The sequence below is a fragment of the Romboutsia lituseburensis DSM 797 genome (assembly GCF_900103615.1).
Lineage (GTDB): Bacteria > Bacillota > Clostridia > Peptostreptococcales > Peptostreptococcaceae > Romboutsia_F > Romboutsia_F lituseburensis.
On record NZ_FNGW01000005.1, the window covers coordinates 288,356 to 346,026 of the forward strand.

Annotated in this window: 44 protein-coding genes and 1 riboswitch (2 of these 45 running past the window's edge); all 44 genes read right to left on the minus strand. The window is 27.1% G+C overall.

What is annotated here, in order from left to right; translation table 11 throughout:
- Window positions 1-489, minus strand: partial view of a hypothetical protein gene (locus BLP75_RS11915; RefSeq protein WP_092726353.1) — the start only. Its footprint begins 795 nt before the window's first position; the window shows 489 of its 1,284 coding nt (coding positions 1-489); the start codon lies at window positions 487-489; its stop codon lies beyond the left edge, outside the window.
- A 208-nt stretch (window positions 490-697) separates the two neighbouring features.
- Entirely contained in the window at window positions 698-2,236 is a 1,539-nt protein-coding gene (murJ, locus tag BLP75_RS11920) for a murein biosynthesis integral membrane protein MurJ (RefSeq protein ID WP_092726355.1), read from the minus strand.
- Between the two features lie 14 nt (window positions 2,237-2,250).
- A complete protein-coding gene (locus BLP75_RS11925; RefSeq protein ID WP_092726357.1) occupies window positions 2,251-3,753 on the minus strand; it encodes a polysaccharide biosynthesis protein in 1,503 nt (500 codons plus the stop codon).
- 140 nt (window positions 3,754-3,893) lie between these two features.
- Complete coding sequence (locus BLP75_RS11930; RefSeq protein WP_092726360.1) at window positions 3,894-4,976, minus strand: glycosyltransferase family 4 protein; 1,083 nt, start codon at window positions 4,974-4,976, stop codon at window positions 3,894-3,896.
- Window positions 4,977-5,010: 34 nt separating this feature from the next.
- Window positions 5,011-6,126, minus strand: a complete 1,116-nt coding sequence (locus BLP75_RS11935) for a hypothetical protein (protein ID WP_092726362.1) — start codon at window positions 6,124-6,126, stop codon at window positions 5,011-5,013.
- 24 nt (window positions 6,127-6,150) lie between these two features.
- Window positions 6,151-7,353: a CDP-glycerol glycerophosphotransferase family protein gene (locus tag BLP75_RS11940; protein ID WP_092726363.1), complete on the minus strand. Its 1,203-nt coding sequence runs from the start codon at window positions 7,351-7,353 to the stop codon at window positions 6,151-6,153.
- A 15-nt stretch (window positions 7,354-7,368) separates the two neighbouring features.
- Window positions 7,369-8,160, minus strand: coding sequence for a glycosyltransferase family A protein (locus BLP75_RS11945; protein ID WP_092726364.1), 792 nt, complete (start codon window positions 8,158-8,160; stop codon window positions 7,369-7,371).
- A 17-nt stretch (window positions 8,161-8,177) separates the two neighbouring features.
- The gene (locus tag BLP75_RS11950; protein WP_092726366.1) at window positions 8,178-8,954 is read right to left on the minus strand and encodes a glycosyltransferase family 2 protein; all 777 of its coding nucleotides are present in this window, start codon (window positions 8,952-8,954) and stop codon (window positions 8,178-8,180) included.
- 86 nt (window positions 8,955-9,040) lie between these two features.
- Complete coding sequence (locus BLP75_RS11955) at window positions 9,041-9,694, minus strand: sugar transferase (RefSeq protein WP_425262137.1); 654 nt, start codon at window positions 9,692-9,694, stop codon at window positions 9,041-9,043.
- Window positions 9,695-9,910: 216 nt separating this feature from the next.
- Complete coding sequence (locus BLP75_RS11960; protein ID WP_092726370.1) at window positions 9,911-10,999, minus strand: cell wall-binding repeat-containing protein; 1,089 nt, start codon at window positions 10,997-10,999, stop codon at window positions 9,911-9,913.
- A gap of 15 nt (window positions 11,000-11,014) precedes the next feature.
- Window positions 11,015-12,976 carry an N-acetylmuramoyl-L-alanine amidase gene (locus tag BLP75_RS11965; RefSeq protein WP_092726372.1) on the minus strand — a complete coding sequence of 654 codons (1,962 nt, stop codon included), beginning with the start codon at window positions 12,974-12,976 and terminating at the stop codon, window positions 11,015-11,017.
- Between the two features lie 402 nt (window positions 12,977-13,378).
- Window positions 13,379-15,721, minus strand: coding sequence for a preprotein translocase subunit SecA (secA, locus tag BLP75_RS11970; RefSeq protein ID WP_092726374.1), 2,343 nt, complete (start codon window positions 15,719-15,721; stop codon window positions 13,379-13,381).
- Between the two features lie 285 nt (window positions 15,722-16,006).
- On the minus strand, window positions 16,007-17,125 hold the full coding sequence (locus BLP75_RS11975) for an acyltransferase family protein (RefSeq protein WP_092726376.1): 1,119 nt from the start codon (window positions 17,123-17,125) through the stop codon (window positions 16,007-16,009).
- A 160-nt stretch (window positions 17,126-17,285) separates the two neighbouring features.
- Window positions 17,286-18,059, minus strand: a complete 774-nt coding sequence (locus BLP75_RS11980) for a nucleoside triphosphate hydrolase (protein ID WP_170139183.1) — start codon at window positions 18,057-18,059, stop codon at window positions 17,286-17,288.
- 188 nt (window positions 18,060-18,247) lie between these two features.
- Window positions 18,248-19,609 carry a serine hydrolase gene (locus BLP75_RS11985; protein WP_092726380.1) on the minus strand — a complete coding sequence of 454 codons (1,362 nt, stop codon included), beginning with the start codon at window positions 19,607-19,609 and terminating at the stop codon, window positions 18,248-18,250.
- A 207-nt stretch (window positions 19,610-19,816) separates the two neighbouring features.
- A complete protein-coding gene (locus tag BLP75_RS11990) occupies window positions 19,817-20,461 on the minus strand; it encodes a tetratricopeptide repeat protein (protein WP_092726381.1) in 645 nt (214 codons plus the stop codon).
- 52 nt (window positions 20,462-20,513) lie between these two features.
- On the minus strand, window positions 20,514-21,086 hold the full coding sequence (gene grpE / locus BLP75_RS11995; protein WP_170139184.1) for a nucleotide exchange factor GrpE: 573 nt from the start codon (window positions 21,084-21,086) through the stop codon (window positions 20,514-20,516).
- Window positions 21,087-21,237: 151 nt separating this feature from the next.
- A complete protein-coding gene (locus tag BLP75_RS12000; protein WP_092726385.1) occupies window positions 21,238-22,758 on the minus strand; it encodes a cell wall-binding repeat-containing protein in 1,521 nt (506 codons plus the stop codon).
- A 36-nt stretch (window positions 22,759-22,794) separates the two neighbouring features.
- Entirely contained in the window at window positions 22,795-28,548 is a 5,754-nt protein-coding gene (locus BLP75_RS12005; protein ID WP_092726387.1) for a M60 family metallopeptidase, read from the minus strand.
- 103 nt (window positions 28,549-28,651) lie between these two features.
- Window positions 28,652-28,734: riboswitch (cyclic di-GMP riboswitch) on the minus strand.
- Between the two features lie 167 nt (window positions 28,735-28,901).
- Window positions 28,902-30,161 carry a sensor histidine kinase gene (locus BLP75_RS12010; protein ID WP_092726389.1) on the minus strand — a complete coding sequence of 420 codons (1,260 nt, stop codon included), beginning with the start codon at window positions 30,159-30,161 and terminating at the stop codon, window positions 28,902-28,904.
- A gap of 443 nt (window positions 30,162-30,604) precedes the next feature.
- The gene (locus BLP75_RS12015; RefSeq protein ID WP_170139185.1) at window positions 30,605-31,411 is read right to left on the minus strand and encodes a CAP domain-containing protein; all 807 of its coding nucleotides are present in this window, start codon (window positions 31,409-31,411) and stop codon (window positions 30,605-30,607) included.
- Between the two features lie 180 nt (window positions 31,412-31,591).
- Window positions 31,592-32,950, minus strand: a complete 1,359-nt coding sequence (locus BLP75_RS12020; protein WP_092726391.1) for an alanine/glycine:cation symporter family protein — start codon at window positions 32,948-32,950, stop codon at window positions 31,592-31,594.
- A gap of 190 nt (window positions 32,951-33,140) precedes the next feature.
- Window positions 33,141-33,746, minus strand: a complete 606-nt coding sequence (locus BLP75_RS12025) for a DedA family protein (RefSeq protein ID WP_092726392.1) — start codon at window positions 33,744-33,746, stop codon at window positions 33,141-33,143.
- Between the two features lie 42 nt (window positions 33,747-33,788).
- Window positions 33,789-34,883 carry an HAD-IB family hydrolase gene (locus tag BLP75_RS18410; RefSeq protein ID WP_242872425.1) on the minus strand — a complete coding sequence of 365 codons (1,095 nt, stop codon included), beginning with the start codon at window positions 34,881-34,883 and terminating at the stop codon, window positions 33,789-33,791.
- 21 nt (window positions 34,884-34,904) lie between these two features.
- A complete protein-coding gene (locus tag BLP75_RS12040) occupies window positions 34,905-35,789 on the minus strand; it encodes a decaprenyl-phosphate phosphoribosyltransferase (protein WP_092726394.1) in 885 nt (294 codons plus the stop codon).
- 34 nt (window positions 35,790-35,823) lie between these two features.
- Window positions 35,824-37,047, minus strand: a complete 1,224-nt coding sequence (locus BLP75_RS12045) for a DUF6080 domain-containing protein (protein ID WP_092726396.1) — start codon at window positions 37,045-37,047, stop codon at window positions 35,824-35,826.
- Between the two features lie 119 nt (window positions 37,048-37,166).
- Window positions 37,167-39,215, minus strand: a complete 2,049-nt coding sequence (locus BLP75_RS12050; protein WP_170139186.1) for a cell wall-binding repeat-containing protein — start codon at window positions 39,213-39,215, stop codon at window positions 37,167-37,169.
- A gap of 108 nt (window positions 39,216-39,323) precedes the next feature.
- Window positions 39,324-41,105 (minus strand): cell wall-binding repeat-containing protein, encoded by a 1,782-nt coding sequence (locus BLP75_RS12055; protein ID WP_092726401.1) that lies wholly within the window; start codon window positions 41,103-41,105, stop codon window positions 39,324-39,326.
- A gap of 126 nt (window positions 41,106-41,231) precedes the next feature.
- On the minus strand, window positions 41,232-42,074 hold the full coding sequence (rfbD, locus tag BLP75_RS12060) for a dTDP-4-dehydrorhamnose reductase (protein WP_092726404.1): 843 nt from the start codon (window positions 42,072-42,074) through the stop codon (window positions 41,232-41,234).
- Window positions 42,075-42,099: 25 nt separating this feature from the next.
- Window positions 42,100-43,494, minus strand: coding sequence for an undecaprenyl-phosphate glucose phosphotransferase (locus tag BLP75_RS12065; protein ID WP_092726406.1), 1,395 nt, complete (start codon window positions 43,492-43,494; stop codon window positions 42,100-42,102).
- A 93-nt stretch (window positions 43,495-43,587) separates the two neighbouring features.
- Entirely contained in the window at window positions 43,588-44,559 is a 972-nt protein-coding gene (locus tag BLP75_RS12070) for a glycosyltransferase family 2 protein (RefSeq protein WP_092726407.1), read from the minus strand.
- A gap of 4 nt (window positions 44,560-44,563) precedes the next feature.
- Window positions 44,564-44,794 carry a hypothetical protein gene (locus tag BLP75_RS12075; protein WP_092726410.1) on the minus strand — a complete coding sequence of 77 codons (231 nt, stop codon included), beginning with the start codon at window positions 44,792-44,794 and terminating at the stop codon, window positions 44,564-44,566.
- Window positions 44,795-44,947: 153 nt separating this feature from the next.
- A complete protein-coding gene (locus BLP75_RS12080) occupies window positions 44,948-45,943 on the minus strand; it encodes a glycosyltransferase family 2 protein (RefSeq protein WP_092726411.1) in 996 nt (331 codons plus the stop codon).
- Window positions 45,944-45,959: 16 nt separating this feature from the next.
- Window positions 45,960-47,201 carry a CDP-glycerol glycerophosphotransferase family protein gene (locus BLP75_RS12085; RefSeq protein ID WP_092726412.1) on the minus strand — a complete coding sequence of 414 codons (1,242 nt, stop codon included), beginning with the start codon at window positions 47,199-47,201 and terminating at the stop codon, window positions 45,960-45,962.
- Between the two features lie 32 nt (window positions 47,202-47,233).
- Entirely contained in the window at window positions 47,234-48,253 is a 1,020-nt protein-coding gene (locus BLP75_RS12090) for a zinc-binding dehydrogenase (RefSeq protein ID WP_092726414.1), read from the minus strand.
- Window positions 48,243-48,965 carry an IspD/TarI family cytidylyltransferase gene (locus tag BLP75_RS12095; protein WP_092726415.1) on the minus strand — a complete coding sequence of 241 codons (723 nt, stop codon included), beginning with the start codon at window positions 48,963-48,965 and terminating at the stop codon, window positions 48,243-48,245. The genes BLP75_RS12090 and BLP75_RS12095 overlap by 11 nt, the downstream gene beginning before the upstream one ends.
- A gap of 2 nt (window positions 48,966-48,967) precedes the next feature.
- A complete protein-coding gene (locus BLP75_RS12100; RefSeq protein WP_092726417.1) occupies window positions 48,968-51,241 on the minus strand; it encodes a bifunctional glycosyltransferase/CDP-glycerol:glycerophosphate glycerophosphotransferase in 2,274 nt (757 codons plus the stop codon).
- A 24-nt stretch (window positions 51,242-51,265) separates the two neighbouring features.
- Window positions 51,266-52,006, minus strand: a complete 741-nt coding sequence (locus BLP75_RS12105; RefSeq protein ID WP_092726418.1) for an ABC transporter ATP-binding protein — start codon at window positions 52,004-52,006, stop codon at window positions 51,266-51,268.
- Window positions 52,007-52,018: 12 nt separating this feature from the next.
- On the minus strand, window positions 52,019-52,795 hold the full coding sequence (locus tag BLP75_RS12110) for an ABC transporter permease (protein ID WP_092726420.1): 777 nt from the start codon (window positions 52,793-52,795) through the stop codon (window positions 52,019-52,021).
- Entirely contained in the window at window positions 52,770-53,789 is a 1,020-nt protein-coding gene (gene rfbB / locus BLP75_RS12115) for a dTDP-glucose 4,6-dehydratase (protein ID WP_092726421.1), read from the minus strand. The genes BLP75_RS12110 and rfbB overlap by 26 nt, the downstream gene beginning before the upstream one ends.
- A 97-nt stretch (window positions 53,790-53,886) precedes the next feature.
- Window positions 53,887-54,486 (minus strand): dTDP-4-dehydrorhamnose 3,5-epimerase, encoded by a 600-nt coding sequence (rfbC, locus tag BLP75_RS12120; protein WP_330385809.1) that lies wholly within the window; start codon window positions 54,484-54,486, stop codon window positions 53,887-53,889.
- Window positions 54,486-55,355, minus strand: a complete 870-nt coding sequence (gene rfbA / locus BLP75_RS12125; RefSeq protein WP_092726422.1) for a glucose-1-phosphate thymidylyltransferase RfbA — start codon at window positions 55,353-55,355, stop codon at window positions 54,486-54,488. The genes rfbC and rfbA overlap by 1 nt, the downstream gene beginning before the upstream one ends.
- A gap of 68 nt (window positions 55,356-55,423) precedes the next feature.
- Complete coding sequence (locus BLP75_RS12130) at window positions 55,424-56,374, minus strand: glycosyltransferase family 2 protein (RefSeq protein ID WP_092726424.1); 951 nt, start codon at window positions 56,372-56,374, stop codon at window positions 55,424-55,426.
- Between the two features lie 215 nt (window positions 56,375-56,589).
- A protein-coding gene (locus tag BLP75_RS12135) for an O-antigen ligase family protein (protein WP_092726425.1) crosses the window boundary here: on the minus strand, window positions 56,590-57,671 show its 3' portion. The gene runs 517 nt beyond the window's last position; the window shows 1,082 of its 1,599 coding nt (coding positions 518-1,599); its start codon lies beyond the right edge, outside the window; its stop codon occupies window positions 56,590-56,592.

Below are 57,671 nucleotides of genomic sequence, written 5' to 3' on the forward strand. Positions count from 1 at the left end.
ATTTTGAACCATTATGCCTCTATCATCAACATAATACCAATTAGTACCATTTTTAACCCAAGATGATTTTTTAATAACGCCTGATGAATCTGAGTAAATCCACTCATAGCTACCATTGTATATTACTTTTGTCCATCTGTCCTTAACTAATACACCACTATTATTGAAAAAATACTCTCTTCCATCAATATAACACGATGTATTTTTTACCATCCAACCATATTCATTGAAATAATACCAATTTGAGTCTATTTTAACCCAATCATCAAAAACAAAATTTCCATTTTTAACATATGCCCATTCTCCATAATTTAAATCCCACCAGCCATCTCTAAGTTTTGCAGATTTTTTAGTTAAGTTTATTTCTTGTTTTTTTACAGTATGTATCTCTTTTTTTTCTATAAATTTACTTTCTTGAGCATTACCTGTTATGCATCCCCCTAAAGATATACTTACGCCTATCAAAATTCCTATAATCTTTTTTTTCACTACTGTCCCCCCTGATATTAATTTAATTCCTTACTATTAAGTATAATACAATGCAATGTTATATTTTGTAGTTTTTTGTTTTTATCTTTAACTAATTAAAAATTCAAATTTAAGATGGTATAAATTTAAATAATCTCGATTCATTATAAGTATAGTATTCTACTAAATAAAAATAATCTGAACATAGAATTCTATGTTCAGATTATTTTTATTTTTTAAATTTACTTTTTACTATATCTATAATACTAGTTAATTCTTCAACTTTTAATAGGTATATCAAAATAAAATAAATTAGCACACCTATACCAACTGCAGATCCTAGGCTAACAAGGTCTGATAAAAATCCTGCAGAAAGTATAGAATCTACATATTCAAATGTCAATTTAGAGCAAATTCCCATTATAGTAGCTGCTATTAAAGATTTAAAAAATACAATAAATATTTCATTTTGTTGAAAATCACCTATTTTCTTTTTTAAACTAAAGTAAAATAATATTAATCCTACATATCCTGCAATTGTACTTGCAAGAGCCAACCCTTTGTATCCTAAGAATTTTATAAATAGAAGATTTAAAACAATATTTACAACTATTGCAACCATACCATTTTTCATAGGTGTCTTGCTGTCGTGTAACGAATAGAATCCCCTAGACATGACATCTCTTATTGCAACCGCTAAAATTCCAACTGTGTAAATTTTCAATATATTTGCAGTAATTAAAGTATCCTCATATGTAAATCTTCCTCTTTGAAGAAGTACTTTAACTATTGGTACAGCTAAAACTACAGCACCTACTACTATAGGAACTATTAATATTATAATTACATTCATAGTTTTCCTTAATGAAAATTTGAATGAGCTCATATCATCCTTTACTAATAAACTAGCCAATTTCGGATATACAACCGCTAAGATTGATGTTATAAATAAAGCTTGTACAAATTCATAAAGTTTGTTTGCATATCCAAAGGATGCTACTATATTAGCTCCTAATATAGATGCTAAACTCCTATCTATCATGGTATTTAGCTGACTAACACCAATTCCTATTACAACAGGCATAATAAGAACCATCATTTCCTTTATACCATCATCTTTTAAATTCATTTTCAAGGAATATCTATAACCCTTTTTATAAGCAAATGGAACTTGGAACAGAAATTTAAATGCTAACGCTATTAACGTTCCATATATTAATACATAAATTCCATGATTTAAACTTAAATATACCGATAGTATAATTACTATCGTATAAGGTATGCCAATAAGTCCGGGAATTAAAAAATTATTTTTAATTTGTAAAAATCCAGTCATAATATTAGCAAGTCCTATAAATATAATACTAAATAACAATATCCTAGTAAAACTTACTGTAGTTTCTAATATCTCTCCTGTATACCCTGCTGCAAACAGTTTAACTAAAGGTTCAGTAAAGATCGCCCCCAAAATTGCTATTCCTAAACAAATTATAGATACTAGGTTTACTAATGTATTGGTAAATTCTAAGGCTCTATCTTCTCCAGATTCTTTTCTTAATTTATTGTACATAGGTATCAAACTCGTTGCTATTGCCGAACCTATCACTGAAAATAAAACTACCGGTATACTATTTGCAGTAGAATATGCAGCTGCGTACATTTGTGTTCCGTAAGCTGCTGCTAAAACTTGTTCTCTAACTAGTCCTAAAACCTTTGATAATATAGTTACTATCATAAGGCCAGCTGCAGCTTTAGCTACTTTTGACATAATTAAACTCCTTTTTAACTTACTATATTAACATCTGAAGGATTCACAAATGTTGGAACTAAATTTTTCATAGCTCCTTCAATGAGATCCTCTTCTTCATCTTCTACAATATTCCATAATTCTTTAAGTCCTTGTTGAAGATTATCTTTATTAAAATCCATAGGTCTCCCTACAAATATTTTTTTGTGATTAGTATTACATAATCCTTCCTCTGCCATTAACAATTCCTCAAATAACTTTTCTCCAGGTCTAAGTCCAGTAAAAGTTATCTTTATATCTACATATGGTTCAAATCCACTTAGTCTAATTAAGTTTTCTGCAAGGTTAACTATCTTAACTTGTTCTCCCATATCTAATACAAATATTTCTCCACCTTTAGCCATTCCTCCAGCCTGAATTACTAATCCAACTGCTTCTTCAATAGTCATAAAGTATCTTATTATATCTGGATGTGTAACGGTAACTGGTCCACCTTCTTCTATCTGTTTTTTAAATAAAGGAATTACACTTCCATTACTTCCTAAAACATTTCCAAATCTAACCGCTACAAACTCAGTATTGCTCACTTCATTTAAAGATTGAATTATCATCTCTGCTGCTCTCTTAGTTGCTCCCATTATATTTGTAGGATTTACTGCTTTATCTGTTGATATTAATAAAAATCGTTTTGCATTATATTTACTTGCTAGTGTTGCAACGTTTAAAGTTCCAAATATATTATTTTTTATAGCTTCACCTGGACTTGATTCCATTAATGGTACATGTTTATGAGCAGCAGCATGAAATACAACTTCTGGTTTATATTTTTTAAATATGTTCTCTATTCGTTTTTCTTCTCTTACCGATGCAACTAATGTTGTTAACTTCAAGCTTTGTCCATACTTTCGTATTAGCTCTTGTTGAATAGAATATAGATTATTCTCATATATATCTAACATTATAAGATGCTTTGGTTTAAGGTGAGCGATTTGTCTACAAAGCTCTGATCCTATAGATCCCCCACCTCCAGTAACTAATATCGTACTATCCTGTATATAGCTTCCCATCAAATCAAAATCAACTTCAATAGGATTTCTACCTAATAAGTCTTCTATATCTACATCTCTTACTTGCTTTATATCAACTTTTCCATCTATAATTTCATATATTCCAGGTATTGTTTTAACTTTACAATTAGTACTTTTACATATGTCTAATATTGACTTTTTATTTATCCTAGGTAAATTAGCTATTGAAAATATTATTTCATCAATTTTATATTTTTTTACTACCTCTTTAATATTTTCTCTAGTACCTACAACCTCTACATCATGAACTTTATCACCTATTTTTTTAATATTATCATCTATTATGGCTACAGCTTTTTTCTTTAATTGAGGATTTTTTTCTAATTCATGTATAACCATTTCACCAGCACACCCTGCCCCAATTATCAAAACTCTTGATATATATTCATCTTTATTAAAGTTTGTAGGAATAATTACTCTGCATTTGTTATCAATATCTTTGCTATTCATAATAAATCCCTCCAAAATTGATTTTTACATTTTATCGCCTAAAAAGGCTTAGCCTGTACAACTTTAAAAGTTACTCCTAGACTAAGCCATTTGTTATTCTATATTATACCACTAAAGTGACATAAATATATGATTTTCTTTTATTTATTTAATATTTTATTATACAATTCTTCAATATCATGGAAGTTTTGATTAACTTCGTAGTTTGCTTTTACAAACTTTCGACCTTGTTTTCCCATGTTTTTTCTTAAGTTTTCATCATTCATAAGAGTAACTATTTTTTCTTTTATTTGTTCTGGATTTTTTGACTCAACTATAAATCCAGTTTTATTGTTATCTAAAGATTCAGGATGACCACCTACATTTGTAACTATAACAGGAACTTCACATGCCTGAGATTCAATTGCAGCAACACCAAATCCTTCCCTTAAAGATGGAAATACAGTAACGTCAAAACTACAAAATGTTTTAGCAATACTATTAGGAGCTATCCTTCCTAAAAACTCTACTTCATTTTTAAGATCTAGCTCATCTACTAAGTTTATTAAGTTATCTAAATTCTGTCCTGATCCACCTATTTTTAATAATAACTTCTTATTTGGATATTCATCTTTCAAAAGTTTAAATGCTTTTATAAGGTATTCTATACCATACCTTTTTTCTAAACTTTTAACTATACCTACTACAAATGCATCATCTTTTTTAACTTCTACTGGTTTAAATCGTTCCATGTCTACTCCAAAAAAAGTAACATCTACATTTTTATTTGTATATTTATTAACTTCTCTTGCCATAGCTCTACTGTTAGTAAATATATAATCAGCTTTTCTAAAATTATGTTTTATAATTTGTTTTTGTATAAACCCATTATTAGGAAACTCATATATATCTGTTCCCCATACAGAAATTGCATACGGATGTTTTTTTAATAATGTTCCTAAAAATCCATAACTACTTGCATACTGTGCATGCAATAAATCTGGATTTATTTCTTTTAATGTTCTTTTCATTTCATCAATAAATTTTATTCTTCCCATCTTTTGTAACAGTCCTTTATTTCTCTGCTCTACAACATTAGCATCAAAATTATGAACTGTTACACCATCTATTTTACCACCATTTAATGATAAAACATGTATATTATAACCCCTTTTTTTAAAATAATCACACCATTTAATAGTATGCGGACTTGACCCATCAGCTAAATAGCAAATAGTTTTCATAAAATCTACCTTCCTTAAATACTTAATTAAGCACTTATTTATATTTAAATATTTTAATTCTATTACTTATTTCTCCTATTGCATAAGGTATACATATAAAACTTAAATTAATTGTGATATTTAATAATATACTTTCTGCAAATGAATATGTAAGAATAGATAAAATCAATAGTACTTCTGCTTTTTTATTTTTACAACATAACCTATATATAGCATACATATACAACAAAATTATAATTAAAAATACTAATATACCTCCACTATATAAAGTCCATATATAACCACTATCTAAAGGTATCTTAGGATAAAATGCTAATTTTCTTATATTTTGCTCATATCCCATAAGATTCAGCCCATAAATTGGATGAGTTAAGTATTTGTTCCAATAATATGGCCTATGTGATAAATACTCATTAATCCAATAATGATTATTAAATGCAAAAGTTAATATCAAACTAGCCATAGTTAAAAGTATCGGATATATAGAAAATAAATATTTATATATTTTTTTATTAATATTTATTCTTCTGAATTTTAAAACAAAAGCAATACAAATAAACACGGTTATTAAACCTGTTTGGGTTCTAGTCTCCGCATATATGATCAATGGAGATATTAAAATTATTATAAACCCTTTTTTATCCATTTTATCAAATTTAACATAAAGATATGAAGCCCATATAATGAAAAATGCCATATATGCTGCATTAGGATTGCTAAATCCTAAATTATTTCTTCCATGTATATATCCACTTGGCTTTATACCTAATAAATTCAGTATTAAGCATGATAAAAAAAATATTATATTAGTAACAATATAAAGCTTAAGTATTTTCTTTAAATCCCTATTGTACAACCCTAATGCTAGAGTATATATATATATAATTGTATTATTATTAGTTATTTTAAATTGAATAAAAAATAATACTAACAATATAAAATGAAAAATATTATATTTTTTCAAATCATTTATTATTAGTATTATTGATAATATTATTGTTATTTGTGTAGATATCGTAGTTAACGGAAATCCAACACTATGAAATAAAATATTTCTATAATATTTTACAACTAAAAAAAACAGTAATATAGCTCCAATCATATTTGCACTACTTATGCTTAAAAATTCACTGTCATCATATGACTTCACTATACCACCTTCCTTAAATATTTATTATAATGATTTTATTTCTTCAAAAACTCTTTCACAGTTTTTATTATCTCTTATATTAAATGTTCTATTTATTCTAGATTCATAAATTTCATCTAACTTGAAGTCACTTTCAATATACTTTGTTATTAATTCTATAACTTCAGACTCACCTGATACAACTTGGCCAAACCCACTTTTTCTAAAATCAAAATATCCAGCTTTATAATGCTTTAGTTCATCAAAACAATAATGAATTAATGGTTTTTTCATATAAGCAAAATCAAAAAATATGCTTGAATAATCAGTTATTAATAACTTAGCATCCATAAGAAGTTCTTGTACATCATATTTTTCCTTATCAGCTATTACAACATTTTTGCTATTAACCTTAAAATATTTCAAATATTTTTGTAATTCATAATGAGGATAGAATATTAACTTATAACCACTATTAGATAATATTTTTTCTAATCCTTTATTATTTATTAATGAATTAAATTTTTTATAATAATCTGATTTTAAAAATAAATCATCTTTAGAATCACTATTTTTCATATATGAAGGAACCGTTAATTCTTTTCTCCAAGTAGGCATTAAAAGTATTTGCTTTTTAGGCTTATTATTATGTAAGTTATCAAATCTAGGCAAACCAGTTTGTACAACTTCATTATTATAATATCCATATTCTTGATTATTCGCTATAGCATTATATTCTTCTTGAGTTGATGTTATAAATTTATCAATTCTAATAGATTTTTTATTTAAAAATTCACTTACATCATTGTATATTATTCCATGTTGCAAGAAAATGTATCTTTTTTTATTCTCTCTATCTAAAATCATTTTATATAATTTATAGCTCCATGGTTCTATAAATCCTGTATATGGAGATATAACCTTTTTAGACAATATAAAAGCTATCTTATGCTCAAAACTATCATATGGTATTATATTTTGATATATTTTGACTTTATCATAATCTTTTTTAAAACTTTTATCTATTAAATAGTAGACATTTATTTCTGGATGATTTTCTCTTATATATCTAAACATCCAATACCCGTTGTCTTTTGCTTCTGTTCCTCTTTCGCATATTAACCATAGGTCTTTATATTTAGGATTATTTTTATAAACAATAGATATGAATTTAAAAATAATCATATCTATTGTTTGAAAAGATAATCTACCTATTTTCTTTAGTATATTAACTATTTTATTAAACATTTTTCTACTCCTAATTTACATTTTATAATTAAAGTATTCTTTTAAACCTTCAAAATATAATTTAGAGCAATTATCTACTTGTTTAAACTTTTTAGCGGTAAAAGCCGTATACATTACTAGTCCCATATAATTTCCAAAAAGTCTTTTAAATAAAGGACCTTTAGCAACAAATGATTTTTCATCTAAATAATCATTTTCACGAACATTATGATATGCTATTAATTTAGGATAATAATCGAATTTATATCCTAGCTTTTTTAAATCCATTAAATATATATTTTCTTCACCAGAATTATATCCACTTCCTACACCAAACTTTTCATCAAATCCGATAGTATAATCTTTTACACTTTTGGTATTTATAAATATTTCTATAGCAGCCTTTTTTAATACTTGCCTCTTAGAAAAATCTTTTATAGCTTCATTAGGATAAATTTTTGGATATTTTTCTTTTTCAGGATCATAATATTGACAGCATAAAACATCTCCATCATTCTTATCAAAGTAATTATATGCAAATTCTAATGCATCTTCTACATACCAACAGTCATCATCTGATAATGTAAATATATCACCCTTAATTTCCTTTAACCCTATATTTCTTGCAATTGAAATTCCTTTTGTATTCGATTTTATATGTTTATACTTAAAGGTTACATTTTCTAAACACTGTTTTACCATATCATGATTTCCTTGTGATACTATTATCATTTCAAAATCTTTATATGTCTGATTCTCTAAGCTTTGAATCAATCTTTTAAGTTCCATTTCACGAGTTCCCATTGTAGGTACTAAAACACTAATCATAAAACATTCCTTCCTAATTATCTCTTTAAAAAATGTTTATTTATATTTTTAACTGCATAATTACTAAAATATAATACAGCTTTAGGTAGAGGTACTTTCTCTACATTTCTTAATATATTCCATGTCCACATAGCTGACTTTACTTTATTTCCAGATAAGGATGTAGATGTCTTTCTATAAAGTGCTAATACTTTATTAATTCCATATGCTTCATGACCTTGTTTTAATATAGATAACCAAGTAGCATAATCTTCATGTCTTATCTTAGGCATTACTATATTATCAACTTTTTCTTTATCTATTACAACAGTTAGACATCCTACTCCATTCGATTTTAACATATCAGTATAACTAAGTTTATAATGTACGGCTACTGATTTACCTAGTCTATCGCCATTTTCATTTATAAACTCATACCCCGTATGAGAGAAAGCTATATTATTTTTTTTCATAAAATTAATTTGTTCCTCTATTTTTGTTTCTAACCATATGTCGTCACTATCTACAAAAGCAATATACTTTCCTTTAGCTTTTTCAATTCCTTTATTTCTAGCGTCTGCAACACCAACATTTTTATCTAGTAATATAGCTTTTATTCTCTCATCTTTTTGTTGGTATTGTTTTATTATCTCTCTTGAGGAATCTTTTGACGCATCATCTACTAATATTATCTCTAAATTTTTATATGTTTGACCTAATACACTATCCACTGTGCATTTTAAATACTTCTCAGCATTGTGTACAGGCGTTATAACAGAAACCAAATCTTGTATTTGATTTAAACTATACTTCATATCCTACTTCCTCCCTAAGAAGATATAATTTTTCAGAAAAAAAACAATATACTCAAATACAATTTGAATACATTGTTTTTTAATAACTACCTTGCACCTTCTCCAGTGAATATTACTTTCACCGTTTTTAGCAATATATTCATATCTATTAAGAAACCTCTGTGTTTGATATAATACATATCTGCTTTAAGCTTTTCTTCTGGAGTAATATCATATCCTCCATTTACTTGAGCCCACCCTGTTAAACCTGGCTTAACTGCTAATCTATTTATAAATCCAGGTATATCATGATTAAACTCTATAGTAAAAGAAGGCCTCTCAGGTCTTGGTCCTATTATACTCATGTCTCCCTTTAGTATATTGAATAATTGAGGTATTTCATCTATTCTTGTTTTTCTGATAAAGTTACCCACTTTAGTTATTCTTGGGTCATCTTTAGTTGCCCATTGAGCACCAAATTTCTCAGCATCAATTCTCATTGATCTTAATTTGTATATATAAAAAGTTTTTCCACCTTTTCCCATTCTTTCTTGTTTATACGTTATAGGTCCTTTATCCTCTATTTTTATTAACATGCCAAATATAAATATTAAAGGAATTCCTATTAAAAGGCCTATTGACGATAAAATTATATCTAAAATCCTTTGATACATATCAAATAATATAGAACCTTTAACTATATTATAATCAATTTCTTCTATTAATTCTGTATCTTTATAATCAAAGTTACTAACATCCATCTTTTTACATCCCTCACTAATTAATTCAGTCATAATTACCTCCACTTAATAATATATTTTATGAAATATAATTCGACTTATTTTTATATTATACTCAATAATTTTAATATTATCAACATAAATTCTATTTAGCCCAAATTTACACTTAATACAATTTTAAGCATTTTTTTAATAAATGTAATTATTAGTGAAGGATATATCAATGTTTGTAAGATTTTATCTATTATAAATGATTCTTTTTAGTGCTAATATCCATACCACAACAATAGTAATAGAACTTATAAATCTAATAATTTTATCAGTAATTATTCTAGGTCTTACAAGTTCAAATCCAACTTCTGTTATATTTTTTACATTGCTTTCTTGTAAAAATTCTTCTTCTGTTTTTTGTAAACTATCTGCACTGTATAAAATAGGAGTATTTTCCTTTGCTGCAATCGGACTCAATGCTAATGCATTTAATAAGTCTCCATAATTATAAATTCCATTTCTTAATATATATATGTGATTTATTTTATCTAAATCATAAAATTCTTTTATTATTTCCTTATTTGTTTCATATCTATCTTCTCCATTTAGCCTAACAACATCTGCTTTTATGCCGTACTTTTCATCTTTTAACATAGCTTCAAATACATCTGGAAAAGCAGTTTCACTACCTGTTAAATATACCTTCTTTATATTATGCTCTTTTAAAAACTTAAGCGTCTCTTTTCTATCACTTTTGTTTACCATTAATACAGGTATATTTCTATTTGCGGCTGCTGGAGCTATTGCTACACCATTAGGTTTTCCACTTCTCATATTAACTAGAACTACTTCAGATATTGGATTTAACTTATTAACTTTTTCAGCTAAAAGTATTGATGTTTCAAATCCACTTTCGCCACCAATTCTTTCTGAGTTTATATTCATTTTTTTAAGTTCTTTTTTAATATCGTTTGTTATGACTTTATCTCCACCAATTAAATATACCTTCTTAACACCTAATCGTTTAATTTCATCCTTTACAGTGCTGTTTATTTCCTCTGAGTCTGTGAAAAATATTGGAATATTTTTTTGATAAGCAAAAGATGAAGCACTTACTCCATCAATAACAGAATGTATACTTACAAGAACTGCTTCATCTGATTTTTTCCATCCTATTTCACTTATTTTTGTCATAGTTTCAAATCTATCTAAGCCAATAATTTGTTTTCTATTATATTGACTTAGATAATTTTCATCTAAATAAAATTTGATTCCAAATCCACATACTGCAAGAATTATAATTAGTGTAAAAGCCATTTTTGCTCTTTTACTCATATATAACCTCTTTCATTATTTTAAAGTTTTTTCTATTCCTTTACCTATTTGAGTTCCAAGATGGTTTCTTTTTTCTACAGTGTTTACTAAAGCATCATCTTGAGGATTATCTATAAATGCAGATTCTACTATAACTGCAGGTGCCTTCGTTTCCCTTATCATATGATAATAGTCTTTTCCGCTATCTGTTGTTCTTGTTTTTATACCTCTATTAGTAAAGCTGAATTCACTTAATATACTATTCAGTATATTTGTTGCTAAAGTTTTACTTGTTCCACCATTTCTATCTGCGTACTTATAATATATTTCTGTACCTTTAGCCACTCCATTATAAGAGTTAAAGTGAACACTCACAAGTAAATCTGGATTTATAGCATTTGCCATAGAAGTTCTTTCAGATAAAGATAATGTTTTATCCGTTTCTCTAGTTAATACTACATTCACACCATTTGCTCTTAGATATTCAGTCGCTGCTAACGAAGTATCTAATGTATAAATTTTTTCTTTACTTGATGTTCCAGGGTCTGTACCACCATGACCAGGATCTATTACTACAGTTTTTCCTCCAACATTGTGAATAGATAGTTTGTATGCAATATCACTTATTATTCCATCCTTAAAAGCTTTACCTATTTGGTATACTTTATTAGCTGATTTTTTTTCTAAGTTATCTGTATGATAATCAGATAAATAGTTTGGTGATGTTATAAGTATTGGTGAATTAAACTTAGCAGCTAAAGGTCCTGCTACTAAAGCGTCTGTTAATTCATCTGATCTTGCTACTATTACTGATTCTAATTCACTTTGTGGATAGAATTTAGCCATAACTTTTGCATTTGTTTCATGTCTATCTGCTCCGTATACTCTATTGTAGTATACGCTTCCACTAGGTGGTTTAGATACTATATCAGCCATCTGATCTATAACATCAGTAGCTAACGTATTTGGTCCCCCTATAAAGTATACGTCTTTTAGAGCTTCTGACTTTAGCCAATTATAAGAATTTGTTGGTACTTTATATTTTTCAGTTAATATAACTGGTTGTTTATCTTCTCCTGCCTTAGCTGCAATTGATAGTGCATCTATATCGCCTTGGAATCCATTTGCCATATATACTTTATTTACATCATGATTTGAATCAATTACTTTTGCTATTTCTAAAGATGTTTCATATCTACTTTGACCCCAAATACGATTTACACTCGCACTATTGATGCTCTTTAATTCATTAGCTACTTGAGAGTTCACACTATTTTCTCCACCTACTATAACAATTTCTTTAGGTGAAAGTCTTTTTATTTCTTCCTTTATAGTAGCTGGTACACTATCTTTTTTAACTATTAATATTGGTGCATCATAGGTAGATGCTAACGGTGTTGCAGTTATACCATCCGCTACTATATCTCCATTTATTATTACTACTTTATCAGTAGTAGTTTTCCATCCTTCTTTGCTTATCTTTACTGCATTATCATATGCACTATCTCCTGATAATTCTACTACTGGCGCAGAAGTTTTTTGCATATAAGTTCTCATTTGTGCCATATTACTAACTATATATTCCTGAGTTATATTATAGTCATCTAATTTTAATCCTAGTTTTTCCAATTCATCTGTATTTAATACTTGTTTATTTTGGTTGTCATTTATTACTATATTATTTATTTTCCAAACATTTAAATATTCTGGATCTATATTAAACTTTATTGTACCTTCATATGATTGAGTTTGAGAGTTATATTTTAAATTCGTACTTAACTCTTGATCATAACACAAATAATTTACTGTTATAGTTTCAGCATCAAATTTCTCTTTAAATGATACTCTTATTTTAGATTCATTTCCTAGTACTACACTTCTCTTTTCTAATTCTATTTTAATATTTTCAGTAGTTTCATTATTTGCGTATATCGAAGTTGGAGCTATTATTGAAGCTGCAACTAATCCTGTTGTAAATAATTTTCTTCTTTTTTTCATCAAATCCCTCCTATTTATATATAATACTTATATATTATAACATAATAGGATATTATTGGACATAATTTTGAGTAACTATGTAAGGTTTAAATATAAATTTTATCATATATTCAAGTTTTTTTTAGTTACAACTTTGTAAATTTTTTCAAATTTGCCAAATTTATTTGCTCGACTTTTTAAATTACTTATAGTATAATCATATTAGGAAGAAAGAAATTTCTAACATCTCTTTTTTCCGTATTTCTCACATTTAAAGACCGTAGATATATTCTACGGTCTTTTTCTTTTGTAAATAACTTATTTGCAATTTTCTATATGAAAATATTTATTATATGTATATTTATATAAACAATTAATAAAAAAGAGTGCTGAAAATACATTTTTTCAGCACTCTTTTTGTTATTAATTAAATTTATATAAATACTTAACTGTTTCTAGTCTTATTATTCTATTTAAATCTTCAAACATGTCATATCCTTGAACAGTATATTCTTTTACAGGATCTTTTTGACCTATTGCAGCTAATCCAATACATTGTCTTAATTGGTCCATTGCATCTATATGATCTATCCAATAAGCATCTACAACTTCTAATAATACTTTTCTCTCTAACTCTTTAACCTTATCAGGCCCTAGCATAATTTTTTTAAAATCATATACTCTTTTGGATAAATCATAAGTATAGTCTACAGTTTCTTCTACAGTCATTTTATCCATATCTGGTATCATAAGTGACTCTTTAGGCATAAAACTATGATGTATACTATTTAAGAATCCATAATAATCTTTATTTTTTCTTAGATATTTTTCAGCTGTTTCTGTTATTATATCTTTTACCATTTTTTGAATCTCTTCTTCTAAATCGGCATTATCTAATACTTTATTTCTTTCAGCATAAATAACTTTTCTTTGCTCATTTATTACATCATCGTATTTTATTACATTTTTTCTTATTTCAAAGTTTTTACCTTCAATTCCTCTTTGAGCTCTCTCTATAGCCTTTGCTAAAGCTTTGCTTTCTAAAGCTTCTCCATCTCCCGAACTCATTTTCTTCATTAGTTTTTCTATACTCTTTCCACCATAAAGTTTTATAACTTCATCTTCTAGACTAACAAAGAATCTAGATGTTCCTGGATCACCTTGACGTCCTGAACGTCCTCTTAATTGATTGTCTATTCTTCTTGTTTCATGTCTTTCTGTACCTATTACATACAGACCACCAAGATCTTTAACCTTAGCCTCTTCTTCTTTATCTCCTGCTCCAAGTGATATATCTGTACCACGACCTGCCATATTTGTAGCTATTGTAACAGATCCTAACTTACCAGCATTTTTAACTATATCAGCTTCTTTTTCATGATTCTTTGCATTTAACACTTCATGCTTAATACCTTTTTTCTTTAATAATCCTGATAAATACTCAGATTTATCTATTGAAACGGTCCCTACTAATACAGGTTGTCCTGTTTTATGTATCTTTTGTATTTCTTCGACAACAGCATTGTATTTAGCTTCTTCTGTTTTAAATACTAAATCATTTAAATCAGCTCTAAGTATAGGTTTGTTAGTAGGTATTGTTACAACATTCATACTATAAGTAGATTGAAATTCTCCTTCTTCTGTCTTAGCAGTACCTGTCATTCCTGAAAGCTTATTATACATTCTAAAGAAATTTTGGAACGTTACTGTAGCTAAAGTTTTAGATTCCCTTTTTATATCAACTTTTTCTTTAGCTTCTATTGCTTGATGAAGTCCATCAGAATATCTTCTACCATCCATTATTCTTCCAGTAAATTCATCAACTATCATTATTTCATCACCTTTTACAACATAATCAACATCTTTATCCATTAATTTATGCGCTCTTAATGCTTGGTTAATGTGATGATATATTTCTATATTTTTTATATCTGTTAAATTATCTATTCCAAAGAATGATTCTGACTTTGTCATTCCTTGTTCAGTTAAAGCAATAACATTATCTTTTTCTTCTATTTCATAGTCTTCTTCTACTAATGTTTTAACAAATACATCTGCTATATCATAAAGCTTAGTACTTTCATCTCCATTACCTGATATTATAAGAGGTGTTCTAGCTTCATCTATAAGTATTGAGTCAACCTCATCAACTATAGCAAAATTTAATTCTCTTTGAACTTTTTCCAAATTACTTGTAACCATGTTATCTCTTAAGTAATCAAATCCGTACTCATTGTTTGTTCCATAAGTTATATCGCAATTGTATTGTGCTTTCCTATCAGCTGGATCTTGATTTGCAAGTATAACCCCTACACTCATTCCTAAAAATTCATATACAGGTCTCATTATTTCTTTATCACGATTTGCTAAGTAATCATTTACCGTTATTACATGTACTCCCTTACCAGCTAATGCATTTAAATAAACTGGCGCAACAGCAACTAACGTTTTACCTTCCCCAGTTCTCATCTCCGCTATTTTTCCTTGGTGTAGTACAATTCCACCAATTAACTGAACTCTATATTGTCTCATACCTAATACTCTTCTTGATGCTTCTCTACACACAGCAAAAGCTTCGACTAAAATATCATCTAATGTTTCACCATTATTTAGTCTTTCCTTAAATGTATTAGTCATGTTTTTTAATTCTTCATCACTTAATTTTTGTATATCTTCTTCAAGAGCATCTATAGCATCTACTATTTTATTAAGTATCTTTATTTCATTTTCATCTGCTTTACTCATTATTCTATCTAAAACTGACATTTCCTGCCCCCTTTGTTTAAAATATTCTGTCTAAAATTATATACTCCATTATATCACATATATTTATTGTTTCTCAAATTACTTGTTATTAAAATATATTGAAAAATAATTCCATCTAAATAATCCATATCATATATTTATAATTTTTCCTAGACATATTATATATGGTGTTATATAATATAAATACTTGAAAAATTTAAAACATCTCTTTTTTCAAGTATTTCTCACATTAAAAGGGGCTGATTATATCAGCCCCTTCTCACATTTTTAAAAGTATTCAATTTGCTAGTTTAATGCGTTCTCATTTTTTTCAACCTTTTTATTTCTTATTTTAACCCTTACTATATTGATATATTGTTTAATTAAAATAGGCATCCATACTCCAAGTATTACATAAAACAACTTAAATCGCTCATCTTTATATGCATACGCATACCACATATTAGATTTAAATTGGTCAAATTCAAACCATTCTAATCCGAACTTTACATATATGACTGCAAATATTAAATTAATTACATAAAATACGAATTGATGATGCATCATTATTGACCATGTATTCGTACCTATCATTTTTACAATATTACTTTCTCCAATCGATTTCACAAGTATCTTTGAAACTCTTAGCCAAAACATTATTCCTGTAACTGAAGTAATGTATGGTAATAATATATTATCTTTATTAAAACCATTGCACCATACTGCCGTAAATGATATATCAAGATATTTACTTATAAGAATAAACTGAATTATAAATATGGCTAAAAAATATACTCCAGAATTTAAAGTATCCTTTTCCTCAAACTTAGTTTTATACAAATATCCAAAATGATAAAAAGGTATAAAGAACATTGTTCTAACTAAAGTTAAGTCCCATCTTGTATTATAACCTTTGTTAGCTAGAGTAATTCCAATGCATCCTACAATTAATAATATAATTGCCATTAAATACTCATTATTAAAATTAACTTTTACAACAATTTTTCTAATGAGTACATAAACAATCTGAACTATAAATAGTGCTAAAACAAACCATGCAGCTACATTTAACCCAAACTGATGACCACCTATCCAAGGCTCTATAAATAAAGATCTAAGTGTCAATGCTAAACCAAATTCTACTACCCCTATATATCTAAGTAAAGTGATTATAATTCCATAAATAAAATTCCATATAAAATACGGAACTAGTAAGTGTTTTACTTTTTTTATAACAAAACCTTTAAATTCAATTTCACTTTTAACCTGATAAAAGTAACCTGATATAAACATAAACATAGGCATATGAAAAGAGTTAACTGGAAACCATTCTGTAAGTAAAGATATTCCCCCTTTATGCCCTACTACTACAAGTATTATACCTATACTTTGTAGTATTAACATTTGTTGATTAATTTTTTTCATTTCCCCCTCCTATTTTAACTAAACCAGCAACTATATATTATATAACACATCTATGTCTTTTTGTGGAATTTTTTGGTAAATTAATTGTATTTCAAAAATATTTCAAATAATCAAAGCGCAAAATAGCTGTATTGAAAATAACTTCAATACAGCTGTTTAATTAATAAGGATTTATACATACTCCATTGTTATCAAATGTATAATACTTCCCATCTATTTTATAAGTGTAGTCCATATAAAAATCACCATATGAATTCCAATAATACCATTTACCCTGATCTAATACCCATCCTGTTTTACATGTTCCATCTCCATTTAAATAATACCAAGTATTATATTCAGACTCATATTTGTCAACATACTTTACCCAACCTTTTTTAGTTGACATGCTTCCATCAGAATTAAAATAGTACAACTTTTTATCTATTTCTATCATACCTGTTTGCATAAATATATCTTTGCGTCCAGAGTCTATCATTTCATCAAAATAATACCACTTTCCATCTTCTAAAAACCAGCCTATTTTGCAAGTTCCATTTCCATTTAGATATATCCATGTTGTATATGTTCCAAACCCATAATTATAAACAACTTTTTTCCATCCTTTATGAGTTGACATACTTCCATCAGAATTAAAGTAATAGTTACCACCATCAATTATTTCTACTCTATTGCTTAGCATTTTATAGTCTTGTTTGCTCAGATAATACCATTTATTATTATCCTTTAACCATCCAGTTTTATATTTACCATTTTTATCTATATAGTACCAACTATTCCCCACCTTTTTCCATCCAGCTTTTACTTTATACTCTTTACTAGCGCTATATTTTATATATGATTGATTGTATAACTTCATAGCTTTTGATTCTTGAGCATTAGAAAATACTAATATAGCTGACAAAGCTGCCACACATAAAAATTTTAATTTCATAAAAAATCCTCCTTTTTTCATATCTATCTAACAAATAGTAGCATACCTATATTGTAGAAGTTTATAAAATAGTGATAGCTAGTCTTAAAAACTATTATCTATTTTTGTATATAATAAATAAAAAAAAGCCATAGTTTCTTTTTCTATGACTTTTTGTATCTTTTATATTATTTTTATTACATTTTAAATTACATAGATTTAGCCATAGTAGCTATACCATTATCGTCTATATTCCATCCATCTATACTCGTATTAATAAGCATCGATCCATCTTGGCTCATATAGTACCAATTATTATTGTACTTCAACCAGCCTATTTTCATTGATCCATCTTCTCTTAAATAGTACCATTTATCAGAATACTTTAACCAGCCAGTTCTCATAGATCCATCATTTTCTAAATAGTACCAATTATTATTATATTTTAACCAGCCTATTTTCATTGATCCATCTTCTCTTAAATAATACCAGCTATCAGAATATTTTAGCCAACCAGTTTTCATAGCACCATTTTTTTCTAAATAATACCAGTTGTTGTTATATTTTAACCAACTAGTTGTCATTTCTCCATTTGCTTTTAAATAATACCAAGAATCTTTATCTTTTAACCATCCGACTTTCTTTTTACCATTATTGTCTAAATAGCACCATTTTCCATTTTCTTGCTTCCATCCAGAATTTAAATCTTTGTATGTGTATGTTAATAAAGCCTCGATATCTTCATACATCTTTGCGCGTGTATTATTTCCAAAAAATGAACAGATTATTTCTCTTCCATTTTTATCTATTGCTGTAGTCGATAATACATTTCCGGCAGCATCAGTTGTTCCTGTTTTTGTACCTATAACTGTATATAAATCTTTTGGATAATACTGACCTCTTAAAAATTTATTTGAACAATTAAGAGTTTTAGACGATCCGTTATAATAGTTTTTTATTGTATAATATGGCTTTTTAACGATATTCTTAATAGTTTTGTTTTTCATTGCTTGCTGAGTTAATTTTGCTATATCTGATCCTGTTGAATATGTATTTGGAAAATTTCTACCGTCTAGACCTATAGGATTGTCAAAATGTGAGCTCGTCATCCCCAATGATTTTGCTTTTTGATTCATCATATTTACAAAACCAGGTATTGAACCACCCACTTCATTTGCTATAGAATTTGCTGCATCTGCTGCTGAATATACTAATAACATATTTAATAATTCTTCTACTGTATATGTATACCCCGCTTTAAGACCTGCCTGAGTTGCTATACTAGGTGTATTATCTAATACACTTTGCTTTATAGTTATTTTTTTAGACAAACTACAATTATCTAACGCTACTAATGCCGTTAACATTTTTGTCGTACTTGCCGGATATATTTTTTTGTTCATATCCTGTGAATGTAAAACTTCCCCTGTTTTTGCATCCATGACTACATATGCATGTGCATATACTTGTGGTTTTTGACCATCTGCTTCAACTTTATTATTAAAGCCGGTAATTGAAAAGCAAATTACCATAATTAATATTGATAGTATGCTTTTGTTGATTTTTTTCATTTTGTATCCCTCCCCATTTTTTTGAACATTACTATTCTAACATAACAACTTAATTATTTACCATTTTATGGAATATATACATTGTTTTATATACTGTAATATTTTTTGTACAAAAAAGACTATCTACAAAAAATCATTAGATAGCCTTTTTTCGTTTATCATTTTTATATTTTACATTCATTCCAAGCACCATTTTATTAAAAATAATTAATTTAAATACCTTATTATAGTCACCAATATTAAGATTAGTATTATTATAAGTAATACTATTCCTACATTTCTGAATCCTTTTATTCTTTTATATAGCTTACTATCTTCACGCTTAGGACCTACTATAGATTTTAATTTATATTTACTCTTCATGTAATATAAGTTTTCATAGTCTTTTCTCAATAATTCATCTAAACATTTTTCAGCTTCTTCTACTTTATTTAACTTTAAATAGCACATAGTTAAAATTTCATAGGGTTCAATAAGCTCGTTATAATCTCTTATAATTTTTTTTAAAATATGAACCGCACTTTTATATTTCTCTTGTGATACATATTCTACTACTTTATTATAATTAATTGCTAACTTATCAAATTCTTCACTTGCCAAAAAGTCTATATATTCTTTTGCATGATTATCTTGTTCTGTAACTTTTAAGCTCTTAGTCCAATATCTATATGCTTCTTCAAAATTACAAAGATAATATTCACATACCCCCATTAGATTTAAAATATCTATATCTTTTGGATATGCGTTAACTGCTTTTTTAAGCTCATCTTTAGCTAAAGATACTTTACTATTGTCTATTAAATTTAATGCTCTATTATAGTATCTATAAGCTTTATTAATAATTGTATCCATATACTTACTCCTATATAGTTATGTAATCAAAATTTATACTTCTCTTATATGTCTATTTTACAGCCATTACAGATGCCTTTCTAAACACTTCCCCCTTTAATAAATATCCCTTTTGAGTTACATGCACTATCTCATTCTGTCTTTTGCCTTCAGACTCTACCGCTTGAACACAGTTATGAATTTCTTCATTAACAATTTCATTATTGCATTTAATCTCTTCTATATCGATTTCTTTTATTTCTTTATCAATTTGATCTTTTATCCCTACTAAATATTGTTTTAATGTATTATCTTCAACTTCTAGTGCATATCTATGTATTTCGTCTACTTGATCTAATATACTTATCACTTTATTTAATACTAATGAATTAAATTTTTCTTTTTCTTCTAATTGATTTTTTAAACTTACATATTCTTGCTCTAATTGATAAAGTCCATCATCAGACAAATTATTAGTATCACGTTCTTCTATAGTCTCTTCTTTGTGCTTGATTTCATTAAGGCATGACTCCACTGTTTCTTCTAACTCCAAGATTTCACTTTCTGTAAAAGGTGGCTCAAAATCTTTGAATTGTTTCTTTTTTTCGAATTTAGTTCTTATTCCTCCGATTATTAATTCTGCCAAATATATCACTTCCTACTGAATTTTCTATTTCTCTATATATTATACGTACTGTTTTAAAGGTGTTTTATAATTTTTAGTAATTTTTTTATTTATTTAAAGTGAAAAATAAAAAAAGAGATAGATATAATCCTTTATATCCATCTCTTTTTTACTATTTATTCAGTAGATTTTTTAATTTATTTATTGCTGAGGACTCTATCCCTCCTCCAATTTCATATATCTTTGTTGATTTTTTCTTAACTAGTATCTCTTCTTGAGACTTACTTATATCTTTAGTAGCAAGTACTACTGGCATATCCTTTTTAGCTGCTAATGGACCAACTGATAATGCATCTACTAAATCATAATCTTTTGCTAATACAACACCTTCTAATTGAGTATTTCCATAGAATTTTTCTAATACTTTTGCATTTGTATCTTGTCTACTATCTCCTGATATTCTATTGTTTGATATATCTTTAGATGTAATAGCATCTATTTGATTTATAGCTTTATCTGATACTTTTTGCTTTCCACCTATTATATATCCATCTGCTACATTTTGAGATTTTATATATTCATAAGTTTTTTGATCTAAACCATCTTGTTCCGTAAGTATTATCGGAGCTTTTTCTTTACCTGCTACTGGCGATATTGATAATGAATCAGCTTCTCCATATCCTGCTCCAACATATATTTTAGTTATATTATTTGTCTTATCTATTTCTTTTGCTATATTTAAAGATGTTTCATATCTAGTTTGACCTCCAATTCTTTGTACTACTATATTGGAATTTATGCTTTTTATATTGTTTATAACTTTATTTGGCATTGCACTTTCTCCACCTATAGCTATTACTTTAGAAGGATTTAATCTTTTTATTTCATCTACTGTTTGCTTTGGTAATTCATTATTATTTGATAGTAGTATTGGAGCATTTTTTATACTAGCTAAAGGTGTTGCCGCTAACCCATCTACTAATTTTTTGTTATCTCCATTTACTATTATTACTGTGTCTGATTTTTGCCATCCATCTCTAGATATTTTTACTGCTGTTTCATATCTATTTTCTCCTCTTAAAGTTGTCAATTGAACTTGTGGTTTTTCAGGTGTTGGATTTGTTGATCCACCACCTGTAGATCCTCCTCCTGTCGGTGGATTTGGATTTTCTGGCTTAATTTCACCTTCACCTATTGTTATTTCCTTAATACCTACTTCATCTAAATTATCATCACTTATTTCTTCAAAAATATCTGTAACTAATGTAATAGAGTTTTTCCCACCGACTACATTATCTACAATTGTGTATTTATTTCCAACGCTACCTTCTACAAATATCTCACCTATATTTATAATTGAATTCTTAACTAAATTAGAATCTGAAGTAACAAATATATCTATTGTGTTGTTAATTTTATTATATTTAACATTTGTAGTTGCACTGTTTTTTATATCACTTGAAAAATCTATTTTACTAAACTTAACATTGCCCTCTATTTTCAAACTTAACTGAAACGAATTCACTATTGAATTTACCGACTCTATTGATATTTTTACACTTTTTCCATTTGTTCCAGCTACACAGTTTAGTTGCATATCTTGCTTTTCACTTGCATATGAAATAACACTTGGTATTGCTGCCACTACTGATGTAATCGCTACTGTTTTTATTAAATTCTTTGTCCTATACATTTTCTTTACCTCTTACTCAAATTTTTATTATTTCAATTATCTATTTTTTAATACGGCTGCTGTTTTTTGGTTATTTATATGCACTGCATGTACTTTTTGTTTTTTTATCCTTGTTTCGCTACTTAACGTTATGTTAGGTAGATTTTCATAAGCTAGTTCTCCATTTTCACCTTTTGGTATATCTACATAAAGAGTGTCACTTACTAGTCTTTGTCCTACCGGAACTAATATGTCATTTCCATTTTCATCTTTAGACGGCTTAGCTTCATTATATCTATAAAGTTCACTTTTAACTTTTGATGTAAGCTTATCAAATTCCCCCTCTGGCAACCAATATATCCACTTACCATCTGAAACTTCTCCTAATTTTCCATTATCAGGTATATCTGCAAGTAATACGACATTTCCACTTATAGTTTTATTATTTTCATCTACTAATAAAGGTACATTAAATGCCGGGTCTCCTTTGTATTCTCCAATTATAATTATAGACCCTTCTGGTATTACTTTTTCTCCATCTGCTTGTACAACATAGTCATGAGCCAACTTACCAATTCCATTTGTACGTTGTTGATTGTTTTTATCAACTGCACCAATTTCGATATTATCACCAGTTGGACCGATTAAGTTAAGGTCTGCTATTGATATATTTGTAGCTCCTTTTGCAACCAACTTCACATATTTAGCATCATATGCCCAAAGCTTATCCCCACTTCCATCTACTTTATCATTGAACATAACTCTTGCTACATTCTCTGCATCTTTATTTCCTCCAAGTGTTTCTTGTCCAAATTTAAAGTTTCCTTGAGCTGCTTTTGTCCAGTTTTTATTATCATTACTTACATATATTTCATATCTATCAATTGAATTATATACTGTTTCTGATGATTTATTTTTACTAAACAATCCATTTAAAGAGAATTTTTTAACAACATCTTGAGGCTTAGTGTATTTTAATCCAACTATATTTTTAGATTCATTCATATCAACTACTACATATGGATCTTCTGATATATTTATATCCGGATCCTTATGATTATCTTTATCATACTCAACTTTAGTCATTTTTTTTCCTTTATATATAGTAGAATCATCATTATCTTTTATATTATTTATAGCTTGATGTTGAATAGGACCATGTGAATTATTTTCATCATGTTTGTCCTCATCTGATATTGTATTTGTTTTAAATGAATACTTGTCAGTGTTTAAAGTTCCATCGTGAGATAATTTAATCGCCCCTAACTCAAATTCATTAGTAGGATTTAAATTGTAATCATAAGCTATAATTTTATAATCTAAAACTCTATTATTAATAGGTGCTATACTATCTTCAAATACAGCACTTCCATCACTTCCTGCTTCTACAAATCTTACTGGTCTATACTTAACCTTAGTCAAGTTATCCGATGAATCATGATAATTCCCATCACTTCTTACTATTTCATATCCTAGGATTTTTTCATGACCTTTATTTACATTTAAATTTATCTTTATGCTATTTCCATTTACCACGCTATTCGGTTGTATACCATCATCAAAGTTTGCTACAACTTCTGTTCCTTCTTCCATTGTTATTAAACTTTGGTTATTGGTTTCATTAGCTTCTAATCTTTTTCTTCTAGCATTATCATTTAAGTATTGTATTTTTTTAGTTTCTTTGTCTTCTGGATTTGGGAACTTTTGTTGTAAGTATATACGTGTACTTTCATCTGCTAATAATCCCCATGATGCAAAGAATCCTCTTAAATCTTTGCCTGCTGCATCTGATGCTCTTCTTATTAATAACTGATCTTTATCATTTGTTTCAGCATTAGTATCTCTGTATGCTCTATTCATTTTTGCAAAGTAAGAGTCATTGCTTGAATCAGCGTCATTATTGTTTTTTAACATTTCATATGTATAGTTATTTTCATATGCTAAATGTAATTGCCAAAACATTCCTAGTCTAACAAACACATCTTGAGATACTCCAACACTTCCCGAAGTAACCTTATCATAAATATTTTCATATCCATTTTCTTCTAATCTTGATGAATCTTTATCATCAAATGTTTGAGCTATAAGAGCTAATATATTATTAGTTGTTTCACTGTATGTTCTTTTGGCTATATCTGCTTTATGTCCTATTTCATGGCCTATTCCCCATCCAAATAACTGAGCTTCATCTGCATTTGTTATTTTCCCATTTTCATCAAACTTATAAGGGACTCCACCTAGCATTTCTCCTGATGACCCATATTCTATCCCAACATGGTGACCCGAAGCATACATAAATGCACCTATGAACATTCTTTGATATTTAATGTTTACACGATTTTTAGGTGCTCTATTTTTGTTATAATAATCTTCGTCTTTATTATCTATGACTCCATCATTATTTAAATCCCCTGCAACATATTCATTTTCATAGACACCTTTTTTTGCATTTGTTATTTGAATCATTTGCTCCCAAGCCAATACATTATTGTACATTCTATCTACTTGAGCTTCTATATCGCCTTCGACTCCTTTACTTATACCTTTGTAAACTTGTATAGCTGGTAATGTTAAAGTAAATCTATCCCCCTCTATATTTGTAGAGTTTAACACAGATGTTTTTTCATCATATGTATAGATATTATTATTCATATCATCTTCTGATACAGTACTTGGATACATAGTTGGTAGTTTATCTACATGATTTTTTAGATAAAGTATGTAATCTCGTATTTTATCTTTTACAACTTTAACCTTTTCATCTGAGTTATTTCCAGAATTATTAGCTAGGTAATTTACATCTTCTAACAAGTTATTTAAATTTAAATGTGGAATTTCTTCAGCTCCACTTACACGGATTTTTATCTTAGTGTTAAAATCTCCACTATACGGGAATTTAACATATAAGTTTCCACCCTTTTCTACATTTAAATCCTGTAATTTATCTATTTGTATTGTATTTTTACCAGGTCTAAGTACTATCTTTTCTTTACTTAAAAATGCTCCACTTTCTCCATAATGTTGTTCATAAGCTAAATGAATTTCTCTATTTGGCTCATTTGTAGCTAGATATATATTTATTGTATCGCCCGCTTTTACACTATAGCCTAGCGATTGCCAATCATTTGAATATCCTATATTAGTTCCTGCATTATTTATATTAGGATCTATTTCTATTACTTTTTCAGATATGTTTTTATCTTGTAATATATCCTCCGCTATTTTTAATTCTTTTAATAATGTATCTTTCTTAGGATGATACTCATCAGTATTAAGGTCTTTTATGTTTAATCTATTTTTTAATTCATCTATTTCTTGTTGAGTAACAGGTGTTGAAGTTCTCAATTCTATTTGTAAATCATCCTTAAATAAATTTTTTATATCTTTTTCTATACCATCGTAATTGTAGAACTTTAACTCAGATATACTTAGCTTATTTCCACCATATACTGAAGGATTTATTTGTATTTTTTTACCTGTTATAGGTTCATCCAATTTTAATAATGTATATCTACCATTATTGTTTAAATTTTGAACTGTAGCTTGTTTATATTCCCACTTTTCAGTTTCTTCATTATATATACCTATATTAGCCATATAAGGTGACGCGCCTAAGTTATCTAATCTACTTATTAATGCTACCGTATCTATCGTATATTCTTTATCGAATGTAATTATTGGTCCACGCTTACTATACTGCCCTGCATCCCAATCATCTATTGTCCATGCAGTGCTATAGTCATTGTCTACTACACTATCTTCATCAAATATATCTATATGGCCATTATCAGCAGATTTAGGGAATTCAACTTTTTCTATATGTTTAGTTAATTCGTTAACTCCATTTGGTAGATTTATAAGATTATAATTTGGAGAATTAGGCACTTGTATAGATGAAGTTGCACCTATATATCCCTTAGACAATCCACTTGTACCTAAATGGTTCGTAGCTGTCATCTTTACTTCATAAGTTTTTCCATCTTCTAATTCACCAATAGTATAATTAGTAGCATTTTTTATAGGGTCTTTGTTAGCTTTAATATATTCACTTCTCATTCCTTGTTGTCTGTAATAAACATCAAAACTTTGTGCTGAATTGTGTTTTTTCCAATTTACTTCAAGAGATTTATATCTACCTTTTATACTTATTCCTTCTGGTGGTTCAGGCTTAGTTTCAGGTACTACCATTATTTCAACTATACCATCTGGGCTAAATTGAGTTGGAACATACTGTCCACTTGCTATTGTGTCAGGGTCTATATTTTCAGGTATCCCATCAATATCCTCATCTGTAGCTACTTTATATCCACCTATCCATTCCCCATTTAAAGATTGTATGCTTACTCTATATCTTGCATATGCTTTTATATCTCTTATAGTTAAGTTATTAGTAGTAGTTTTAAATATTCTAGGATTGCCATTTATATTTCCTTTTTCATCTATCTCCTCAAGCTTGATTTCATATCCAGTTACATTATTTTCATGGTTCCAGAATACTTCCATTTTTTCATTTCCAACCGGAGTATATGTTTTTATTTCTTTTATCTGTGGTATATTCATTTCTGGCTTTGGAAGCTCTTTATAAACATTATTTAAAAATTCTACCTTAGCAATTTCAGCTAAATTTCTATCATTTTGAGTAGTCTCCGTTATACTTATAGTTATTTGGCTAACTGCTATTTGTCTTCCTAAATCTATAACTATATCCTGTGAATTTTCTTTGTATCTAGCATTTTTAGCACCTATTTTATCTTGTAAGTTATATGGATACTCCACACCATCTACACTTACGATACCTTTTTTAGGTCCATTATCTCCACCTTTTATAACTATTTGTTCCATAGTTACAGCGTTATTTCTACTTCCACTACCTAAGTCTAGACTTATCATAGCAGGTGTTTCCTCTGATATTTCCTTCCCTACAGGCATACTGACTTGGACTACCCCCTCATCTGTAAGAAGTTCTTTAGGAGAACCTACTATAGATTGTCCTTCTACTGGTACTTTACCTCCTACCATTTGTGTAGTAGTCTCTACCTTAGCAGTATTTAAATCTATTATCGGCGCAGTATCTTCTACAATTGCCTTTCCTTGAATTTTATTCATATTTTTTTTAATGTAAGATAAATCTGTTATAGTAACTTTACCATCTCTATTTAAATCGTATTCTAATTTATTTGAGCTAACGTTTTCTAATACAATGTCGTAATCAACTTGATTTACTTTACCATCTTTATTTATATCTCCAAATAAAATAGCTCCATTTTTTTCTTTTTCTTTTTCTGATATCGTATTACCTAAAAATATCCTTTTTGAATAATCATTTAATACTATATTTTCTACTACAGCATTTTTAAATCCATTTCCGCTTAATACTAAGTTATATGAATCATCTAAATTACACGGTAAGTCTTTAATAGTTACTTTGTAATAATATAGTTTTTGGTTTTTTTCAACTTCTTGATTTCTTGCAAAATTTAATCTCTCTATATCGTATTTATAACTTTTGTTTTGATATTCAAAACTTGATGTTAGGCTTTCACTTCCTAGAGGAATCTCAGCTATCACCGTATTATCTTTCTTTAAATCTAATTTCATATTATTCTGATTTACATCAACATTTTTTATTGGCAAATCAAAATTTATGTATACTTCTAAATCTCCACTTTTAGCTTCTAACGTTTTCTCTATTTGAATTTTTTTATTTATTGAATTTATGTTATCTTGTACTACTGAGTTTGCAAATAATTCAATTGGAACAGATCCAACTATTACGACTGTAGCAATTGTTGATGATAATATTTTTTTCATTTCAAATCTCCTTTTGTTATTTAAATAAATTGTGCTAAGTTTTTGCATAAAAAAACTACTCATTAAGAGTAGCTATAGCTATAGTCAGAATTACTTTTAACTCTTATGCAACTGGCTGGCGTAGTTTTAACCTTAGCCCCTATAGCTTTGCGTCATTAAGTTTCCTTAATTTTGCCTATTTAATTGTAAATAATTTTAATCCAAAAACATTTTATCATATTTCAAAATAATTTAATATATTTTTTACCAAATTTTCTAAATTTTTTATATTTTGTATTTATGTATTGTAATTACATAAAATATAAAAAAGTCTAATGGCTAAATTAATTTTTAATTTTACCATTAGACTTTTTTTATACTCTAAAAATCATTTTAAATTCTGTATAATCATTATTACTTTCAACATTAATCTTACCATTATTGTTTTCAACTATTTCCTTTACTATAGCCAACCCAAATCCATTTTCTTTTTTACCGTTGTCTTTCTTTGTAGTAAATCCTGAATCAAATATCCTATTTATTACGTTTTCATCAATTTTAGGACCATTATTTTTTATACTGATATATAAGTTTCCAAATATCCTATATGTTTTTATAATAATTAGACCCTTTTTATTCATAGCAGTTATTGCATTATTTACTATATTTGATAATATTTTGTGCAACTCATATTCTGAAATTTTTAAATCATTTAATTCAGCTTCTTCTTCTACAATTATATTTACATCTGTTATATTTAATGAATTAACTACATCTGCTATAATAGATTCTTCACTAGATATTATTTTTATATTATCTGATATTTGATTATTTCCATCTATTATACTTTTTAATAAATCTCCTAATCTTTCGTACTGTTCCATTATATATAGTCCATTAATATATGAAATTTGAGAACCATAATCATGTTTTATTTTCTTTAATTCATTATTTTTATCATTTAATGCTACATTTAATCTTTCTATCTCTACTATTTTTTTGTTTATATTTGCAAAATACAAAGCTAGTAATAATATAAATATCATACTACTAATTATTGTTATATTTTTAAACACTACATCATGATTTCCATGAATAGTTAGAGATAAACAAAGCACATAATCAAATGCAAAAGCTACAAAAAATGCAACCTCAAAATAATATTTATATTTCGAAAATAACTTATATAAAGAGTAAAGTTGTTTTGATAAAAATATTATAATAAATTCAACAACTAATGCTGGTAAATAGACACTCATTATTTTTGCAAATTCTTTATTTCCAACGATCACTTCAATGTATGACCAATTTAGATTACTAAACAATATAATGGATACTTGCATTAAAAAGTAAACTATAAAATATGACGTTAATGCTTTTCTATAGTTTTTAAAATATATTAATCCTATTACCATCATATTGGATAAATTCATTATTATTATAGAAAGTGAGGTTCCACCAATGCTATTGGTTAGAAGCTTGATAAGTATAAATATAAGAACAGAACTACTTATAAACTTTATTATGCTATCTTTTCCACTAATAGAATTTTCTTTTTTTAAACAGTAATAAGGAAAGTAGCTTACTAGTATTGACTGTATTATGGTATTAGTTGTATCTATTATTTCTACCATTACTGTCCCCCTCTAATTTTTTCAATTTCATATTAACTACCTCCCCATTTTTATTTTGTTAAATCTAATTAATTAATCTATAAATAATATCCTCAATATCTACATTTTCATTTTTGATTTTAATTATTTTAATATTACTCTTTAATTATACCACTTTCCTACTTCTTCAAAAATCCTTTTTATTTTACATTTTTCGACTTTTTTCGATTTTTATGACATTTTCACTTTAATTCTTTATTTTCTTTGTATTTTTAATTAAAAAACTAACTTATTTAAGTTAGTTTTCTATAAAATCATATAAATATAAAAATAGTTTAATTTTATTTTTTATTTATATATTCAAAAATAATTTCTTGAAATTAATTAATTATTCATTTTTTTACAAAAAACGATAAAAAGCTAGAGTATTACCTCTAGCTTATAAATTTATATTATTATGTAATTTAATTTCCTATAAACATCTGAGTCCAATAGTTTTTATAACCTCTATCTCCTTTATATATACCTATCCCCATTTCGGTAAAGCTCTTATTTAGTATATTTGCTTTATGACCTGGAGAATTCATCCATCCAGTCATAACTGATTCTGGTGTTGTATACCCAGCAGCAATATTTTCTCCTGCTGCCCTATATGTTATGTTAAATTGTTGCATCATATCAAATGGAGATCCATATGTAGGTGAGTTATGAGAAAAATAATTCAAATCATGCATATCTTTTGATTTTATCTTTGCTACATTTGTTAAAGATGAATTTAATTTAAGAGCTTTTAGTCCCACTTTAGCTCTTTCTTTATTTACAAGATCTAAAACCTGAACTTCAAAACTTTTTTTGCTATCTACCCAAACACCACTACTATCTAGTTTATATCCATCAATTACTGTATCATGCGCCATTTGTCCATTTGAATAAAAATAGTACCATATTCCATTATCACTTAGCCATCCTATTTTCATACTTCCATTTTGATTTAGATAGTACCACTTTCCATTATCCTTGAGCCATCCTATTTTCATACTCCCATCTTGTGTTAAATAGTACCATGTACCATTATCTAACAACCACTTATCTTTTACTTTAGCTCCATCTCTGTAATAGTACCATTTCCCATCATATCCTTTTGACCATCCATTAGATATCTTAACCTGCTTTTTTATCGTGTTTTGATTTTCCAGTGCATAACTTGTTGCCTCAGTTCCCCCTATACATATCAAACCAACTAACACTAACCCTATAATTTTTTTATTCATCTTACTCCTCCAGCTGCTAAATAGTTTATATCAATAATATTATTATACGTACAATAAATTTCTTTTTTATAGAGTTTACTTTTATATAATCTTAAATGCTGATATCTATAATGAACATACAAAAAGGAACACCTTTTATATGGTGTTCCTTTTTGTATCTTTAATTGTGTAATTTCATTTTTAACTTATATGTTGTGTTTTTTCATTTTTTTGACTTGCAAAAAATGCATCAGACTCTTCTCTAACTTCTTTTCTAAGTTTTATAACACCTATCATATTAGTTCCTATAACTCCTGCTAATGTAAAATCTAATAATACAACTATATTATCTAGTTTACATAAAGCGCCTACCATTATAAATGCTAAGTATATCACTCTTGCTGCTTTCGATGCTTTTAATCCAAATAAATACTCTGCTTGTTTTTCACCATAGAAGATTACAACTATAAGAGTTGATAAAACAAACATCAGCATACATATAGTTAAAAATCCTCCTCCAAACTTAGCTCCCAATACACTTTGAATCGCCATAGATGGCATAGCTGCTGCTTTATCAGATCCAACAGTAGACCATATTCCTGTAGTTAAAACTAAAAATGCTGTTATAGTACATATCCCAAGAGTATCTACTATAATTTCAAATATTCCCCATAGCCCTTGTCTTGCAGGAAAATCAGTAACTGCTGCTGAATGGGCTATTGTTGATGTACCCATCCCTGCTTCATTTGAATATGCTCCTCTAGCAGCACCAGCTTTTATTGTTGCTGCTATTACAGAACCTGCAAATCCACCAACTGCAGCAGTAGGAGTAAATGCACCTTTAAATATTAACTCAAATGCAACCGGTATATTTTTATAATTAGCCAATATAGCTATAACTGCTATTAAAAAATATGCAATCGCCATAACAGGTACTAATTTTTCTGTAACTTTTGATATTCTCTTTATTCCCCCGTATACAACTAAACCAACTATTGCTATAACTACAATTCCTGTTACAATAGGATTTATGTTTATAGTTGCCGCAGTTTGTACAATCGAAGCTGATTGAGTAGCTATTGATGGTGCAATCTCAATCATTAAGAAAAATGCAAATAATGTTCCAAGTAAAGGCATCTTTGCACCATTTTTAAGATAATACATAGGTCCTCCTACATACTCTCCCTCTTCATTTTTTACCCTATATTTTATACCTAGTATAATTTCAGAATACTTAAGCGCACATCCAAATATAGCTATAAGCCACATCCAAAATATTGCTCCAGGTCCTCCAGTAGCTATAGCTAGGGGTACCCCAACTATATTCGCCGCCCCTATTGTAGAAGCCAATGCAGATGTTGCTGCTTGGAAAGGAGTTATTGTTCCACTCCCACTACTCTTTTTAAAAATTTTTCCAAAAGTTTCTCTTATTATAAATGGGAACTTAGTTATTTGGAAAAATCTCAATGTCACCGACATTATTATTCCCCCACCGACTAGTATAATTAGAATCGGATAAAGCCATAACCAATCGGTTATCTGTTTGAATATATCAAACATAAAAATCCCCCCTTAAACAATTTTTTACCATCTATAATAACCGTAGCATAGGCTTTATGTCATATGTTGTAAAAATAAGTCACATTGCTAAATAATCCTAGATGCTGCTATCTATAATAAACATGCGTAAAAAAGAACACCCTTTATATGGTGTTCCTTTTATGGTTTAATTATATAATTTTATTTTTGTTTACATACTGTGTTTTTTCTTATTTTTTGCCATCTTTAAATAAACAACACCAACTACTAGTCCTAATACAATCATTACTTTAGAATAATTTTTAAGTATTGATGTAATTAAAGTCATATTATCACCAATGATATATCCACCAACTATTAAAGCTGTATTCCATACAAATATTCCTAGACCAGAGTAAATCACAAAATTTAAGATACTCATCTTTGTAACTCCTGCAACTATAGATATGAATGTCCTTGCAAGAGGAACTAATCTAGATAACATTACTGATGCTTTGTTATACTTACTTATCCATCTATACGATGCTTTTATTGATTTTTTAGTTTTAGGATACTTTGTCTTTATAAATCCTAACAATGGCTCCCCCAACTTAAATCCTAAATAATAATTTATTACAGATCCTATTAAACCTCCTAAAGTTGATACAATTATCACTATAGGTAAATTCATATTAAATTTTAATGCAAGTATTCCGACTAACGGTAATACTACTTCACTAGGTAGGGGTGCATTTGCATATTCTAATGCTACTATTATAAATATACTTATTAAGCCATAATTTTTTATAAACTCTTCTATTAATAAACTTAGTTCCATGTTGCCTCCTTTATGATTATACAATGTATTTCATACAACAACCTACAGACCTATGCTCGTCGCTTTTTCATTTGTATTTTTTTTACTAAATATTATTACCTTGCTTAGTATATAATTTAATATTATTACTAATATATTTGTAAATACTTTTACTATGAAGTCATTTAATCCAATTAAATCTATCATTAAATACATAAGTACCATTTCCATTATACCTGATACTAATCTACAACTAACAAATGCTGTAAATTCTTTGATTAAAAAACCTAGTTTCATTTCTTTACTTTCAAACACAAGGAATTTATTTGTGACATATGCAAACAAAACAGCAACTATCCATGCTATTGTATTTGATATCATATAGTTTATATCTAATCCTCTAGTTAAAGCCGTATATGTAACTAAATTTACTAATACTGTTAAAGCTCCAAATATTAAATACATAATACTTTCTTTATAATCATTTAATTTTTCTATTATTTTTTTATTTGATAAATCTTCAATTTTAATATAATCTATTTTCGATTTTACGTTTCCATCTTTTTTATTTACTAAGTATGCATTTTTTACAAGAGATAGCATAGGAAGATCACTTTTTGAATCTGAGTAAGCATATGAATTTTCAAAATCTATTACTAAATCTTTTTTAACCAACAGCTCTTGTATCTTTGCTACTTTATCTTTACCCTTGCAGTTATTTCCAACTATTTTATTTTTATATTTTGAATTTGTATATTCTAACTCTGTTCCTATTACTTCATCTGCATAACCATATTTTTTAAAATACTTCATATAGGCAAACGGAGAGGCAGTAATCATTATTATAAACATATTATCTTCTCTTGCTTTTTCTATAATTTGCTCCATGTTAGAGTTAATTTTTTGTTCTAATACATTAGTAAAAAACTGCTCTAGTTCACCCTCTGTATAATTTACTATTGGAGAAAAAACAGCTTCTTTCGCTTTATTTAATGAAACCATTTTTAGCGCATGCAATACTAATATTATTAATACATATGGTAATTTTAAAATTGTTTTTATTGGTTTAGTTTTTAATGAATAAACAAAAAAATCTATCATACTGTCTGTGTTTATAACAGTATAGTCTATATCAAGTAATAATACCTTCTTTTCCATATTAGTTACCCCTTCATTTTTTTAGAATATAATTATTAATAAGCAACTTAATGCCCAAACAAGCACACTGATTTGCAAGCTTGTATCTTTTAATACTACATCAGTTGGATTTCCTTCATCGCTTGTAGTTATTACATAGTTATATCTAAGTATACCGTATACAACAAATATTGTTGTAAATATCATATTAGGGTTACTTTTATTACTTGTTGAATATAATGCATAACAAACTATAGTTGAGCTTAGCACAACTGTCATCATCTGGTTTATTATTTCATCATTGTATTCTTTCAAAATCTTTCTATGTTCACCTGCATTATCCTTTAATGTAGATATTTCTTTTTTTCTTTTTCCTAATCCTAAATATAGAGATAAAAAGAATGTGCATAATATTATCCAATTAGATAATGTTACCCCTATAGCTATGCTACCTGCACAAACGCGAAGTATAAATCCAAATGCTATAGAAAATACATCTAGTAGTACTATGTTTTTTATTTTGAATGAGTACAGTAAGTTATTAAATAAATATATAATTAGTATAAATGCTAAACTTGTTTTTACTGTTAATGATATTGATATTGATGCAACTACTAAGATTGTTAATAATATTATTGCATTTGATTTATTTATTACACCACTAGCTAACGGTCTTTTACACTTTTTAGGGTGTAACTTATCTTTTTCTATATCTACGATATCATTTAAAACATATACTGCAGATGATATTAAACAAAATGATATAAACGCTATAACGGTATTAAATACTGAATTTAAATCTAATATTTTATTTGAAAATATTAGTGCAGCCACTACAAACAAATTTTTAATATATTGTTTCGGCCTCATTAACTTTATATAATCCTTCAGTGAAGGTTTTTGTATTGTTATTATTGTATCGATCATATTTATTTCACCTTATAATTTTCTTTTTCTATTGTTATTTCGGGTATACAGACATTCCAAGTTTTAGTATTTCACCAAACCCTTGCATGTTACTTATTAATATTGTTAGTATCACTATTCCTAAAAATATATTAAATATCTTATTTTGCTTTTCATTTAATCCCTTTGCAAAATATGCAAGCAATACTATGATTGAAAATGTGAAGTGTATTGCCATTATGTTAGCACTCATTAGATTGTATCCTATTATTCCATGTAACATAAAGTTTGATAATAATATACCTAAACATATCTTAGCTGTTTTTTCTTTAAAGTTTTTTACTCCTCCTATTATCGCTAATACTAAAGCTAAGATAATTAATACTAAAAATATTTTATTTACATCTCCATTTTGATTCATTTTGTTGTATGAAATCTCATATCCAGGAAAATAAAATACAGGATAAATTAGTCTTAATATAACCATCTTAAATTTCTCAATTATCGGTGCAACTAATATAAATTGAGTATCTGATTGTACCACACCACTAACTTCAAATATACTATTGTATGATTTAGTTGCTATGATTGCTATATATGATGCTAGTACAAATATACCTGTATGACTTAGAATTTTCTTTAAATTTAGTTTAAATTCTAAAATCAAATTTATAAAATATAAATAGACATTAGTTAATGTTACCCCTAAAAGTGGTATCGCTGCTATATCAATTAAATAAGATTCTTTATTTTTAAGTTTAAATAATAAAAATAAAAAGAATACTAGTGATAACTGAGCATATATAAATCGCTCTATATTTAATGACATAAATACTTGAGGGAACGATACAATCATTATTGTTATAATGATTAATGATGTTGTCTTTTTTATATTTAGTGTCTTTATACAACTATGTATTAATGTTATAGAAGTAGCACTAACTACTATTTGAAGTATTGTCAATCCAATTCCATATGCATATTTATAATCTATATGACCTGCTTTACTTAGTCCATCACTTATTGAATATATTGGATATGCTAATAAAGATACTATTGATGAGAACAATATGTGTTTACTATTGTCTTGTGATATAGCGAATGTGTTCCAATTAAATAGTACTCCTGTGTCAGTATCTAATAATACATTATACGTACCATATGTATCATAGAATATTGTTGTGTTTTTTAAAAATATACTAGCAATTGCTGAGTATAATATTACTACTAAAGAGAATAATATTATACTATCTTTGTGTCTTTTTACTACATCTTTCAAGTTTTTTCCTCCTACTATTTTTTAGCTTTACTAGTATAGCATAATATCTTACTTTTTTGTATAAATATTATTTTTCAAATGAAGAAGCTAGAACTTTTAAGCCCTAGCTTCTTTGTAAACTATCTATTTATGTGAAAAAATCTTTCTAAAACATTAGATGATATACCATATCCTACTTCAATTGCTTTATCTTTATTTTTTATCATAGTTAAAACATTTTCTTGTTCTTCACTTAATTCATTACTCGCTAATACTATAGGTGCATCTATATTACTAGCTAAAGCACCGGCACCAAGAGCATCAACTAAACTTGCATCTTCAGATTTTGAAAATACCACACTTCCATTTTCAAAGAGTTCTTTATTTTCACTGTAAAACTCTCTGATAACAGATGCATTAGTATCTTGTCTATTCTCTCCCGATAAATTTTTATGATCAATGTTAAGTTTTAAAATGTCTATAATTACTTGATTGGAAATGTTGTTTTTACCACCTACAGTGTAAGCATCATTTGAGTAACTGCTTAAAAAATGCTTAGCATCACTAGAAAGTCCATTACTTTTAGTTAATATAATCGGACTTGTTTTACTTCCTGCGACTGATGAAATGGATAATGCATCTGCCATACCATTTCCACCAACTACAAAAGTATCTACTTTACTTTTAGATTTTTTAGCAACAGATTCTCCAACAGCTATAGATGTTTCGTATCTATCATTTCCTTCTATTCTATTTACATTTTTTCCATAATATCTATATAGCTTATCACTTACCTCTTTAGAAACAGAGTTATATCCTCCAACTATATAAACATTTTTTACACCTAGTCTATCAATTTCATCTATAACACATTGAGGTATTTCATCTTTTTTAGTAAGTAAAATAGGTGCATTCATACTTGCTGCCAAAGGAGTTGCTGTTAATCCATCAACTAAAGCATTGTTATCTCCTGATACAATAACAAGATCTTCACTTCCATTTTTCCATCCATTTTTACTTACTTGTGTACTTGTTAGATATCTATCCATACCTGCAAATGTTCTTGTCTTATTCTTTTGTGTTAGGATATTTAAAATATTTTCAAGACCTGCATTTCTAGATGGCTTTATAATATACTCATCCTTTATATACTTTTTATCATTATTCCTATATCCTATTATAAAGCTTATTGCTGATAAGTCCTTAGCTTCAACAACTTTATCATTGTCAATATACTTAATCACCAAATCATCCTCATTTGTATAATCAATATACATAGGATGTGAATATGCAGTTGTACTACTAATACCATTAATTGATACAGTATAGTTTTCTTTGCCATCTACACTATCAATATAATTAAACAATTCATTACCTTTCATGTTTAATCTATATGCCTTAGTATCATAGATATCGCTTACCGTATAATTAGTGCTAGTTGACTCATCTGCACTTTTTATTATTGCCTCTGTATCTTCAATTTTATCACAGTCTTTAATAGGATTAGACGAATCTTCATAATATCCATCTACAATCCCATTTGGTAAACTTTCTTTAGTTTCTATTTGTAGATCATTTACTCGTTTTATTCCATCTCCATTTTTATCTATATAGTAACCATTTTTTTGTCTAAAAATAGGTCTAGATAAATCAAGCTTAGTATCTCCTATTTTAACAGTTATGTATCTTACATCTCCTGTCTCTGTATCTGGAGATAAAGGTATTCTTCCGATTTTCTTTCCATCTTCTAATATAGACCAACTAACCTCTTGTTCACTACCATTATATTTATTTACATTGTAGTCAACTAAAGTTTCTTCATCGATATGTCTTCCATAAGAAGTATATCTTAGTACTATTTTTTCTCCATAATCTAGAGACTCATATAATTTATCAAATTCTTTTTCAAATTGAGCATAGCTTAAAAGATTACTTGCAGATTCTAACTCTTGAAGAGATGATGCTATCTTTATATTGTATGCTACCTTCCCACTATTTTTAGGATCATTTAGCATAGCAATATTTTTTGCATATCTACCATTAAACTTTTCATATATTGTTTCTTTTAATTTAGTTATTTTTTCTTGTTCATTTGAATCTATTACACTGCGTGGTGACATAGCACTTACAGGCATAGATACTGATACTAAAATCGATGTTAAGACTATAGCACCTTTATGTCTTTGCATAAGCACCTCCGAATATATCTCTACATCCGTATTTCTCATAATCTATGATATCATATTTTTTAAAATATAAAAATTAGTATAACTAAAAGATATGTAATATTTTTTACATTATTTTACTTCCATTATATAATTAACGGGATTTTTTATAGCTTCATCAAAATAACTAGATACAGAATGATATCCAATTGCTAATTTACCTGTTTTAGGATCCCATTTACAATATTCCTTTAAAGCCTCTTTTACACTTTTATCTTGGATATCATTTATAGGTAGATATTCATATACATTTTTATCTAATCCTCGTTTCAATAAATCATCATATAAGTATGGTTCAACATGCATATACAATTGCTTTATAATACCTCTGTTGTAAAGTTCTCTAGCCCCTTCACCTAATCCCATATGATCGATATGATTTCCATTTGAATATTTTCCATCATAAAAAGTATGAACAATAGCATTTGGGTATTTTTCCATAAACTCATTTATCCCTTTTATCGCTGTACTTTTATTCAATCTTCTATCATTTACCATATACTGCGAGAAATATATATTCTCTTCTTTTACACCTAACTTAGATAATGATCTTTTAAATTCATCATCTCTATATTTACTTAATTCATTATTATGTATAAAATCAACATTATCTGTTCCTAAAGCATATTCTTCATATCTTGGGCTATGAACATAATTATGTATTCTACAAACTCTACCATCTTCACCATTTAAAACATGTCTAGCAACTGATAAAGAACCATTCGCATGTAAAACCACTTTTACATTACTTCCGTTATCTATGTATTTTTTAATAGTATTAGAAAAACTTAAAACCTCATCATCTTGATGCGGTATAAAAAATATAACATCTTTATTTGAGTAGTCTATATTATCTAAAGTTAACAACTCTACTAATTCATTTAATGCATTATTATTTACGTTATTTCCTAATACATTAATTTTATTTGCATACCTATTATTCAATAAATCAACTTGTGACTTTGTTAACTTTTCACTTGGTAATATCATTATCGGTGATTTTATTTTACTACTTAGGGGTGCTGCCATTAAAGCATTTATACTATCCTTTGAATCTGTTATTATTAAATTATCCATATTTTTATCATTATAAAACTTATCTATAATTTGAACATTTGTATCGTATCTATCTACTCCACCTATTCTATTTTTACTTATATCATATAAAGTTATTTTATTTAAAGATTCGATTATATCTTGCTGTATACTATTTTCTCCCCCAATTATATACGCATTATCTAATTCTTCTGATTTTAACCAATCATACATATCATCTTTTATTTTATCTTTTTCAGCTAATATTATTGGCTGTTTATCTTGTCCTGCTTTAGTAGCTATAGATATTAAATCTGGCTCTCCATAGGAGTTTCCTACATATATTTTATTTACATCTTTTTTTTCATCTATATGTTTTGCTATTTCAAGAGATGTTTCATATCTGTTATTTCCACCAATTCGTTCTATACTTATATCTTCAGATATACTTTTGATATCAGATATCACTTCACTTGATATAGTATTTTCTCCACCGATTAAGATTATTTTTTTAGGCTTTAATCTTTCTATTTCTGTTTTAGTTTCATTAGGTAATGTATTTTCAGACGATAATAATATAGGACTATCGTATAAGCTGGCTAATGGAGTTGCAATTATCCCATCTATTATAGACTTTTCATTTAAAATTATTATGCTTTCACATTTTTGCCATCCCTTTTGGCTGATTGTTTTTGATATTTGGTAAGAATTTTCCCCAGTAATTTGTGTCTTTTGTACAACTTCTTTTGCGTTTATTATACATGGCTGCATTGCTATTAAGAGTGTACTTACTATCCCTATTTTGTGTATTTTTTTCATAAATATATTTCTCCTTTTGCTGCTTGTTACATCTTTTTATTATATACTTTAAGTAAATATTTTTCAAATTTACCATATTAACTAAAAAAGCTATATTAAAATATATTATTTTAATATAGCCTTAAGTTAAATATTATTTATATAATCTTTTAATGCATCTTTCCAATGTCTAGGAATTTTAAAATCATTTTCAATTAATTTTTCTTTACTCATTTTACTATTTTGAGGTCTTTTTGCTTTTGTAGGATACATGTCTGTTGTTATAGGGTTAACCTTTATATCAACATTAGCTATATTAAAAATCTCCTTAGCAAATTCATACCAAGAGCAAAAACCATCATTAGTAACATGATATGTTCCATACTTATTACTTTCAATCATATCAACTAATACAGGTGCTAAATCTTTAGTATATGTAGGAGAGCCAACTTGATCATCTATAACATTTAGCTCATTTCTATCTTTAGATAACCTCAGCATAGTATCTATGAAATTATTTCCATTTTCACCAAATACCCATGAGATTCTAACTATGTAATATTTATCTAATATTGATTTAACATATTCCTCACCCTTTAATTTAGTTTGACCATAAACATTTATAGGGCATGTATCATCTTCTTCTATATATAATCCTTCTTTAGTTCCATCGAAAACATAATCCGTACTTATATATATCATAGGAATATCTAAATCTTTAGCACATAATGCAATCTCTTTTACAGATGCTGAATTTACCTTTTCACATAAATTAACCTCTTCTTCAGCATTATCTACCGCTGTGTATGCAGCGCAGTGAATAATTCCGTCAGGATTTTCATTATTTATTACTTTTTTTATCTCATCTAAATTAGTAAGATCCATATTTTCTCTATCTACACCAATCGCTTCATATCCCCTTTTATTTAATTCCTTAACTACATCATATCCTAATTGACCATTTATTCCAGTTACTAAAATTCTTTTCATAAATATAACTCCTTAAACTTTATCATTAGTATGCATTTTTATTTACAAACCCTCTAAATACAGTTAAAAATACAATCTTCATATCAAATAAAAATGTCCAGTTCTCAATATAATATAAATCATGTGCAATACGGCCTTCTATAGATGTATCTCCCCTATATCCGCAAACTTGAGCCCAACCAGTGATTCCTGGTCTTACTTGATGTTTTATCATATATCTCGGTATTTCATCCCTAAACTTTTCAACAAAATATGGTCTTTCTGGTCTAGGACCTATAATACTCATATCTCCTTTTAATACATTAAAAAATTGAGGAAGTTCGTCTATACTAGTTTTTCTCATAAATGACCCCCATTTAGTTTTTCTAGGATCATTTTTAGTGCTCCACTTTGTTTTTTCTTCATCTTCACTTTGAACCTTCATAGATCTAAATTTATACATATAAAAGTTCTTTCTATTAAGTCCAACTCTTTCTTGCTTATATATAATTGGACCTGGTGAAGTTAATTTAATCATTATTACAGATAATATCATTATAGGTGATACCATAATAATCGCTGTTAATGAAAATACTATATCAAATATTCTCTTAGACAAAGCTAAAAAATAATTATCCAAAGGTACATATCTAGTATCAACAATACTTAAACCATCTAAATCATCCATATGAGGTTTCGCCGATACATATTTTTGATAATATGGTATTATATTAGTTTTAACCCCAGCTCTCTCACAGATTTTGATAAGATATCCTATATCAACAAAGTCCTTTGCATCAATTGCTATGAATACTATATCTATATGTGTTTTATCTAAAATAGACTTTAAATCTGAAAACTTGCCAATTACGTCATAATAGCAAAATAAATCACCTGTATTTTTATGATTATCTATAATACCAGTAATGTTATATCCCCAGTGCTTGTTTTTATTAATTTTAGCTATTAATTGCTTTGATATATCAGTAGCTCCTATAATTAAACAATGCTTTTGATTTAAACCATTTATTCTATGCTTTCGTAATGTTCCCCTTAAAATAATACGGCTTGTACTAGTTATAAATGTATTTAATATAATAAATAAAGCTAATACTATTCTTGAAAAGTTAATTAACTTAAAAACATAAAGCCCTAGTATTAGTATAAGAAGTCCTATAAAATTTGCTTTTATTATAGATTCAATTTCTTTGTATATACTTTTAGTACGTTTGGGGCTATATAAGTCAAACACATTATAAAGTATAAAGTACATAGGTAACGATATCAGAATTGGCATAAATGACTGCTTAAACATCATAGATATGCTACCTTCTAATACATAAAACCTCATATAGTATGCAAATAAAAAGGATATAACAATAATTGTCATATCCATAATTACTTGTAATTTATTTAAAAACTTTTGATTCTCCCTAATCATGTCAACACCTACTTTAGTAATTATTAGATACTAAAGTATTTTATCATATTATGCAGAATTTTTCATATATTTAATACATAATCCTATAACTAACTATTTGTATTTTTTATGTATTAACTTACTAATTACATATTTGATTGCATTTATTATAAGGTCAAATTCAATTTTAATATAATTTATTATATTTTTAAATTTAAACTTAACTTTATTAACTTTATCTAAAGTTTGTATACCTTCTATAAATCCTTGTCTATATTCTTTTCCAAAACCCTTTTTAATAAAGAATAAGTATTTCACTAAAAATCCAACTATTAAAAATGGTAAATTTATAATTAATTGAATAATAGGCATGTTTTTATATGGTACATATACATTATTTCTAGCAGCTAATTTTACTTTAAATGAGTTATATTTACTACCCGACGTTGCACTGCCTATATGATATATATGAGCATCTGCACAATATATATTTTTATATCCATGTATTTTAGCTCTATATGATATATCTACATCTTCCATATATGCAAAAAATTGTTCATCAAAGTCCCCAATTTCATTAAGTATACTTCGTCTATATATAGCTGCCCCTGCGCATGAACTAAATATTTCTTTAGTATTAGTATATGAAGTTATAGGTTGTCCATCACCTATTTTATATCCCCATCCTAATACATTATACTCATCACCTGCATCATCTATTATATGTTTATAATCATACCTTATCATTTTAGAGCATACTGAAAATATTTTTTCATCATTTTTTATACAGTTAATTAGATTCTCTAACCAATCTTTTTTAGCTACTGTATCATTATTTAGTAAAACTACATATTCTGTATTTGATAATTTGATACCTTCATTAACTGCTTTATCAAATCCATAGTTTTGGTCTAATCTTTTAAATACTATATTTTCATATTTGTCTAACCATTTATAGTCACTATCCGTTGATGCATTGTCTATTATTATAACTCTAAAATTAGAGTATGTTTGAATATACAGTGAATCTATACATTGTTTTAAATACTTATTTCCATTATAATTTGGTATTACTATATCTATCATAAACTTAATCTCCATCACAATTATCTACATTACAAAATTCAGTACAATCATAATCATGAAAGTTCAAATTTTCTATACATTGATCTATATCTTTACAATTTTCTATTTCAGATTCAAACTCTACATTACTTTTCATATTATTACTTAGATGTTTATTGACTCTATATCTTTTTTTATCTTTTTTTATTACATAAAAATATATAACGATTAAAATTAATAGTATGCAATCTATCATCAAGTTCTCCTTCTATTATATATTTATAGCCTTATAATCAGCCTTCTTTTTACTTAACTAAATTAAATATGATTAAATAAAAGTAAGATAATATAAAACACCTAGATTTTTATCTATTCTATAATGCTACACCCAACGTTAGCACTCTATTTATCATATCTTATTTTTAAAAATCGTTCTGTATATTAAATAATATACATAAAAACTCTTTTTAAATATTAATATTCTTATTTTATTTTTATTACTAATCTGATAATTTAAGTTATAATCATTCATATTATAACTAAAGTCATCTATTATTTTTATATATACATTTTGGGCTTCTTTAAAAGTAAGTTCTTTTATGCATGCGTCTATTATATTTCCAAACAATACAAACATATATCTAAATTGATATAAATATTTAAACGATAAATATATTTCTTCTTCCACCATAAATTCCCTTATCATATTTATAGATTTTAATATATCTAACTTTACTAAAGAAAATTTATCCGTTGTTGATGAGTTTTCTCTTTTATTATAAAAATATAAATATTCATCTAGAAAACCAACTTTATTACTTTTATACAATGTTATAAATGTTGTATATTGATCTTCTCCAAATCTTAAGTTAGGAAATACTATATTATTTTGTCTAAATAATTCTGACTTAAATAACTTATTACAAGAATATGCTAAAATCTCAAACTTCATAAATTTACTTATAATATCTTTTTTATCTTCTAGTATCTCTATTCCTTTTGTATCTATTTTTTTTTCTATATTATTAGGATAAACTTCAATCATTTTACATATTACCATATCGCAACTTTTACTAATAGCATAATTATATAAAGTTTTATACATATCAATATCAACCCAATCATCACTATCTACAAATCCAATGTATTTTCCCCTTGATATATTTATAGCTAAATTACGTGATTCTGAAGGTCCCTTATTAACACTATTTTTTATTAATACTATATTTTCATATCTCTCTAAATATCTATTATATATTTGTTTAGAGTTATCTGTTGAACAATCATCAACTAATATTATTTCAATGTTACTCAAAGTTTGATTCACTAATGATTCTAAACACTTCTCTAAATACTTTTCTGAGTTGTATATAGGAACGATTATAGAAACTTTGATTTCATTCATATATATTTCTCCTATACTATTTTTTATTTATCTTTTTTAATAATGATTCAAATGTATCATTTATATTTAAATCAAAATATAACTTCTTAATCTTCTCTCTATCATCAAAATAATCATCATTGTTCAAATTATATATTATTTTCTCTTTTAAACCTTCTATTTCATATGCCTTATCTCCTGGTGTTATCGAGTTGAAATCACATATAAAACCTTTATCATTGTTTTTATATATTTCTATATCATAAACGTAGAATATTATTGGCTTATCAATAAATAAGTAATCCGAGTATATAGATGAGTAATCTGTTAATAACAAGTCAATATCATTTAATATGGTATATATATCAAAATTTTCATCTAAATTATAAAAATTCTCATTATTATTAACAATAGATAAATCTCCTGCAAAATGAAATTTACTAAAAAATAGTATATTATTATCATTTATAAAATCTATAAACATTTTAAATTCATCTTCATTCTGTATATTTAGAGGATATGAAGTTTCTTTATTATTTTCAATAATTGCATCATTTCTATATGTTGGTACATATAGTATAATATTTTTATCATTTTTAACATTATTTATTAATTGTTTAATTTCTAATTCATTTTTGCTTAAGCAATTTATATACTTTTTATCTGTTTCATCTAGACTCAAATATATATTTCGTGGATAATTTGCTTCTATAACTTCATTTTCCCATAATCTGAATGGAAATTTATGAACTTCATTTGTGACAAATTTTGAAGTTGATAAAAATTTATACTTGTACCATAATCCTGGTGATGATATATGTCTTATAATATATATTAATTTATATTTAAATGAATTAATATTAGGAACTTCATTTAAGTCGCTAACTTTTTTAGGCCCTACGCCATGCCACAACTGAATTCTATTTGACTTAGCAGAAAAATATGAATTTATATCATTTGGAGCCTGACATATAAAATGATTCTTTGCTTTCAGATGATATATAATCGACTTTATATGCCATCTTTTTTCGACATCAAATCCATTGGAGTTTAACAAATTATATACTTTATCACTATCAGTTATCCATACCAATTTTTCTATTCCATATTTTTCTTTGTTTTTGTTCAAGTATAAATATAAATATTTACTATTATCTGAAAAATTTTTCCCAAACCAACTTCCAAACACACATATTTTATCTGTTTTTTTTATAAATAAAGATAGTATAATAGTTATTAAATTTATAATTATTATCAATATTTTTTTTGCTATTTTCATTTAATCTCCTCCTATTATACTAATACTATCCTTTATATATTCCAATCCATGATAGTTTTAAATGGTGTTGTTAAATCATATTCAAAAGCTATAATTATATCATCTATATTATTTATATTAATATTCTTAGATATTATCTTACTTAGTTGGCTTTGACATTCCACATTTTTTTCTAAAAAATGTACCGCTTCCTCAAAATCTGTTCTTCCACTTCTACTATTACCTAGAAGGGTTATTCCTTTTTCTAATATAATCCTAGTATTAATTTCTACAGGATTTTCAGCTACCCCTAACAAGGCAACTGTCCCTTCGGGCCTAATATACTCAAGAATCTGATCTATAGCATATTGGCTCGATTTGCCTCCAACAGCTTCAAATGCATGATCTACTTTTATATTGCTTGGTATAGATTCAATTTGATATGCTTCATCTACAAAAGAAAAAAAGTTTAATTTTTCTTCATTTTTTCCAAAAACAATAATTTTACTTTTTGGATATTTCGTTTTTAATATAAGTGATATTATAAAACCTAAATTTCCATCTCCCCATACTCCTATTGTATCAAAGTGCAAATGCGATTTTTTTGCAAATCTACTTATTGCATGCATTGCCACACTTACTAACTCTGTAAAAGCTGCTATGTTATGATCTAAATTAATATATTTTACAATTCTATCTCTAGCCATGAAAACATAATCTTGCATAAAGCCATCATATCCACTTGCTCTAAATTTGCTATTTTCTAAATAATTTTCACTTATAATTTTATTTTTTTCTATAGGGGTATTTGGTATCATTATCACAGTATCGCCTTTATTATATTCACCCTTAGGATCAAATACAACTTCTCCGACAGCTTCATGTATTAATGCCATAGGAAGTTTTTTATCAAGTATTTTTTTACCTCTAGCCCCTGTATAATATCTTTGATCCGCTGCACATATAGATAGCCTAGTTGGTCTAACTATTATGCCTTCACCGTCTAAACTTCTCTCTTCAAAACATACTACTATTTGTTTTGGCGAAACTAATCTATATATTTTATTTATCATTTTTATCACCTTGTAATAATGCATTTGCTAGTTTTAGATCATAAGGAGTAGTTATTTTGATATTAAACCTTTCCCCATCTACTAACTTTACCATTTCTCCTTTAATTGCAAATATCTTTGCTGCATCTGTTAATAGTACTTTTTCTTCTCCATTAAGTGAATTATATAGCTCAACTATTTTTTTTATTTTAAATGTTTGAGGAGTTTGACCTTGATACATATGATTTCTTATAGGTATGCTATTTATAAAATTATTATCTATAGATTCAACTATAGTATCAAACGCAGGTATTACTGTATCTGTAGCTCCATAATCTATAGCCATATCAATATTATCATTTATTATCCTATGTGTTATAAACGGTCTTACAGCATCATGAGTAATGATTATATCATCATCATTTATTCCAAAATTATTTTGTATATGCCTGATTCCACTCATTATAGATTCATTTCTATCACTTCCTCCTTTACATACTTCTATGTATTCTTGTTTATCTAAAGGAATATATTTTTTTATTAAATCTATAGTATGTTGTATCCATTCTCTAGGTGTTACTACTATAATTTTATTAATTCGATCATTTAGTAAAAATCTTTCTAACGTATGTATTATTATAGGTCTGCTTCCTATTAATAAAAATTGTTTTGGCATATCAGTATTGCCCATTCTACTTCCCCTACCACCAGCTAGAATTTCTGCATATATCATTTTTATTTCTCCTTATTATCAAGAATAAAATTAACTAATCGTTCTGTTGAATTTCCGTCGCAACTTGACATAAATTTCATTCTAAACTCCGCAATTTTTTTAGTATCTAGTTTTCCATTTTTTATAATATCAACAATGCCATCATTATCATAAACTATAGGTCCTGGAACAAACGCTTCATAATCATAAAAAAAGTTTCTTTCATCTAAATATGAATCTAAATCATATGAGAAAAATATCATCGGCTTTTCTAGTAACGAGTATTCAAATATAACGGATGAATAATCTGTTATTAATATGTCTGTAACTAAAAATAATTCATTTATATCTCTATATAAGCTTAAATTTATAACATTATCTTTATACTTATCATCTATATCTATTCCATTTTTAGTAACAGCTGGATGGAGTTTTAATATAAGTATATATTCTTTTCCTAATTCATTTATAATTTTTCTATAATCTATATTTATATCAAACTCTTGTCTATCCTTTCCGCCTCCTCTAAATGTAGGTGCATATAGTATTACTTTTTTACCAATTATATTAGGATACTTATTCTCTATCATAGATTTTATATAGTCCTTATAGTCTTTATCATAAAACATATCTGTTCTTGGAATACCAAAATCAAGTACATTACTTTCATCAATTCTAAATGCATCGCTATAATGTTTATTAACCTCTTTATCACTAGTTATTACTTTAGTGTAGTGAGAATGTGCTTCTTTTTCATATTCTTCAGTATGACTTTCCTGGTAATCTATTGCGCTAAAAGCAAACTTTTTAAATGCTCCACACGCATGCCATAATTGTATTACTTCTACATTTTTTTTAAATTTATACCCATATAATGGCCTATAATAATCATCTAGTATTATAAATTTTGATGTAGCAAAATCATAATACATTCTCATTAAAGTTCGTTTAGTTAATTTTGTATCCTTTAAATATATTTTTACATCTATGTCATCAAATTCAGCCAATTTATCATTTAAGTATTTTAAATTTTCTATTAATTTATTACTTCGATTGGTCGCTAATGTTACTTTATTATTAGATATAGGCCTGAACTTTCCATATACAAAAGCTAACTTTAACAATAAAATATCAAATTTATTATCTATATACTTAAACAAATTTGATATTTTTCTTCTCACTAAAAATAATAGGATATATATGCTATTATTTTTAGTTACACATTTTTGTATATATTTCATTAAATATCCATTATTTTCAGCTAAGTAATATAAACTTTCTCCATCTAATTTATTTATAGTTTTTCTCAGTAAATTAACATATGTTTTTTTTGATTCATTAGTTAAAAATCTATAATGTTCAAGTATTCCAACTGTAACTATCCACTTTAGTTTACCAGATTTATAAACACTTTTATCTTCTAACTTATCTATAAATTCATATAATAGCTGTAAAGATTTAACTTGTAATGTCTCATCTTTTGACAATAGACTTTGCTTTATTGGAGGCCATATATCACAACTTAATAACCTATCTAGATACCTTATTTTTAAATCATTTTGTATTGTTATATTATTAAAATTTGATTCTATTTCATCTTTTATTATTTCCCATATTAGTTTACTTTGCTTTAATACTTTATATGGGTTATTGAATATAAGTTGAGTTAATGATCCTTCTGATTCTCTTTCTCTATAGTAATATAGATTACTATCTATACAATATACTTTTTGAGCTTTAAAATAACTTTTAGTTACAAATACTTGATCTTCACCATATGTTAATCTCTCATCAAATTCTATATATTTTATCAACTCTTTTTTAAATAGTTTATTCCAATTTACCATTGTATAAAATAATTTTTCATCAAAAACAACATCCCTATATCCATTACCTAAAAAATAATTTTTTATCGGCCATTCTCTATTAGAATTAAATTTAAATGCACCTCCTGTAACTATATCTGCATTATTTTCGATAGCCGCTTTATACCTTAACTCTATAGAATCTTTAGGCAATATATCATCAGAATCTAAGAATGCTATGTATTTGCCCTTTGCAATCTTTATTCCTGTATTTCTAGCTGAACTAACTCCACTATTTTTTTTTATTATACTTATTATATTTTTATATTTTTTACAATAATCATCTATTATTAATTGACTATTATCAGTGGAACCATCATTAATAACTATTATTTCTATATCTTTTAAGCTTTGATTAACAACAGATTCTAAAGTGTCTTTTATATATTTTTCTACATTATACACAGGTATAATTATACTTACCTTAACCATTAATAATACTCCTTAAATTTAGTCTTAATCTGTTAAATGTTGTTCATATGAATCACAAATTTCATTAGTATCTCCTATCATCTTGACCCTTCCCTTCTCAATCCAAACAACCTTGCTACATAGTCTCCTTATCTGATCTATTGAGTGAGACACAAATAAAACTGTAGCATTTGAGTCTATAAGGTCTAGCATCCTCTTCTCACTTTTAGCTCTAAATTTACCATCTCCAACAGAAAGTACTTCATCAACAATCAATATATCAGGTTCTTTAATAGTAGCAATCGAAAACCCAAGTCTAGCTCTCATTCCCGACGAATAATTTTTGATAGGTGTATCAATAAAGTCTCGTACCTCAGCAAATTCAATGATATTATCCATATTATCATTTATAAATTCTTTGCTATAACCAAGTATAAGACCATTCAAATATATATTTTCTCTACCTGTTAACTCATTGTCAAAACCAGCACCTAATTCTAAAAGTGGGGATACTTTTCCTTTAACTGTAATACTTCCACTTGTAGGGTTTTGAACACCGGCTACAACCTTAAGTAATGTACTTTTCCCTGCACCATTTAAACCTACAAATCCTACTACCTCTCCTTTGTATATTTGTAAACTTATGCCATTAAGTGCTTTATAAATATCATACTTTATTTCTTTCTTTAATTTTTTTATCATATATTGTTTAAATGAATCTACCTTTTCACTACCTTTTCTAAAGTGCATAGATACATCTTCAATATCTATAATAATATCTTTCATACCTACCAACCCCTAAACATATAGTATAAATTTATCTTTATTTTTATTAAAAACTATAAATCCAAGTATCATATATAGAATAGAATATACCACACATAAAATAACATTAGTATTTAATGTTATTTTACTATATAGAATACAATCTCTGAATATACTTATAACCGGATATATGGGATTTAACTGCATAATCCACTTAAAAGTTGGTGTTACTATATCGGATGAATAAAATATCGCTGACATATACATTATAAGCATTAATATAACTGAATATATATGTTGCATATCTCTAAAAAAAACATTTATTGTAGCTAAAATAAGGCCTATACCTAATGATATAAAAAATAATGCGGCTAAAGGATATATCATAAATAAATTTATAAATTTTAACTTAACACCAGTTATAATCATAACTATAAATAAAGGTATTAAAGATATTATAAAAATTATAAATGTAGATATAATCCTAGACAGTGGATATATGTATTGTGGTATATATATCTTTTTTATAAGTGAACTTTTACTAGTTATCGATGTCATGCATTGATTCGTAGATTGTGAGAAAAAATCATATATCAATCTTCCTGCTAAACAATATACAGGAAAGTTCGGTATAGAATTTTTAAATATATTAGAAAATATAAACGTAAGTACAAGCATTGTTAGTAGTGGATTTAGCATACTCCATAAAATTCCTAAAAAAGAGTTTTTATACTTAACTTTTATATCTCTTTTTACAAACTCATATAATAATGGTTTGTATTCCTTATATGTTTGTATATACTGTTTCATAATTTTTATATTCTCCTGAAATTATATTTTTCCACCACTCTTTATGGTCTAAGTACCACTTAACCGTAGTATCCATGCCAGTATCAAAGTTATACTTAGGCTTCCATCCTAACTCATTCTCTAACTTATGAGGATCTATAGCATATCTTAAATCATGACCTGGTCTATCAGTAACATAAGTTATAAGTTCTTCTGATTTACCTAAAGTTTTAAGTATAGTATTAACAACTTCTAAGTTAGTTCTCTCATTGTGACCACCAACATTATATACTTCACCTACTCTACCCTTATGTATAATTAAATCAATAGCTGAGCAATGATCTTCAACATGTAACCAATCACGCACATTCTCACCATTACCATACACAGGTAAACTTTCATTATTTAAAGCTCTACTTATCATAAGTGGTATAAGCTTTTCTGGAAAATGATATGGTCCATAGTTATTTGAGCATCTAGATATAGTTGTTGGTAGTCCAAATGTTCTATGATAAGATTGCACTAGAAAATCTGCACTAGCTTTCGATGCTGAGTATGGAGAACTTGGGTTAAGTGGTGTATTCTCTGTAAAGAATAAATCTAACCTATCAAGTGGTAAATCACCATATACTTCATCCGTTGAAACTTGATGATATCTATTTACCCTAAATTTTCTTGATGCATCTAATAGTACTTGTGTCCCTATAACATTTGTTTGAACAAATATTTCTGGATCTGTTACTGATCTATCTACATGAGATTCAGCTGCAAAATTTACTACTATATCAAATTTTTCCTGTTCAAATAATTCGAATATAAATTTTCTATCAGATATATTTCCTCTTATAAACTTATAATTCGGATTATTTTCAATATCCTTTAATGATTCTAAATTTCCTGCATATGTTAATACATCTAAATTAACTATCATATACTCAGGATACTTATTAAGCATATAATGAACAAAGTTTCCACCTATAAACCCGGCTCCACCTGTTACTAATATCTTTTTCATATTATTTTCTCCTATTCATAAATTTAGATTTATTTAATCTAAACATAGTTCACTTTATTGTGAATTGTGTTCTGTATATTTCTCACTAAATCGTGAATTAAAATAATATATCTAATTCTTTTAATTCTTTTAAAGTGTTTTGTTTTTTATCTTTTTCAGATAATATTATTTCTTCTATATCATCTAGCGGCCAATTGATACCTATTTCTTCATCATTGTATAAAAGTCCACTATCATACTCTGGAGCATAGTAGTCCGTGCATTTATAGTTAAATACCGCCTCTTCAGATAAAACTAAAAAACCATGAGCAAATCCTGCTGGGATATAAATTTGTTTTTTGTTTTCTTCCGATAAAATTACACCTTCCCATTGACCAAATGTAGGAGAATCTTTTCGCAAGTCAACTGCTACATCAAATACTTCTCCGTGTGTAACTCTAACTAACTTGCCTTGAGTATGCTTTGTTTGAAAATGCATACCTCTAAGTACACCTTTTTTAGACTTAGATTCGTTATCTTGAACAAATATCATATCAAGCCCTGCTTCTTCGAAATGAGATTTATTGTAACTTTCTATAAAGTATCCTCTTTCATCTCCAAATACTTTAGGCTCTATTATATATAAATCTTTTATTTTAGTTTTTATAAATGTAAAGTTTCCTTTTGTTCGAACTTTTTCTAATAACATTTCACTCATTATATCACCTCTTTAGATACTTTCACTAAATATTTACCGTACTCAGTTTTCATAAGTGGCTTAGCAAGCTCTAATAATTGTTCCTTGCTTATATAACCTTTTCTATAAGCAATCTCTTCTACGCATGCAACATATAGTCCTTGTCTAGTTTGTATAACTTCTACAAAGTTTGATGCTTCAAGTAAACCTTTATGAGTTCCTGTATCTAGCCATGCCATTCCTCTACCAAATAGCTCTACCTTTAACTTTCCTCTTTTTAAATATTCATTATTTACAGCAGTTATCTCTAGTTCTCCTCTTTCAGATGGATTTACACTTTTTGCTATTTCTACTACATCGTTATCATAGAAATATAAACCTGGTACTGCATAATTCGATTTAGGTTGTTCTGGCTTTTCTTCTATTGATATAGCATTAAATTCTTTATCAAATTCTACAACTCCGAATGCAGTAGGATCACTTACATGATAGCCAAATATAGTTGCTTCATCTCTTTTAACTGCATTTTCTAATCTTTCACTAAATCCGTATCCATAGAATATATTGTCTCCTAATACTAATGCGACTTTATCATCACCTATAAATTCTTCCCCTATAATAAATGCTTCAGCAAGTCCATTTGGATGTACTTGAATCTCATATTGTATATTAAGACCTAATTCGCTACCATCTCCAAATAATTCTTCAAATAAACTTATATCTCTTGGTGTAGATATTATTAATATATCTTTTATACCTGCAAGCATAAGTACAGACATTGGATAATATATCATAGGTTTATCATATATAGGCAAAACCTGTTTTGAAACACATTTTGTTATTGGGTATAATCTAGTTCCAGACCCTCCTGCTAATATAATTCCTTTCATAACCTTCTCCTTAAGTTCAACTTACTTATTAAATTTTCATATCAAATATAAGTATTTTTATGCTTTAATTAATTTACAGCTTTTTCAATTTTATTATCTATATCGTTATCTCTATCAAAATAGAAAGAATGCATACTCATCTTTTTCACATATTTAATAGGTATTTTCTTATAGCTTTTTCCAAGCTTATATCCAATAAATTTAAATCCACTTTCAATTATTAAATGAGGTATTAAATATATTTTCTTGTTATCTATCAGGTACTTAATTGCTTGTTTAACAAATTTAATTCCTTCTGATTCTGATTTAACCCCATAAAAATAGTGTCCACTATCAGTAAACACCACTCCAACATCAAAGTTTCTCTTAAACTGTTCAATATAATTATAACTATGGGAATGAACAACCTCTGCTTTAGAAGCATAGCACGTACTATTCCCTCCAAATATAACCTTAGATGCTATAATCATATCTTCATTCATTATAGTTTTTTCAGGAAAACATCCTACTTCCATAAATTTTTCTCTTAAAAAAGCTGAACTTACATTACTGAAAAAAAATGTTTTTACACCTAATTTATCTAAACTTTCTTTCGATTTAACTATGTCATTATTAGGATAATTGAATTTTCTTGAAAATTTTTCTATTGGACTAGAATCTTCTCGTGCTAACTGTCTTGCATAAGTACATACTACATTGTTTTTACCTAATGGTTTTATAAGTTCTTCAATAAAGGTATTATTTTTAGGAATAGCATCTTGAGTCATAAATACTAAAATATCTCCACTAGAATACCTCGCTGCTCTATTCCTTGTTCCTCCATGATCAAATTCACCATCATTAACATGTAGAAATTTTATATCGGGGTATGACTTGCATATCTTTTTAGTTTCATCTTTTGAGTTAGTATCTATTACTATTATTTCAAATGGCTTTATTGTTTGATTTTTTAAGCTTGTTATAAGATTTTCTATATATCTTTGTGCATTTCTTGTTGGGATAATTACACTTATTTTCACAACATCATCTCCTTATTAAAAGCTTAAATCTATTTTATTAATTTAAGTACTTTATACATTATATTTTATATTTAGTTGTACTTATTATTTTATCGTATTTTCCAACTAATTTGAATGATTTTAGCCAATAATTTTTACTTTTTCAAACTATTTTCGACGACAAAAAACGACATATCAATGTATATTATCAATATGTCGTCTAATAAATTTATTTTTTAATTTTCTTTACTTAACATATTTGCACTTATACCTGCAAATATCCAGAATATCATAGCGGTTCCTATAATACTATCATTATAGAACCCTTGTACAGCATATGCTATCGTTCCTATTCCAAATATATATATATATTTATTATCAACTTTATCTGAAACTTTATCAAATGTACCTTTAGTTATATATATAATTATAGCAACTAATCCTAAAAGTGCTATTATACCACTTCCATATGCTAAACTTAGATACCAGTTATGTGGCTTGTCTATATATTCCCCAAATGTACTTATTCCTGAATCTTCATCCTTTTGAACCATAACATAAGGATATGTATCTAATCCATTTCCGAATATAGGATTGTCATTAATTAAATCAATTGATTTAACCCATATATTTAAACGATCTGTACTCATAGTATTTAATTTTTGATACATTGCACTATCTTTCATTCTGACTATATCTGCGTTAGGATCTTGTGCTAATATCTTCTTTTCTTTTTCTATTGAACTTGATATAAATATCGAACCTGCAAATATAGAAATTGTTACAACTCCTAAAATAACATTAAACACTATTTTTCTATTTACAAACTTCATCATAAATACTAAAGCTACAAAAACAATTACTATACCAGGTATAATTAAACCCGATATATCGTTTATCTTGGCTATAAGAGAAAAAGATTCATCATACACAACAGGATTAATATTATTTAATATCACATATACTATGGCATCCAAAACTATTGCCGCTATACTCCATATAGCTACTTCTTTTACATTTGTAAACCTTATTCCTATCACTATTATAATTGGTAACATAAATAGAGCTGTTACAAATCCACCTGCTGATATCATAGTCAGTAATATTGCAAATGATAATACACTCATTATTAGTGATAATACTTTTATTTTGGTGTCATTTTCTAATAACATATACATAAAACTAACACTAAAGATTATCGATGCATATGCACTACCAAAGTTGTAGTGGTATAAAGTAGTAAATAATTGACCACCTAGTCCACCACCTAACATATTGTTAACTAAACTATTTGATAAAATATCATATCCTGTTAGCT

Excerpts from the sequence above, each read along its gene's own strand:
- murJ (WP_092726355.1), bottom strand. The coding sequence starts at position 2,236 with ATGTCAAAAGTAGCTAAAGCTGCAGCTGGCCTTATGATAGTAACTATA.
- BLP75_RS11925 (WP_092726357.1), bottom strand. The coding sequence starts at position 3,753 with ATGAATAGCAAAGATATTGATAACAAATGCAGAGTAATTATTCCTACA.
- BLP75_RS11930 (WP_092726360.1), bottom strand. The coding sequence starts at position 4,976 with ATGAAAACTATTTGCTATTTAGCTGATGGGTCAAGTCCGCATACTATT.
- BLP75_RS11940 (WP_092726363.1), bottom strand. The coding sequence starts at position 7,353 with ATGTTTAATAAAATAGTTAATATACTAAAGAAAATAGGTAGATTATCT.
- BLP75_RS11945 (WP_092726364.1), bottom strand. The coding sequence starts at position 8,160 with ATGATTAGTGTTTTAGTACCTACAATGGGAACTCGTGAAATGGAACTT.
- BLP75_RS11950 (WP_092726366.1), bottom strand. The coding sequence starts at position 8,954 with ATGAAGTATAGTTTAAATCAAATACAAGATTTGGTTTCTGTTATAACG.
- BLP75_RS11955 (WP_425262137.1), bottom strand. The coding sequence starts at position 9,694 with ATGGATGTTAGTAACTTTGATTATAAAGATACAGAATTAATAGAAGAA.
- BLP75_RS11960 (WP_092726370.1), bottom strand. The coding sequence starts at position 10,999 with ATGAGTAAAAGAGCAAAAATGGCTTTTACACTAATTATAATTCTTGCA.
- BLP75_RS11965 (WP_092726372.1), bottom strand. The coding sequence starts at position 12,976 with ATGAAAAAAAGAAGAAAATTATTTACAACAGGATTAGTTGCAGCTTCA.
- secA (WP_092726374.1), bottom strand. The coding sequence starts at position 15,721 with ATGTCAGTTTTAGATAGAATAATGAGTAAAGCAGATGAAAATGAAATA.
- BLP75_RS11975 (WP_092726376.1), bottom strand. The coding sequence starts at position 17,125 with ATGAAAAAAATTAATCAACAAATGTTAATACTACAAAGTATAGGTATA.
- BLP75_RS11980 (WP_170139183.1), bottom strand. The coding sequence starts at position 18,059 with ATGAAATTAAAATTTTTATGTGTGGCAGCTTTGTCAGCTATATTAGTA.
- BLP75_RS11985 (WP_092726380.1), bottom strand. The coding sequence starts at position 19,609 with ATGAAAAAAATCAACAAAAGCATACTATCAATATTAATTATGGTAATT.
- BLP75_RS11990 (WP_092726381.1), bottom strand. The coding sequence starts at position 20,461 with ATGGATACAATTATTAATAAAGCTTATAGATACTATAATAGAGCATTA.
- BLP75_RS12000 (WP_092726385.1), bottom strand. The coding sequence starts at position 22,758 with ATGTATAGGACAAAGAATTTAATAAAAACAGTAGCGATTACATCAGTA.
- BLP75_RS12005 (WP_092726387.1), bottom strand. The coding sequence starts at position 28,548 with ATGAAAAAAATATTATCATCAACAATTGCTACAGTCGTAATAGTTGGA.
- BLP75_RS12010 (WP_092726389.1), bottom strand. The coding sequence starts at position 30,161 with ATGGTAGAAATAATAGATACAACTAATACCATAATACAGTCAATACTA.
- BLP75_RS12015 (WP_170139185.1), bottom strand. The coding sequence starts at position 31,411 with ATGAATAAAAAAATTATAGGGTTAGTGTTAGTTGGTTTGATATGTATA.
- BLP75_RS12020 (WP_092726391.1), bottom strand. The coding sequence starts at position 32,950 with ATGTTTGATATATTCAAACAGATAACCGATTGGTTATGGCTTTATCCG.
- BLP75_RS12025 (WP_092726392.1), bottom strand. The coding sequence starts at position 33,746 with ATGGAACTAAGTTTATTAATAGAAGAGTTTATAAAAAATTATGGCTTA.
- BLP75_RS18410 (WP_242872425.1), bottom strand. The coding sequence starts at position 34,883 with ATGGAAAAGAAGGTATTATTACTTGATATAGACTATACTGTTATAAAC.
- BLP75_RS12040 (WP_092726394.1), bottom strand. The coding sequence starts at position 35,789 with ATGATCGATACAATAATAACAATACAAAAACCTTCACTGAAGGATTAT.
- BLP75_RS12050 (WP_170139186.1), bottom strand. The coding sequence starts at position 39,215 with ATGCAAAGACATAAAGGTGCTATAGTCTTAACATCGATTTTAGTATCA.
- BLP75_RS12055 (WP_092726401.1), bottom strand. The coding sequence starts at position 41,105 with ATGAAAAAAATACACAAAATAGGGATAGTAAGTACACTCTTAATAGCA.
- rfbD (WP_092726404.1), bottom strand. The coding sequence starts at position 42,074 with ATGAAAAGAATTTTAGTAACTGGAATAAATGGTCAATTAGGATATGAT.
- BLP75_RS12065 (WP_092726406.1), bottom strand. The coding sequence starts at position 43,494 with ATGATTAGGGAGAATCAAAAGTTTTTAAATAAATTACAAGTAATTATG.
- BLP75_RS12070 (WP_092726407.1), bottom strand. The coding sequence starts at position 44,559 with ATGATAGATATAGTAATACCAAATTATAATGGAAATAAGTATTTAAAA.
- BLP75_RS12075 (WP_092726410.1), bottom strand. The coding sequence starts at position 44,794 with ATGATAGATTGCATACTATTAATTTTAATCGTTATATATTTTTATGTA.
- BLP75_RS12080 (WP_092726411.1), bottom strand. The coding sequence starts at position 45,943 with ATGAATGAAATCAAAGTTTCTATAATCGTTCCTATATACAACTCAGAA.
- BLP75_RS12085 (WP_092726412.1), bottom strand. The coding sequence starts at position 47,201 with ATGAAAATAGCAAAAAAAATATTGATAATAATTATAAATTTAATAACT.
- BLP75_RS12090 (WP_092726414.1), bottom strand. The coding sequence starts at position 48,253 with ATGATAAATAAAATATATAGATTAGTTTCGCCAAAACAAATAGTAGTA.
- BLP75_RS12095 (WP_092726415.1), bottom strand. The coding sequence starts at position 48,965 with ATGATATATGCAGAAATTCTAGCTGGTGGTAGGGGAAGTAGAATGGGC.
- BLP75_RS12100 (WP_092726417.1), bottom strand. The coding sequence starts at position 51,241 with ATGGTTAAGGTAAGTATAATTATACCTGTGTATAATGTAGAAAAATAT.
- BLP75_RS12105 (WP_092726418.1), bottom strand. The coding sequence starts at position 52,006 with ATGAAAGATATTATTATAGATATTGAAGATGTATCTATGCACTTTAGA.
- BLP75_RS12110 (WP_092726420.1), bottom strand. The coding sequence starts at position 52,795 with ATGAAACAGTATATACAAACATATAAGGAATACAAACCATTATTATAT.
- rfbB (WP_092726421.1), bottom strand. The coding sequence starts at position 53,789 with ATGAAAAAGATATTAGTAACAGGTGGAGCCGGGTTTATAGGTGGAAAC.
- rfbC (WP_330385809.1), bottom strand. The coding sequence starts at position 54,486 with ATGAGTGAAATGTTATTAGAAAAAGTTCGAACAAAAGGAAACTTTACA.
- rfbA (WP_092726422.1), bottom strand. The coding sequence starts at position 55,355 with ATGAAAGGAATTATATTAGCAGGAGGGTCTGGAACTAGATTATACCCA.